The organism is Cryptosporangium minutisporangium (genome assembly GCF_039536245.1).
GTDB lineage: Bacteria > Actinomycetota > Actinomycetes > Mycobacteriales > Cryptosporangiaceae > Cryptosporangium > Cryptosporangium minutisporangium.
On sequence record NZ_BAAAYN010000006.1, the window covers coordinates 1 to 56,704 of the forward strand.

Annotated in this window: 53 protein-coding genes (1 of these 53 cut by a window edge); 33 read left to right on the forward strand and 20 right to left on the reverse strand. The window is 71.1% G+C overall.

The genetic code is table 11. The features are described from left to right. Positions 1–222 precede the first annotated feature (222 nt). Both ABEB28_RS04750 and ABEB28_RS04755 read left to right on the forward strand, forming a co-directional pair. Complete coding sequence (locus tag ABEB28_RS04750) at positions 223–1,212, forward strand: alpha/beta fold hydrolase (RefSeq protein WP_345726725.1); 990 nt, start codon at positions 223–225, stop codon at positions 1,210–1,212. Between the two features lie 46 nt (positions 1,213–1,258). Further along, positions 1,259–2,863: an MFS transporter gene (locus ABEB28_RS04755; protein ID WP_345726726.1), complete on the forward strand. Its 1,605-nt coding sequence runs from the start codon at positions 1,259–1,261 to the stop codon at positions 2,861–2,863. On the opposite strand, the gene ABEB28_RS04760 is transcribed toward ABEB28_RS04755, so the two are convergent. Then, positions 2,796–3,989, reverse strand: coding sequence for an MFS transporter (locus ABEB28_RS04760; RefSeq protein ID WP_345726727.1), 1,194 nt, complete (start codon positions 3,987–3,989; stop codon positions 2,796–2,798). The genes ABEB28_RS04755 and ABEB28_RS04760 overlap by 68 nt on opposite strands. Positions 3,990–4,101: 112 nt before the next feature. On the opposite strand from ABEB28_RS04760, the gene ABEB28_RS04765 reads away from it, so the two are divergent. Both ABEB28_RS04765 and wrbA read left to right on the forward strand, forming a co-directional pair. After that, positions 4,102–7,371, forward strand: coding sequence for an AfsR/SARP family transcriptional regulator (locus ABEB28_RS04765; RefSeq protein WP_345726728.1), 3,270 nt, complete (start codon positions 4,102–4,104; stop codon positions 7,369–7,371). A 43-nt stretch (positions 7,372–7,414) separates the two neighbouring features. After that, on the forward strand, positions 7,415–8,050 hold the full coding sequence (gene wrbA / locus ABEB28_RS04770) for an NAD(P)H:quinone oxidoreductase (RefSeq protein ID WP_345726729.1): 636 nt from the start codon (positions 7,415–7,417) through the stop codon (positions 8,048–8,050). 60 nt (positions 8,051–8,110) lie between these two features. Here the strand turns inward: wrbA and murJ are convergent, their stop codons facing one another. Beyond that, positions 8,111–9,673 carry a murein biosynthesis integral membrane protein MurJ gene (gene murJ, locus ABEB28_RS04775; RefSeq protein ID WP_345727046.1) on the reverse strand — a complete coding sequence of 521 codons (1,563 nt, stop codon included), beginning with the start codon at positions 9,671–9,673 and terminating at the stop codon, positions 8,111–8,113. Positions 9,674–10,113: 440 nt separating this feature from the next. Here murJ and ABEB28_RS04780 point away from each other — a divergent pair, with 440 nt between their 5' ends. The 8 genes from ABEB28_RS04780 (at position 10,114) to ABEB28_RS04815 (ending at position 18,313) form a co-directional block, all read left to right on the forward strand. Beyond that, positions 10,114–10,752, forward strand: a complete 639-nt coding sequence (locus ABEB28_RS04780; RefSeq protein WP_345726730.1) for a PrsW family glutamic-type intramembrane protease — start codon at positions 10,114–10,116, stop codon at positions 10,750–10,752. Positions 10,753–10,891: 139 nt separating this feature from the next. Beyond that, on the forward strand, positions 10,892–11,785 hold the full coding sequence (locus ABEB28_RS04785) for a hypothetical protein (protein ID WP_345726731.1): 894 nt from the start codon (positions 10,892–10,894) through the stop codon (positions 11,783–11,785). A 67-nt stretch (positions 11,786–11,852) separates the two neighbouring features. Beyond that, entirely contained in the window at positions 11,853–12,449 is a 597-nt protein-coding gene (locus ABEB28_RS04790; RefSeq protein ID WP_345726732.1) for a TetR/AcrR family transcriptional regulator, read from the forward strand. Between the two features lie 56 nt (positions 12,450–12,505). After that, positions 12,506–12,952: a nuclear transport factor 2 family protein gene (locus ABEB28_RS04795; protein ID WP_345726733.1), complete on the forward strand. Its 447-nt coding sequence runs from the start codon at positions 12,506–12,508 to the stop codon at positions 12,950–12,952. Between the two features lie 223 nt (positions 12,953–13,175). Further along, positions 13,176–14,465 carry a hypothetical protein gene (locus ABEB28_RS04800; RefSeq protein WP_345726734.1) on the forward strand — a complete coding sequence of 430 codons (1,290 nt, stop codon included), beginning with the start codon at positions 13,176–13,178 and terminating at the stop codon, positions 14,463–14,465. 86 nt (positions 14,466–14,551) lie between these two features. Further along, positions 14,552–15,919, forward strand: a complete 1,368-nt coding sequence (locus ABEB28_RS04805; protein ID WP_345726735.1) for a sensor histidine kinase — start codon at positions 14,552–14,554, stop codon at positions 15,917–15,919. Continuing rightward, positions 15,912–16,361 carry a response regulator gene (locus tag ABEB28_RS04810; protein WP_345726736.1) on the forward strand — a complete coding sequence of 150 codons (450 nt, stop codon included), beginning with the start codon at positions 15,912–15,914 and terminating at the stop codon, positions 16,359–16,361. Before ABEB28_RS04805 ends, ABEB28_RS04810 begins: the two co-directional genes overlap by 8 nt. Then, on the forward strand, positions 16,358–18,313 hold the full coding sequence (locus tag ABEB28_RS04815) for a response regulator (protein ID WP_345726737.1): 1,956 nt from the start codon (positions 16,358–16,360) through the stop codon (positions 18,311–18,313). The genes ABEB28_RS04810 and ABEB28_RS04815 overlap by 4 nt, the downstream gene beginning before the upstream one ends. A gap of 2 nt (positions 18,314–18,315) precedes the next feature. On the opposite strand, the gene ABEB28_RS04820 is transcribed toward ABEB28_RS04815, so the two are convergent. Beyond that, positions 18,316–18,744 carry a response regulator transcription factor gene (locus ABEB28_RS04820; RefSeq protein ID WP_345726738.1) on the reverse strand — a complete coding sequence of 143 codons (429 nt, stop codon included), beginning with the start codon at positions 18,742–18,744 and terminating at the stop codon, positions 18,316–18,318. Between the two features lie 286 nt (positions 18,745–19,030). On the opposite strand from ABEB28_RS04820, the gene ABEB28_RS04825 reads away from it, so the two are divergent. Further along, on the forward strand, positions 19,031–19,303 hold the full coding sequence (locus ABEB28_RS04825; protein ID WP_345726739.1) for an STAS domain-containing protein: 273 nt from the start codon (positions 19,031–19,033) through the stop codon (positions 19,301–19,303). Between the two features lie 10 nt (positions 19,304–19,313). On the opposite strand, the gene ABEB28_RS04830 is transcribed toward ABEB28_RS04825, so the two are convergent. Continuing rightward, complete coding sequence (locus ABEB28_RS04830) at positions 19,314–19,799, reverse strand: DUF488 family protein, N3 subclade (RefSeq protein ID WP_345726740.1); 486 nt, start codon at positions 19,797–19,799, stop codon at positions 19,314–19,316. Between the two features lie 51 nt (positions 19,800–19,850). Continuing rightward, positions 19,851–20,246, reverse strand: coding sequence for a RidA family protein (locus tag ABEB28_RS04835; protein ID WP_345727047.1), 396 nt, complete (start codon positions 20,244–20,246; stop codon positions 19,851–19,853). A 117-nt stretch (positions 20,247–20,363) separates the two neighbouring features. Between ABEB28_RS04835 and ABEB28_RS04840 the strand changes: the two genes are divergently transcribed. Next, on the forward strand, positions 20,364–21,353 hold the full coding sequence (locus ABEB28_RS04840) for a helix-turn-helix transcriptional regulator (RefSeq protein ID WP_345726741.1): 990 nt from the start codon (positions 20,364–20,366) through the stop codon (positions 21,351–21,353). A 30-nt stretch (positions 21,354–21,383) separates the two neighbouring features. Here ABEB28_RS04840 and ABEB28_RS04845 read toward each other — a convergent pair whose 3' ends face one another. Further along, on the reverse strand, positions 21,384–21,815 hold the full coding sequence (locus tag ABEB28_RS04845) for an SRPBCC family protein (RefSeq protein WP_345726742.1): 432 nt from the start codon (positions 21,813–21,815) through the stop codon (positions 21,384–21,386). A gap of 23 nt (positions 21,816–21,838) precedes the next feature. Here ABEB28_RS04845 and ABEB28_RS04850 point away from each other — a divergent pair, with 23 nt between their 5' ends. Next, the gene (locus ABEB28_RS04850) at positions 21,839–22,405 is read left to right on the forward strand and encodes a TetR/AcrR family transcriptional regulator (protein WP_345726743.1); all 567 of its coding nucleotides are present in this window, start codon (positions 21,839–21,841) and stop codon (positions 22,403–22,405) included. Between the two features lie 26 nt (positions 22,406–22,431). Here ABEB28_RS04850 and ABEB28_RS04855 read toward each other — a convergent pair whose 3' ends face one another. From ABEB28_RS04855 to ABEB28_RS04875, 5 genes are all read right to left on the reverse strand, one after another. Continuing rightward, complete coding sequence (locus tag ABEB28_RS04855; RefSeq protein WP_345726744.1) at positions 22,432–23,514, reverse strand: hypothetical protein; 1,083 nt, start codon at positions 23,512–23,514, stop codon at positions 22,432–22,434. Between the two features lie 4 nt (positions 23,515–23,518). After that, complete coding sequence (locus tag ABEB28_RS04860) at positions 23,519–24,031, reverse strand: SigE family RNA polymerase sigma factor (protein ID WP_345726745.1); 513 nt, start codon at positions 24,029–24,031, stop codon at positions 23,519–23,521. Positions 24,032–24,254: 223 nt separating this feature from the next. Next, positions 24,255–24,425, reverse strand: coding sequence for a hypothetical protein (locus ABEB28_RS04865; RefSeq protein ID WP_345726746.1), 171 nt, complete (start codon positions 24,423–24,425; stop codon positions 24,255–24,257). Positions 24,426–24,792: 367 nt separating this feature from the next. Further along, positions 24,793–25,632, reverse strand: a complete 840-nt coding sequence (locus ABEB28_RS04870; RefSeq protein ID WP_345726747.1) for a formate/nitrite transporter family protein — start codon at positions 25,630–25,632, stop codon at positions 24,793–24,795. Between the two features lie 116 nt (positions 25,633–25,748). After that, positions 25,749–26,804: a LacI family DNA-binding transcriptional regulator gene (locus ABEB28_RS04875; protein ID WP_345726748.1), complete on the reverse strand. Its 1,056-nt coding sequence runs from the start codon at positions 26,802–26,804 to the stop codon at positions 25,749–25,751. Positions 26,805–27,075: 271 nt separating this feature from the next. Here ABEB28_RS04875 and ABEB28_RS04880 point away from each other — a divergent pair, with 271 nt between their 5' ends. From ABEB28_RS04880 to ABEB28_RS04925, 10 genes are all read left to right on the forward strand, one after another. Further along, positions 27,076–28,146, forward strand: a complete 1,071-nt coding sequence (locus ABEB28_RS04880) for a substrate-binding domain-containing protein (protein ID WP_345726749.1) — start codon at positions 27,076–27,078, stop codon at positions 28,144–28,146. Then, entirely contained in the window at positions 28,143–29,174 is a 1,032-nt protein-coding gene (locus ABEB28_RS04885; RefSeq protein ID WP_345726750.1) for an ABC transporter permease, read from the forward strand. Before ABEB28_RS04880 ends, ABEB28_RS04885 begins: the two co-directional genes overlap by 4 nt. Further along, on the forward strand, positions 29,171–29,995 hold the full coding sequence (locus ABEB28_RS04890) for an ATP-binding cassette domain-containing protein (RefSeq protein ID WP_345726751.1): 825 nt from the start codon (positions 29,171–29,173) through the stop codon (positions 29,993–29,995). Before ABEB28_RS04885 ends, ABEB28_RS04890 begins: the two co-directional genes overlap by 4 nt. Before the next feature lie 115 nt (positions 29,996–30,110). Beyond that, positions 30,111–31,295, forward strand: coding sequence for an EAL domain-containing protein (locus tag ABEB28_RS04895; RefSeq protein ID WP_345726752.1), 1,185 nt, complete (start codon positions 30,111–30,113; stop codon positions 31,293–31,295). A 164-nt stretch (positions 31,296–31,459) separates the two neighbouring features. Further along, entirely contained in the window at positions 31,460–31,822 is a 363-nt protein-coding gene (locus ABEB28_RS04900) for a DUF4288 domain-containing protein (protein WP_345726753.1), read from the forward strand. 151 nt (positions 31,823–31,973) lie between these two features. After that, positions 31,974–32,960 carry an ABC transporter ATP-binding protein gene (locus tag ABEB28_RS04905; protein WP_376981213.1) on the forward strand — a complete coding sequence of 329 codons (987 nt, stop codon included), beginning with the start codon at positions 31,974–31,976 and terminating at the stop codon, positions 32,958–32,960. A 2-nt stretch (positions 32,961–32,962) separates the two neighbouring features. Next, positions 32,963–34,120, forward strand: coding sequence for an ABC transporter permease (locus tag ABEB28_RS04910; protein ID WP_345726755.1), 1,158 nt, complete (start codon positions 32,963–32,965; stop codon positions 34,118–34,120). After that, positions 34,117–35,277, forward strand: coding sequence for an ABC transporter permease (locus ABEB28_RS04915; protein ID WP_345726756.1), 1,161 nt, complete (start codon positions 34,117–34,119; stop codon positions 35,275–35,277). The genes ABEB28_RS04910 and ABEB28_RS04915 overlap by 4 nt, the downstream gene beginning before the upstream one ends. 182 nt (positions 35,278–35,459) lie before the next feature. Further along, positions 35,460–36,866, forward strand: coding sequence for a 3' terminal RNA ribose 2'-O-methyltransferase Hen1 (locus ABEB28_RS04920; protein WP_345726757.1), 1,407 nt, complete (start codon positions 35,460–35,462; stop codon positions 36,864–36,866). Beyond that, complete coding sequence (locus ABEB28_RS04925; protein WP_345726758.1) at positions 36,863–39,400, forward strand: polynucleotide kinase-phosphatase; 2,538 nt, start codon at positions 36,863–36,865, stop codon at positions 39,398–39,400. The genes ABEB28_RS04920 and ABEB28_RS04925 overlap by 4 nt, the downstream gene beginning before the upstream one ends. Before the next feature lie 12 nt (positions 39,401–39,412). Here the strand turns inward: ABEB28_RS04925 and ABEB28_RS04930 are convergent, their stop codons facing one another. Then, the gene (locus ABEB28_RS04930) at positions 39,413–40,027 is read right to left on the reverse strand and encodes a TetR family transcriptional regulator (RefSeq protein ID WP_345726759.1); all 615 of its coding nucleotides are present in this window, start codon (positions 40,025–40,027) and stop codon (positions 39,413–39,415) included. 81 nt (positions 40,028–40,108) lie between these two features. On the opposite strand from ABEB28_RS04930, the gene ABEB28_RS04935 reads away from it, so the two are divergent. Beyond that, complete coding sequence (locus ABEB28_RS04935; protein ID WP_345726760.1) at positions 40,109–41,593, forward strand: MDR family MFS transporter; 1,485 nt, start codon at positions 40,109–40,111, stop codon at positions 41,591–41,593. Positions 41,594–41,616: 23 nt separating this feature from the next. Here the strand turns inward: ABEB28_RS04935 and ABEB28_RS04940 are convergent, their stop codons facing one another. Beyond that, the gene (locus ABEB28_RS04940) at positions 41,617–42,912 is read right to left on the reverse strand and encodes a CE1 family esterase (protein ID WP_345726761.1); all 1,296 of its coding nucleotides are present in this window, start codon (positions 42,910–42,912) and stop codon (positions 41,617–41,619) included. 226 nt (positions 42,913–43,138) lie between these two features. On the opposite strand from ABEB28_RS04940, the gene ABEB28_RS04945 reads away from it, so the two are divergent. Then, positions 43,139–43,621, forward strand: coding sequence for a pyridoxamine 5'-phosphate oxidase family protein (locus ABEB28_RS04945; protein ID WP_345726762.1), 483 nt, complete (start codon positions 43,139–43,141; stop codon positions 43,619–43,621). A gap of 70 nt (positions 43,622–43,691) precedes the next feature. On the opposite strand, the gene ABEB28_RS04950 is transcribed toward ABEB28_RS04945, so the two are convergent. Further along, positions 43,692–44,456, reverse strand: a complete 765-nt coding sequence (locus ABEB28_RS04950) for an MOSC domain-containing protein (RefSeq protein ID WP_345726763.1) — start codon at positions 44,454–44,456, stop codon at positions 43,692–43,694. A 189-nt stretch (positions 44,457–44,645) separates the two neighbouring features. Here ABEB28_RS04950 and ABEB28_RS04955 point away from each other — a divergent pair, with 189 nt between their 5' ends. Both ABEB28_RS04955 and ABEB28_RS04960 read left to right on the forward strand, forming a co-directional pair. Further along, a complete protein-coding gene (locus ABEB28_RS04955; protein WP_345726764.1) occupies positions 44,646–45,062 on the forward strand; it encodes a YciI family protein in 417 nt (138 codons plus the stop codon). Continuing rightward, a complete protein-coding gene (locus ABEB28_RS04960; RefSeq protein WP_345726765.1) occupies positions 45,062–46,276 on the forward strand; it encodes an RNA polymerase sigma factor in 1,215 nt (404 codons plus the stop codon). The genes ABEB28_RS04955 and ABEB28_RS04960 overlap by 1 nt, the downstream gene beginning before the upstream one ends. A 34-nt stretch (positions 46,277–46,310) precedes the next feature. On the opposite strand, the gene ABEB28_RS04965 is transcribed toward ABEB28_RS04960, so the two are convergent. The 3 genes from ABEB28_RS04965 to ABEB28_RS04975 form a co-directional block, all read right to left on the reverse strand. Continuing rightward, a complete protein-coding gene (locus tag ABEB28_RS04965) occupies positions 46,311–46,967 on the reverse strand; it encodes a nucleotidyl transferase AbiEii/AbiGii toxin family protein (RefSeq protein ID WP_345726766.1) in 657 nt (218 codons plus the stop codon). Between the two features lie 44 nt (positions 46,968–47,011). Continuing rightward, positions 47,012–47,359, reverse strand: coding sequence for a hypothetical protein (locus tag ABEB28_RS04970; RefSeq protein ID WP_345726767.1), 348 nt, complete (start codon positions 47,357–47,359; stop codon positions 47,012–47,014). A 96-nt stretch (positions 47,360–47,455) separates the two neighbouring features. Then, entirely contained in the window at positions 47,456–49,246 is a 1,791-nt protein-coding gene (locus tag ABEB28_RS04975; protein ID WP_345726768.1) for a PDR/VanB family oxidoreductase, read from the reverse strand. A 142-nt stretch (positions 49,247–49,388) separates the two neighbouring features. Between ABEB28_RS04975 and ABEB28_RS04980 the strand changes: the two genes are divergently transcribed. From ABEB28_RS04980 to ABEB28_RS04990, 3 genes are all read left to right on the forward strand, one after another. Beyond that, complete coding sequence (locus ABEB28_RS04980; protein ID WP_345726769.1) at positions 49,389–50,564, forward strand: sensor histidine kinase; 1,176 nt, start codon at positions 49,389–49,391, stop codon at positions 50,562–50,564. Further along, positions 50,561–51,229, forward strand: a complete 669-nt coding sequence (locus tag ABEB28_RS04985) for a response regulator (RefSeq protein WP_345726770.1) — start codon at positions 50,561–50,563, stop codon at positions 51,227–51,229. The genes ABEB28_RS04980 and ABEB28_RS04985 overlap by 4 nt, the downstream gene beginning before the upstream one ends. A gap of 74 nt (positions 51,230–51,303) precedes the next feature. Continuing rightward, entirely contained in the window at positions 51,304–52,119 is an 816-nt protein-coding gene (locus tag ABEB28_RS04990) for an alpha/beta fold hydrolase (RefSeq protein WP_345726771.1), read from the forward strand. A 28-nt stretch (positions 52,120–52,147) separates the two neighbouring features. Here the strand turns inward: ABEB28_RS04990 and ABEB28_RS04995 are convergent, their stop codons facing one another. Both ABEB28_RS04995 and ABEB28_RS05000 read right to left on the reverse strand, forming a co-directional pair. Further along, positions 52,148–52,762, reverse strand: a complete 615-nt coding sequence (locus tag ABEB28_RS04995; protein WP_345726772.1) for a hypothetical protein — start codon at positions 52,760–52,762, stop codon at positions 52,148–52,150. A 131-nt stretch (positions 52,763–52,893) separates the two neighbouring features. Next, entirely contained in the window at positions 52,894–54,360 is a 1,467-nt protein-coding gene (locus ABEB28_RS05000) for a DUF7144 family membrane protein (RefSeq protein WP_345726773.1), read from the reverse strand. Positions 54,361–54,444: 84 nt separating this feature from the next. Here ABEB28_RS05000 and ABEB28_RS05005 point away from each other — a divergent pair, with 84 nt between their 5' ends. Continuing rightward, entirely contained in the window at positions 54,445–56,187 is a 1,743-nt protein-coding gene (locus tag ABEB28_RS05005) for a SulP family inorganic anion transporter (protein ID WP_345726774.1), read from the forward strand. A gap of 36 nt (positions 56,188–56,223) precedes the next feature. On the opposite strand, the gene ABEB28_RS05010 is transcribed toward ABEB28_RS05005, so the two are convergent. Beyond that, positions 56,224–56,704, reverse strand: partial view of a winged helix-turn-helix domain-containing protein gene (locus ABEB28_RS05010; protein WP_345726775.1) — the 3' portion only. 2,087 nt of this gene lie beyond the right edge of the window; the window shows 481 of its 2,568 coding nt (coding positions 2,088–2,568); its start codon lies off the right edge, out of view — the gene reads right to left on this strand; its stop codon occupies positions 56,224–56,226.

Below are 56,704 nucleotides of genomic sequence, written 5' to 3' on the forward strand. Positions count from 1 at the left end.
GGACATCCGGCCACCCTCCCCGCCGCTCGCGGTAGCGCCGCCGGCTCTCTGCTGGTCTCCTCACAGGTCTCTCACCTTTGGACAGTGGGCCGAACGCCGATGTGTGGCGTGCTGAACATTCGTTGATGTAGGGGTGAACGATTGGCCGCGGAGTTCGGTGGTTCGGTGGCGGCGTCCGCCGTGGAGGAGTTACATAGCCGTGCGCCGAGCGGAGGAGTTCGCATGTCGTTGTCCCGGCCCGCTGGTTCGCCGGGCCCCGGCGGGCGCCTGGTCGACGTCGGGGAGCAGCGGCTCTGGGTCCTGGAGTGCGGCGCCGGGCCGGCCGTGGTGTTCTGCCACGGCTTCCCCGGCCTGGGGTACAGCTGGCGGCGACAGTTGCCGGTGCTCGCCGAGCACGGGTTCCGGGCCGTCGCCCCCGATATGCGCGGCTACGGCGGCAGCGACCGCCCGGCCGATCCGGGCTCCTACGACCGACGCAGCACCGTCGCGGACATGGTCGGGTTGCTGGACGCCCTCGGCATCGAGCAGGCGGTGTTCGTCGGCCACGACTTCGGTGCCGGGCTGGTGTGGGACCTGCCCCAGTGGGCGCCGGGGCGAGTACGCGGCCTCGTCGTGCTCAGCGTGCCGCGGGCCGCCCCGGGACGGGCCCGCCCCACCGACGTCTACGCCGCGGTCGGCGCACGCCACTTCTTCCACCTGCACTATTTCCAGCAGGCGGGCGTCGCGGACGCCGAGCTCGACGCCGCTCCCGAAGCGTTCCTCCGTCGGGTGTTCTGGGCGCTGGGCGGCGGCGGGAGCTACGCCGACGTCTTCAGCCACCCGGCGCAGGGCAACGGCTACCTCGACGTACTCCCCGAAGCGCCACCGCTGCCGTGGCCCTGGCTCCCGCGCGACGAGTTCGACGTCTACGTGGATGTCTTCGGGCGTACCGGTTTCACCGGCGGGTTGAATTGGTACCGGGCCGCCGATCACGTCTGGCGGGAGAAGCTCACCCGCCCGGACGAGCCGGTGACCGTGCCCACCCTGTTCGTCACGGGCAACCGGGACCCGGTTGCGCTGATCATGGGCGAGGCCGCGCTGCGCGCGATGCGGGAGAGCGTCCCCGGCCTACGCGGGGTGCACGTCCTGCCGGGAGCGGGCCACTTCGTGCAGATGGAGGCGGCCGACGAGGTCAACCGGCTCATGCTGAATTTCCTCGCCACCCTGCGCTGAGCGCCACTCTTGATTTCAAGCGTGGTTGAGGTTTTAGCGTCGCTCCATGAACACGATCGTCGCTGCTCGGGCCGGGAGACGTGAATGGGCCGGGCTGGCCGTGCTCGCGTTGCCCACCGTGATGGCCTCGCTGGAACTGACCATCCCGAACCTCGCCCTGCCGGCGATCTCGCAGGACCTCTCGCTCACCAGCGCGCAGTCACTGTGGATCGTCGACATCTACGGCTTCCTCCTCGCCGGCTCACTGATCACGATGGGAACGCTCGGCGACCGCATCGGCCGCCGTCGGCTACTGATGATCGGATCGACGTTGTTCGGCGTCGCCTCCGTGCTCGCCGCCTACTCCACCAGCGCTGAGATGCTGATCCTGACCCGGGCGCTGCTCGGCCTCGCCGGTGCGACGCTGATGCCGGCCGCGCTCTCGCTGGCCGCCTCCCTGTTCCGGGATCCCCGGCAGCGGACGGTGGCGATCAGCATCGTCATCGCCAGCGTCGCAGGCGGCACCGCGATCGGCCCGCTGATCGGTGGCTGGATACTCCAGCACTTCTGGTGGGGCGCGGTGTTCCTCATCGCGGCGCCGGTCACCGTACTCATCGTCGCCCTCAGCCCGCTCCTGCTGCCGGAGCACCGCGAGGAGCGGCCAGGCAGGATGGATCTGGCGAGCGCCGCGTTGTCGCTGGTGGCCGTGCTCTCGGTGATCTACGGCCTCAAACATCTGGCGGCCGGCGGTCTGGACGCCGTGTCCATCGGATCCCTCGTGATCGGTCTGCTCCTCGGGGCCTGGTTCGTCCACCGGCAGCACCGCAGCAACCCGCTGGTCGACCTCCGGCTGTTCCGCTCCGCCTCGTTCAGCGTCTCGCTGAGCACGCTGCTGTTCGGTGTCTTCGTCCTCTTCGGTGCGAACTTCTTCCTCGCGCAGTACCTCCAGTTGGTATTCGGGCTCTCGCCGCTGCGCGCCGGGCTGTGGACCGTGCCGTCGGCGTGCGGCGTCATCGTGGGTTCCATGCTCGCGCCGATGCTCGTGCGCCGGGTGCGCCCGGGATACGTGGTCGGTGCCGGTCTGGCACTCTCTGCCGTCGGATTCGCGGTGCTGACCCTGGTGGTGCCGGGTACCGGGCTCCCGCTGCTGGTGGTCGGCTCCGTCGTCATCTCGCTCGGCCTCGGGCCCATGATGACGCTCACCACCGAGCTCGTCGTCGGCTCCGCACCACCGGAGCGGGCCGGCGAGGCTTCCGCCCTGTCGGAGACGGCGCCCGAGCTGGGCGGCGCACTCGGCATCGCGATCCTCGGCAGCGCCGGTACCGCCGTCTATCGCGCCCAGATGGCCGATACGGTCCCACCCGGCCTGCCGGAGGACGCGACGCGGGCCGCGGAGGAGACCTTGGGCGGCGCCGTCTCGGCCGCCGAGCAGGTGCCGGACCCGGTCGGCGATCAGCTGCTCGACACCGCCCGAGAGGCCTTCACCGACGGGCTGCACCTGATCGCCGGGATCAGCATCGTCGTGCTGGTCGCCACGGCGGTCGGGATCTCGGTCCTGCTCCGCCACATCCGTCCCTCTAACGAGTCGGAGCAGGGGAGAGAGGTCACGGGAGCGTCAGCGTCACGGCGATCGCCGGGCCGAACGCCACGCTCAGCAGGTACACCACGGTGAACAGTCCCAGCGCCTCCGCCCGGGAGGAGGCGGGGACGACCGCGGTGGCGCGGACGGCGAGAGCGCCCTGACCGGTGGCGGCGGCCAACGAAGCGGTAGCCATCGCGGCCAGCAGCAGCGGTACGGCGGTAGCGACCGCGGCCACCAACGGTGCGGCGACACCGGCGGCGAGAAGGGCGGCGACCACCACGCGGGGCGACACCCGGGCGGACACCGCGACCAGGAACGCCGAGCAGAGACCCCCGAACAGGTAGGGAGCCAGCAGCACCACCCCGGTATGCGCACTCGTCCAACCGGTGTGGGACTGCAGCAGGTCCGGTGCGGCGTACAGCAGGGCGAAGTTGCCCACGCCCAGCGCGAAAGCCAGCGCGCACGCCGCCAGGAACCGCGGGTTGCCGATCAGGACGGCGGGCACGGCGCCGTCGGGCCGGGAGCGTACCCGTGCGGCCACGAGCAGCAGCAACACGACGGCGGCCGGTCCGGCGGCGAGCGGTCGGTGCGGAACGACGACCAGCGCGGTGACGAGCAGGGCCAGCAGGACCATGCCGAGCCCGTCGAAGGGCGTCCGCGCCTGCTCCGGCGCGGTACCGCCCCGGCGGGTCGCGGGGACCGCCAGTACCGACAGCAACGGCAAGGCGAGCGCGGCCCGCCACGAGAACACGTCGGCGACGAGCGCACCGACCAGCGGTCCGGTGGCACCGACGACCGCCAGCGACGCGGTCGCAACGCCCATCCGCCGGGCCGAGTCGGCCAGGCTCATCGCCGCGATCGTCAGCCCGGCCGAGCCCAGCGCCTGCACCGCGGCGCCCACGACCAGCACCGGCAGGACCGGGGCCAGCACGATCAGCAGAGTCCCGGCGGACAGCAGTGCGGCCGAGGCGGTCAGCAGGGCCGGCAGCCCGCGGCGGGCCGGCAGCGCGGCCAGCAGCGCGGTTCCCAGCGCGATGCCCCAGCCGAAGGCGGCCACGGTCAGGGCAGCCGCGCCGGGTCGCACGGCCAGGGCCCGCGCGACGTCGTCGACGATCAGCGCCGGCGCGGCGATCCCGAACGACAGTGGACCGGCCAGCACCGCGAGCCAGGGCGTCGACACCCGGCGCGCAGCCGTCGGGGCGGTAGAGACGGTCACGGGACGCTCCTTCGATGTCGGGTCGCGTCCAGCCTGGTGACGCCACTTACGGTCGACTGACCGTCGGCTGACCCGCGCCGGGCCGGGGCCCCCGGCCGGTTACCGTTGCGTCGTGCGATTCGGGGTGCTCGGCACGGTGGCGGTGTGGACGTCGGCGGGCGCCGCCGTCGCCGTGCCCGGCCTGAAGGTCCGGGCGTTGCTGGCCGACCTGCTGGTGCACGAGGGGCGTCCGGTCTCCGCCGACCGGCTCGTCGAAGACCTGTGGGCCGAAGGGGCGCCCGGCAAGCCGCTCGGAGCGTTGCAGGCCAAGGTGTCGCAACTGCGCCGGGCACTGGAGACCGGCGAGCCCGGTGGGCGGGAGCTGGTCGGGTTCGACGACGTCGGGTACCGGTTGCGGGTCGCCGCCGAAGCCGTCGACGCCGGCCAGTTCGGCGCCCTGCTCGCGCGCTCGCGGGTGCAGCCGGAGCCGGCGCGGCGGGTCGCCCTGCTGACCGAGGCACTGGCCCTGTGGCGCGGTCCGGCCTACGCCGACTTCGCCGACGAAACGTTCGCGCGCCCGGCCGTCGAGCGGCTCGGTGAGCAGCGGCTGACCGCCCTGGAGGACCTCGCCGAGGCGCGGCTCGCGCTCGGTGAGCACACCGTGCTCGCCAGCGAGCTGGCCGACCTCGTGACCGAGCATCCGTGGCGCGAACGCCTGCGGGCGGCGTATCTCCGCGCGCTCTACGGCTCGGGACGCCAGCGCGAAGCGCTCGCCGCCTACGAGCGGTTCCGCGACGACCTGCGCGACGAGTTTGGCCTGGATCCGGGCCCGGAGCTGGTCGAGCTGCACCTGGCGATCCTGCGGCAGGACCCCTCCCTGCGACCGCAGACGTCGTCGCCGATCCGGGCCAGGACCAACCTGCCCGCCCCCGCGTCCACCGGGCCGCACGGCGGGTTGATCGGGCGCGGCGAGGCGGTCGAGGCCGTGCGCGAGCGGTTGGCGGACGAGCGACTGGTGACCCTGACCGGCCCCGGTGGAGTGGGCAAGACGCGGTTGGCGGTCGAGGCGGCGCGCACGCTCGCCGACCGGTTCCCGGACGGCGTCTGGATCGTGGAGCTGGCCGGGCAGCCGGCCCGTATGGAGCCGGCAGCGTCGGCGTCGATCGCCGCCGCGGTCGCCGACACCATCGACATCCGCGAGGACAGCGCGCCGGGCCTGCCAGGGGATCGGTCGCGGGACGCCACCGAGCGGCTCGTCGACGCGCTGCGTGACCGGCGGGCACTGCTGGTGCTGGACAACTGCGAGCACGTCGTCGTGCCGGTCGCCCACCTGGCCGAGAAGCTGCTCGGTGCAGCCGCCGACCTGCGGCTCCTCGCCACCGGTCGGGAGCCGCTCGGCGTCGCGGAGGAGGCCACGTTGCCGGTGCCGCCGCTGGCGCTGCCCGAGCCGCAGGCCACGGTGGAGCAGGTGGCGCAGGCCCCCGCGGTGCGGCTGTTCCTGGCCCGCGCCCGCGCCGCCGAGCCGCGCTTCACCCTGGACGCCGCCACCGCCGCCACCGTCGCGACGATCTGCCGACGCCTCGACGGCGTACCGCTGGCGTTGGAGCTGGCCGCGTCCCGCCTGCGGGCACTGGACCTGGCGGAGCTGGCGGCCCGGCTCGACGACCGGTTCCGGTTGCTGTCGTCCGGCCGGCGTACCGCACCGCCGCGTCAGCAAACCCTGCGTGCCGTCATCGACTGGAGCTGGGAGCTGCTGTCGGATCCTGAACGGGCGGTGCTTCGACGGCTGGCCGTCTTCGCCGACGGCGCCACGCTGCCCGCCGCCGAGCAGGTGTGCGCCGGCGGGGAGGTGTCGCCCGAGGACGTTCTCGACGTGTTGGCACGGCTGGTCGACCGCTCCCTCGTCAGCGTGCGGCACGGCGAACACCCGCGCCGCTATCGGCTGCTGGAGACCGTCGCCGCCTACGGCTCCGAGCAGCTCGAACGCGCTGGTGAGACCGTCGCGACGCGCCGCGAGCACGCGGATTTCTTCGCCCGCGTCGCCGACGACGCCGCACCGCGGCTGCGCGGCCACGACCAGCACGCCGCGCTGCGCGAACTCGACAGCGACAGCGCGAACCTGCGGGCTGCGCTGGACGCCGCGGCGATCCACGGCTGGGCGCACCAGGGCCTACGGCTGGCCACCTCGCTGGCCTGGTACCGGCTGTTGCGGGGCCGCCTCCGCGAGGCCGGACCGATGTTGCGGACGGCAATGGAGACCGCGCCGAACGGCGAGGGCGACGCCGCGCCCGAGGCGCTGCGGCTGCGTGCGTCGATGTGGCTGGTCGCCATTGCCACCAGCGACGGCGATCCGGCCGCGCCGCGACAGCGGGTGCTCGACCGGTACCCGGCCACCGACGCGCAGGGCCGGGCGTTCGCGCAGTGGCTGTTCGCCTTCACGCTGCGCGGCTCCGGCGACGCAACCGAGGCCGCGCGCCTGGTCGACGCGGCGCTGGCGACGTTCCGCGCGGCCGGCGACCGGTGGGGGATCGCGGCGGCCCTGGCCATCCGGGTCGAGCTGGCGCTCGTGCACGGTGACCTCTCGACCGCGCAGCACGACTGCGAGACCAGCCGCTCGTTGTTCGTGCAGCTCGGCGACTCCTGGGGGCAGGCGCACTCGACCACCCTGCTGGGCACCCTGGCCGAGATCCGCGGCGACTACGCGGCCGCCGGAGCGTCGTACCGCGAGGCGCTGCGTATCGCCGAGCATTTGCGGCTGTGGACGTCGGTGTCCCGGCAATTGGCCAGCCTCGGCCGGTTGGCGCTCCTGACGGACGACCACGAGGACGCCGTGGCGTACCACGAGCGTGCGCTGCGGTTGGCCGAGGAGCAGTCGAACCGGTCCGCGGCCGCGTTCGCCGGCACCGGCCTGGCGATGGTCGCCCGCCGACGCGGCGACCTCGACGACGCCGAGTTCCGCCAGCGGGGTCTGCTCGACTGGAACCGCCAAGCCGGTTACCTGCCGGGCTGCGCGCTCGCGCTGGCGGAGCTGGGATTCGTTGCCGAGCAGCGCGGTGACGCCGCCGCCGCCGAACGTCACCACCGCGAGGCCCTCGATGCCGCGCGTGCCACCGGGGACCGCCGGGCCGTCGCCCTGGCGATGGAGGGCCTGGCCGGCGCCGCCAGCCTGGCCGGCGAGCACCCGCATGCCGCCCGTCTGCTGGGTGTGGCCGGAGCGCTGCGCGAGGCGGCAGGCTTCCCGCTGCCGGCCGGGGAACGCTACGACGTGGATCGGATCACCGCGCGGGTTCGCGCGGCGCTCGGGGCCGACGAGTACGCCGCCGAACTGGGGCGTGGCGCGCGGCTGGGTCCCGACGATCCGGCGGTGACGGGAGATGGTCAGCGCACCGTCACCGCACGGTAAGTCCCCTCGGCACGGTGGAGGAAACCGAACCGAGGAGACCTCCATGCGACGACCGGCAAGCAGGATCGCTGTCATCCACTACTCCGCCACGGGCACCGTGCACCGCCTCGCGCAGGCCTTCGTGGACGGTGCCGCCGACGCGGGTGCCGAGGTGCGCTTGCGCCGGGTAGCAGAGCTGGCCCCTGACCACGTCATCGACGCGAAGCCGCAGTGGCGGGCCCACCTCGACACCACCGCCGACATCCCCGTCGCGACCCTGGACGACCTGCGGTGGGCCGACGGGTACGCGTTCGGTACGCCGACCCGGTTCGGCAACGTCTGTTCCCAGCTGCGCCAGTTCCTGGACACCACCACCGCGCCCTGGCAGGCCGAGGAGTTGGCAGACAAGCCCGCCACCGGCTTCACCGCCAGCTACGAGGAGCACGGCGGCCAAGAGGCGACGCTGCTCAGCCTCTACCAGACGTTCCACCACTGGGGATCCATCGTGCTGCCCGCCGGTTACGTCAACTACGACGTCAGTCATGCCGCGGGCGGCAACCCGTACGGGGTGAGCCTGGTGGAGAGCCGTGCCGCCCGCGAGCCCGGCTACCTCGAGGCCGTGCTGGAGGCGGCCCGGCACCAGGGCGCCCGACTCGCCCGTACGGCGGCGGCGCTGGCGGACCTGCGGGCCCGCGTGTGACCCGTGCGTCGGCAGGTCGTGCCCTGGCCGCGTTCAGCGGCCGGGGCGGCCGAGCTGCGGTCAGCTGGTTCGAATGCCGGCGAGGCCGGCGGCGACGAGTTGCCGTATTTCGGCCAGGCGCAGCAGGTGGGCGACCGCAACATAGACGGCGGTGCTGACGACGCCGGCTGCGGTGAGGGTCACCAGGGCGGCGCTGTAACCGGTGTCGATCATGGGGGTGAGGGCGAAGGCGGTGACGGCGCCGCAGCTGACGGCGATCCCGGCTGCGACCGCGACCCGCGCGTGGGTGTGGAGCAGCCGGTGACCGTCGATGCGGCCGAGGCGGCGGCGCAGGATGGCGGCGGCGGCGAGGAATCCGACGGTGTAGGCGGCAGCGTAGGCGAGAGGGATTCCGACGACGATGGTGGCGCGGGGGAGCAGCCAGGTCGCGACGAGGCAGCCAGCCACGCCGATGACGGTCACGCCGGTGGCGATCAGTGCAGGGGTCCTGGTGTCCTGGAGGGCGTAGAACCCGCGTTGCAGGATCATGTAGCCGGTGAACGGCAGGAGGGCGACCCCGAAGGCTGCCACCACAGCTCCCAGGAGGGCGATCGCCGACGACGAGCTTCGGCCGTGGGCGAACAGCAGTGTGGCGATCTGCGGACCGAGTACGAGCATGATCGCCGCGATCGGGGCGAGAGCCACCGCGGCGAGCCGCACGCCCTGGGACAAGTCTGCGGTAATCCGGGCGTGGTTGCGGTGGGCCGCGTTACGACTGAGCCGGGGCAGCAGGGCGGTCATCACCGACAGGGCGATCACCGCGAACGGCAGGTGGAATACCGCGAGCGCGTTCTGATACGCGCTGATGCCGCCCGGTCCGCTGGTCGACGCGGTGCGCGTGGCGACCGCGATCAGGACCTGCGCGGCGACGACGGACACGAGCACCCAGCCGGCGAGCCGGCCGACGCGGCGGAGGCCGATGCCGCGGAGGTCGAGCCGCGGGCGTAACACGAAGCCCGTGCGGGCCAGCGCCCACACCACCAGAGTCATCTGGGCTAGAACGCCCGCGGTGGTACCGACCGCCAGCAGCAGCACGTGCGTGGCCGTCATCGACGCGATGTCGCTGGCGCCACCGATCAGCAGGTAGATCACCCCGACGGCGATCACGATCACGCTGTTGAACAGCGGTGCCCACATCGGTGCGGCGAACCGGCCCCGAATGTTGAGCACAGCACCGGCGGTGGCGCTGACGCCGTAGAACAAAATCTGCGGCAGGAAGAACCGGCTGAACGCGACCGCCAGTTCGCGCTGCTCGCCGGTGAAGCGGGGCGTATAGATCTCGACCAGCCAGGGCGCCGAGATCATCGCCACCACGGTGACGGCCCCGAGTCCGTAGACGATCAACGACAGCAGCCGCTGGGCATAGACGAGCCCGTCATCGGGTTCGGTCAGCGCGGCACGGGCCAGCAGCGGCACTACCACGCTGGCCATCGCGCCACCGACGACGACCTCGTAGACGGCGTTGGGCAGCGTATTCGCCACGTTGTAGCTGTCGAGCAGCCTGCTCCCCAGGCCCAGCGCTGACGCCAGCACGACGACGCGCAGGAAGCCGACGGTCCGCGATGCCAAGGTCGCCACTGCCATTCCGCGGCTCGCGCGCCGGACGGAGAATGCCTCTGCCATGCCGATCTTCTTAGCGCAGCGTCGCACCCTCCTCGGGCGGCTTCTGCGTAGGTATGCCCAGCTCAGCGAGTGATGTAGAGCGCTCGACAGGCGAACTGAATCGATCTAGTTAGCGTCCCAGCCGTTCCGGTTCTTCCAGCCCCACAACCCGGCGTTCTGGGTCTATCTGTTCGGCGTCGGGGCCGGATCGGTGACCCTGGTGAAGTACTTCTCCCACGCCATCGGCCCTTACACCGTCGCGTTCAGCAGCGGGGTCGTGCTGTTCGGGCTGTATCTGGTGCCGTGGTTGCTGCTCCTGCGACGGCACAACCGGTACACCGCGCAGCCGGCCGGCCTGCTCGCGGCCGCGTTCGTCTGGGGTGGGATCGCGGCGGCGTTCTGGATCGCGCTGCCGGCCAACGGTGCTTTGCTGGAGATCTGGTCCAAGGTCCTCGGCCGTCCTCTACACCTACGACAACGCGCAGGCGACGTTCGGCGTCGGCCAGCTCGGTTCGTCGCTCTACATCTTCGGGATCCGTGGGGCGGCCGGCATCGTCTCCCACGCCCTGTTCAGCGCGATCTTCTGCGCCGGCGTGATGTGGATCCTCAGCCGGGTGACCGGCGAGCGCAACGTCGCCCGGGGCCTGCTGACCTGCCTGGTCGCGATGGCGTTCCACTTCTCCTGGGACGACGTGTCCGGGCTCGCCTTCGGCAACGAACTGCTGACGATCGTGCTGCCGTGGCTCATCCTGGCCCCGATCGAGCTGGCGGTGCTGTTTACGTCCTGCGGCAGGCGTCCGGGACCGAGCGGGCCTGGACCCCGGGACCTGCTCGGCCCCGAGGTCGAAGCCGGGGTCGTCGACCCCGAGCTGCTGACCGCGGTCAGCGGCCTGCGCAAGGACCGCACGCACTACCGCAAGCAGCTGCACAGTCGCCGCCGGGCCGCGCATCTGATCGAGGGCGCGAGCGACCTCGCGCACGAGATCGCGACCGCCCGAGGAGCCGAGACGCCGCGCGTCGAGCACGCCCGCGCCGAACTCCTCCGCCTCCGCGGATCCTGACCGCCGGTGGGGCTTCCGCAGAGCCGGAAGCCCCACCGTCTCGGTCTCAGTGCGGTCGCTCCGGCCGCGTCAGAACGCGACTGACCAATCGCGAGGGTCGTGCGCTTGCTCCGACCGACGGTCGCTACAGTGCGCTGCCGTGACCGCACCGGATGTCGATCGCCGTCCCGCCCGGTCCCGTCGGGTGGTGCTGGCCGCCGCGGTCGTGCTCTGCGTCCTCTTGCTGCGCGACGTGGCAGCCGGCCGGTGGCTCTCGCCCGCACTGGCCGGTCTGGCCGGTTGTGTTCCCTGGCTCTGCGCCGGATCGCTGGGGCGCGCGGGGCGCCGGGCCGGGTGGTTCGCGGTGCCGGTACTGGTCGGGGCCGTGCTGTGGTTCGGCTCCTCCTGGTTCCTGCCGGAGGAGCGGCCTCCTCCGACGCGCTACACCACCGTGATCGTCGTCGGGTCGAAGTCCACGACGCCACCGCAGGGGAACGTGGCCGAGCCCATGTACACGCTCCGGGAGGCGGAGTCGCCAGCGGTGAGGGCAGCCGCTCCGTCTCGCCCGCAGCCGGTGGCGGACGCGATCGGGGCGGGCGCCGCTGTGCTGGCCCTCGTCGGCATCGGGCTCGTCCGGCCCGTCCGTCTGCGCGAAGTCCGGCGCCCGATCTGGGACGTGCGGGAGGTACTGCTGATCGGAGTGGGCGTCGCGCTGGGCTGGGTGGGCCGGGCGGAGTGGGCGGGTCGGCCGGACCGAGCCGGTGCCCCGGAATGGTGGGTGGGAGCCGTGGCGCTGGGACTGGTCGCGCTGGCGCTCTGGCTGGCGCGCTCCGGGCCGCCGGGGGACCGGCCGAGGTGGCTCGCCGGGGCGACACTCGGGCTGCTGGCGGTCGCTCTGGGGCTCGGGTTGCGGGCCGCGTGGGTCACGCCACCGGCCGATCTCGGCGTCCCCGTGCCGGGCGTCCTGATTCTGGTGGCGTTCGCGCTGGTGCTCACCGCGCCGCTCGGGACGGCCGTGCGTGCGGCCCGGCGTTGGCTCGCGGGGAACGGGTAGGCCCGGTCGCGCCATTACGGTGACTTCCACACGTCTGTGGGGGAGTGATGGTCATGGAGATGCCGTCGTGGTGAGCCAGCGAGAGCGCAGCGAGCGCACGATCGCTGCGATCCTGGAAGCCGGCCGGGCGTTGATGACCGAGGCCGGGTACGCCGGCGTGACGGTCGACGACGTGACGGCCCGGGCCGGAGTGGCCAAGGGGGCCTACTACCACCACTTCTCCTCCAAGCAGACGCTGCTCGACGCGGTGGTCGACCAACTCCAGGGCGAGATCGCCGACGAGTTGCGAGCGGACCGGCGTCCGGAGCCGTTGTCGAGCGACGATCTGGCCGCGGCCCTGGAGGGCTACCTGAGGCGCGCCGCCGACCCCGCGCGGCGGCGGCTGGTGCTCGTCGAGGGCCCGGAGGTCCTGGGCTGGGAACGCTGGCGCGAGATCGACGACGCCCATTTCGCCGGCATGACGCACGCGGCGCTCGAGGCGATTCTCCCGGCGGGGACCGACCCGGAGCGGGTGTCGGCGGCGACACGACTGCTGCTGGGCGCGGTGATGGAGGCAGCGCTGGCGACTGGGCGCGCTCCGGAGCCCGATCGGGCGGCGCGGCGGTACGGCGAGGTGCTGCGCGATCTGGTGGCGGGTCTGGCTTCGCCCCATAAAACCGACTGACAGTCGGTTATGCTTTGTAGGTACCAGTTCACGGCGCGCGAACCCAGGAGGTGTCGATGTCCGGAGTACTGGCCCAGACAGAGGTCACGGTGCAGCGTGAGGTGCTGCAGAAGGTGTTCGACCGCTACCACGCGGCCTGGGAAGCGAAAGACCCCGACGCGATCACCGCGCTCCACACCGAGGACTCCACCTTCGCCCTGCGGAGCGGTGGCGCGCGGGTGCAGGGCCCGGCCGCGCTGCGGCAGCACTTCGCGCACATCTTCGTGGAGTTCCCGAACTACCGGTCCGAGGTCGACCGGCTGCTCCTCGGCGACGGTCACTGGGTCCTGGAGTGGACGATGGTGGTCGAGCTGCCCGCCGCCGCGGGCGGCACCTTTACCGCCCGCATTTCCCTGGTCGACGTGGTCGACGTGGACGAGACCGGTCTGGTCACCCGCAAGGACGTCTGGGTCGACGGCGTGCAGCAGGCCGCCGCCTACCGGCTCGCGGGCAAGCCCCTCTAAACCTAAGGCGCGCGCCGCGCGTGACTATCTGTCGTCGGCGGCTACCACCGATAGTCGCGCGCGGCCAGGGGAGGCCCAGGGATTGTGGCGCCACCGATGTGGGTAGGTCATTACGGTCGGTGACAACCGGGTGCATCGGCCTACCTGATCGGAGCCGCGGCTGATCGGCGCGGCGCACCAGTGGAGGCGCCCGATGTTCCCGGACGAGCTGAACCGTTGGGTCTTGACAGTCCTGCCCGCCGTCAATCGAGAGATCCTCGCGGGGCGAGAACCACCGGAGTTGTTGGCGGCTCGGCTCGCCGGCGGGGTGCTGGCGGAGCTACCGGCTCCGGAGCGGATCGAGCCGGAGGTCGCGCGACGGCTCACCACCCTGCTGGGCCTCATCGGTGCATCCGTCGCGCGCCACTTCCAAGAGCACGACGTGACCCGCAAGGAGCGGCCCGCGGACGCGTTCGCGGAGCTGCGGGTCGGCCCGGAGGACACACCGTTCCTCAGCTACTTCCCACGCCTCGCGGCGGCGACCGGAGCCGAGCACCCCGACCGGGACTGCTACGCGTCGCTGGTTAGGTGGAACGCCCCGACGGTGGAGATACGGTTAGGCGAGTCGGTCTTGGCGGTGCTGCCGGGAGTGTTCGGCGACGGCCGCGTCCGCTCCTACACCGGCGACGCGGGAGAAGAGGGCTTCTTCGCCCTGCTGAAGGACTCCGAGGCGCTCGAACTGGCCGCCAACGACGCAGTCCAGCCCATGGCGGACGGGGCCGTGGACGTCGTTTCCGGGGAGGCCCTCGACCGGGTCGCGCACGCGACCCTCCTGCTGGCTGCCCTGCGGCAGCTGAACATGGACTACGCCAACCGGCCGGTCTCGGCCGGTGGCCTGCGTCCGGATCACTTCATGGACGTCTTCCGCCAATTCGCGGTGCACTGGACACCGGGCGACGTACCGCCCAGCGGCGCGCAGGATCCCGAGTTCATCCGGCGTGATTTCCTGCTCGGCGTCGCCTGGCCGGGCTACCCCGAGCATCTACGCCGGATCGACCCGGCGTTGTTGGCGGCCGAGCGCGTCGAGCTGTGGGGTCAGCTAGACGCGGATTCGCTGCCCACCCTCCTGTTGCGGAGGCTCGGGCTGTCGAGCGACAGGCTCGAGGAAGCCTCCGCCGACGAGCTGCGCGACCTGGTGTCCCGGTACCCCGCGCTCGCGTCGTGGTACTTCCTCCTCGCGACCAACGCGCGGTACGCATCCACACACCTGCTCCTCGCCGAGCGGTTCCTCTTCCGTCCGCAGCGGCAGCGGGACGCGGACGGCCGCGGCGATCGTGAGCTGGTGTCCAACCGCCGGGGCACCACCGGGATGGACCGCCCGCTGTTGCGTCAACTGGCCGACGCCCGCCGCGGCCACATGCTGGCGACGCTCGCCCGGGTGCCGGCGTCCGAGCTCGCGCGGCTGGCCGGTCTGCCGCCGGTGGCGCGACTGACCGACGCCGACGTCGCAGATATAGTGCATAAAGGTGCTTAATACCCTTTACGCGGTAGAAACTCCACGAGAAGATGATTCGGTCAGCCGACACGTGGGCGGGGGGAGGCCGGATGGTCGGCCGAGCCATGAGGCGCTGGCCCATCGGGGCGGCTTGTGCGGTCGTGCTGGCGGTGAGCGCCGTGGTGGTGGCGTCGGGCTCGCTGCCTCTGCCGGTGGTGATGCTGACCGTGGTGAACCTCGTCGTGCTGGCCGGACTGTGTCTGCTGCTGGTGTACGCGGTGGCGGGACGCGGCCGGGCCTGCGAGCGGGCGGAGCGCGCCGAGGCGGAGGCACGCGAGAGCAACAGCCGGCTGTTCCAGGTCATCGACAACACCTCGGCCGTCATCTACCTGCGCGACCGGGACGGTCGGTACATCCTGGTGAACCGGCAGTACGAGGCGTTGTTCGACGTCAAACGCGAGAACGTGGTCGGGTTGACCGACCACGACCTCTTCCCGACGCCGATCGCGGACGGCTTCCGCGCCAACGATCTCAAGGCGTTGGCGTCGCCCACCGCGATCCAGATGGAGGAGACGGCGCCGCACGCGGACGGGCTCCACACCTACGTCACCGTCAAGTACCCCATCACCAACGCCGCCGGGGAGCCGGTCGCGGTCTGCGGGATCTCCACCGACATCACGGACTTGAAGCGGGCAGAGGAAGAGGTTCGGCGTCTCAATGCCGAGCTCGAGCAGCGCGTTCTCCACCGCACGACCGAGTTGGAGGCGTCCACGAGGGAGCTGGACGCCTTCGCCTACTCGGTGTCCCACGATCTCCGCGCGCCGCTACGCGCGTTGGACGGTTTCAGTCAGGTCCTGGTCGAGGACTATCACGATGCGCTCGACGAGACCGGCCGGGACTACCTTCGGCGGATCCAGGCCGCCACCGTGCGGATGGGCCAGCTGATCGACGACCTGCTCGACCTTTCGCGTGCGACCCGAGTCGAGATCAGCCGTGAGCCGGTCGATCTCCGGCGGATCGCCGGTGAACTCATCGACGAGCTGCGCACCGCTGAGCCGGACCGGGAGGTCCAGATCGAGGTCGCCGATCCGCTGATCGCCACCGGCGACCCCCATCTGCTGCGGCTGGTGCTGCAGAACCTGTTGGGGAACGCGTGGAAGTTCACCGGTCGACGGACCGCCGGGCGGATCGAAGTCGGCGTCGCCGAGCAGGACGGTGTACCGGTTTATTTCGTGCGGGACAACGGCGCCGGGTTCGATCCGCGGTACGCGGACAAGCTGTTCGTGCCGTTCCAGCGGATCCACTCCGCTCAGGAGTTCCCGGGCAGCGGCATCGGTCTGGCGATCGTCTCGCGCATCGTGCGCCGCCACGGGGGAGAGGTGTGGGCCGAGAGCCTTCCGGATCAGGGCGCCACGTTCTCCTTCACGTTGACGCCGCTCGCGAGGGCGGCGACGCGACCCGCCGAGAGTGAACCGGAGGCCGTGTATGGGTGAGCCCAAGATCCTACTGATCGAGGATAATCCGGACGATGTCGCGCTGACGTTGCGGGCGCTGTCGAAGAACAACATCCGCAACGAGGTGGTCGTGGCCGAGGACGGTGCCGTCGGGCTGGCGCAGCTGCTGCCCGAGGACGGCTCGAAGCCGCTGCGACCGGCGCTGACCTTGCTGGACATCAACCTGCCCAAAGTCAGCGGCCTGGAGTTGCTCCGCCGGGTGCGGGCCGACCCGCGCACCCGATCGCTGCCGATCGTCGTGCTGACGACCTCCAAAGAGGAGCGGGACCTGGTCGAGAGCTACCAGCTGGGGGCGAACAGCTTCGTCCGCAAGCCCGTGGTCTTCAACGAGTTCGTCGAAGCGACCCGCGTCCTCGGGGTGTACTGGCTACTGCTCAACCAGCCGCCCCCCACGGTGGACGAGGACGACCGGCAGCCGTGAGCCACCCCATCCATCTGCTCATCTGCGAGGACAGCGACGACGACGCGCTCCTGATCGTGCGGCGCCTGCGACGCGACGGCCTGGAACTGAGCTACCACCGGGTCGAGACCCGCGCGGAGGCCGCCGCGGCGCTGCAGGAACGTCGGCCCGACGTGGTGATCTCCGACGTCAACATGCCGGCCTTCAGCGCCGAGGAAGCCCTCCAGCTGCTCCGGCAAGCCGGGCTCGACGTGCCGTTCATCCTGGTCTCCGGCCAGGTCGGCGAGGAGTCAGCGGCTGCGCTGCTCCGCGCGGGCGCTCACGACTTCGTCCTGAAGGACCGGCTGGCCCGGCTCGCACCGGCTGTGCAGCGAGAGCTACGTGAGGCCGAGGGACGGCAGCAGCGACGCGCCGCGGAGGAGGCGCTGCGGGGCAGCGAGCAACGATTCCGGCTGCTGGCCGAACACGCCCAGGACATCATCTTCCGGTTCCGCGTGCATCCCGAGGCGGAGGTCGAGTACCTGAGCCCGGCCACCGCGCTGATCCTGGGCCGGCCCGCCGCGCAGCTGGTCGGCGACCCCGAAGAGTTGTTCAGCCTCGTCGACCCCGGCGATCGGAGCCGGATCGAGGGCTCGTGGAGGTCCGCCGATCCGGCGCCGCTCGCGGTGCGGTGGCGTCGGCCCGACGGCACCGCCGTCTGGACCGAGCAGCGCGCCATCGGCGTCCGCGACGGGAGCGGCCGTCTGCTCGCCGTCGAGGGGATCCTCCGGGACATCACCGAGCAGGTCTCCGCCCGCGAGCAGCGCGAGCAACTGGAGCGGCAGTTGCGGCAAGCCGAACGCCTGGAAGCGGTCGGCCAGCTGGCCGGCGGTGTCGCGCACGACTTCAACAACCTGCTGGGCGTGATCATGGCCAGCGCCGACGTGGCCGCGTACGACCTGCCCGAGGATCATCCGATCCAGGCCGAGCTGGCCAGCATCGAGCGAGCCGCCGAACGCGGCGCCGCGCTCACCCGGCAGCTGTTGGTTTTCAGCCGGTCCGAACCGCCCCAACTGGAGACGCTCGACCTCAACGCCGTCGTGGGTGACACCGAACAGCTGCTGCGACGCACGATCGGCGAGGACCTCGATTTTGTCACCCGGCTCACCGACGACCGTCCGCTGGTGTGCATGGATCGCACCCGGCTCGAACAGATCCTGGTCAACCTCGTCGTCAACGCCCGCGGGGCGATGCCCGACGGCGGCCAACTGACGATCACCACCGCGATCGTCGTCGACGAAACGCAATGCCCGGTCCGGCTCAGCGTGGCCGATACCGGCTGCGGCATGACCCCCGAGGTGATCCAGCGCGCCTTCGAGCCGTTCTTCACCACCAAGGGTCCCGGTAAGGGAACGGGGCTCGGACTCTCGACCGTCTACGGGGCGGTGACCGAAGCGGGCGGCGAGATCACGATCGACTCCACTCCGGGAGTCGGCACCACGGTCCGCGTCCTGCTGCCCCGCGCGGAGCCCTCGCGGGACGAACAGGAGACGCCACCGCACCGGCCGCCCGACCGCGGGCGGGACGAGACGGTACTCGTGGTGGAGGACGCCGAGGACCTTCTGCTGCTCGTGCAGCGCATCCTCACCCAGGCCGGCTACTGCGTGGTGGACACCTCGTCGCCGGCCGAAGCCCTCCGGATCGCGTCCGAGCGCCCGATCGATCTCGTCCTCACCGACGTCATCATGCCGGACATGTCCGGACCGGAACTCGCCGCAGGGCTCCAGGCCCGCGATCCGGCGCTCCCGATCCTCTTCATGTCCGGCTACTCGGCCGGCTCCTGGCCCGGCGGCGGCACTCTTCCGCCCGACACGCAGCTCATCCACAAACCGTTCACCCGGCAAACGTTGCTCAGCCAGGTGCGGGAAGCGCTCGACGCGGCGCAGTCGTCACCGCCCGGCAGCCTTCCGAGCAGGGCCACGATCCACCCCTGACTTCACGGTCTCCACTGGACTTCAACGCCGATGGGTGGTTCGGACCGGGAGCTCGCGTGGCCGGGTCGGCGACGAAGAAGCGTCTCGGTGCGGTCCAACAACTCGGCGTTCTTGAAAGGCTTGGCGATGTAGTCATCCGCGCCGGAAGCGCGGGCGGCAGCGGCTTCGGCGTGGGTATAGCGGGCGGATATCAGGAGTATCGGCAGATCCGCGGTTTCGGGCCCGGCCTTGAGGTGTCGGCAGATGTCCAACCCGTCGACGTCGGGCAGGTGCGGGTTCATCACCAGCACGTCCGGTGGAGCGCTGCGTATGCATTCCAGCGTTTCCGGGCCGGTGGTGACCAGGTGGGTTCGGTACCCGGCCCGGGTGTAGATCAAGTTCAGCCCGAACGCGATCTGAGGCTCGTTCTCGGCAACCAGCACGGTGGCCATCGCTGTTCCGATCCGATGCGGCGGAATTCGTTGGAGCACAGGCCTGACGAGACCGCGCTTTGCGCCGTGGATGGGACGCCCCTGTGTAATACCGACATTACTCTATGGGATCGGCGGGGTCCTGTTCCCGGTCGCCGACACCGTTCGGGCGGTACAGCGGTCGCGGATTCGCCCCCGGATGGCCACCTGCCGTTCGGCACTCCCGAGTAGGGAGTGCTAGATGATGATGAGAGGTGCCGGCGACGGGTCGCGCCGCACGCTGGAGCATGCGCGGAGGGGGAGAAGGATGGCGTTCGCGATCACGATGCTGCCGACGATCGCTGGCCACCGGTGGGTGACGGTCGAGGGACCGGTCGACGCGTCGACGGCAGCGGACGTGCGTGGTCTGCTCCGGACGGCGATCGACAGGCCGGCCCGACGGTTGACGATTGATCTCCGCGACGCCCAGGTGATCGACGAGGCCGGTCGCACCGTGCTGGACGAGGCGGTGGCCTCCGCCGAGCGTGCCGGCATGCAGGTGGACACGATCGCGCCGGCCGCCGCACTCACCGCGTCTTGAGCTGGGAAAACTAACCCGGGCGGAGGTCGGTGACCGGCGCGCCGTACTCGGTCCGCAGACGCTCGGCGATGAGCGAGCGGTGGCACGCCTCCGGATCGCGCTCGACGCAGAGGAGAGCGGTCGCCGAGTCGCCCGGGAGCCCAGCCAGGAGCGCGCCGAGGTCGAAGCGGTCGAGGATCTCGCTCGTGTAGCGCTCGGCGTACTCGGGCGCCAGCACGGCGCGGTTGCGCTTGCCCACGCCCCGGCGGTCGTCCTCGCGGTACTGGAGCTGGCGCATTTCGGTCGTCGGCGCCAGCTCCTTCACGTGCCGGTACCCGACGCCCGCCGCGGCGAGCGCGCGCTGGAGCCGCGCCGCGTTCGCCCAGGAGTAGTCGGGCCCGCGCACGCCTCGTCGCTGCCGGACGTCGAGCAGCAGGTGGACGTCCGCGTGTCGCAGTCGTCGTAAGAAGGACTCGCCGTCGAATCCGTACACGCCGATCGTCGCGATCCTGAACACCGGGAACCACCCACCTGCCTGCTCGTGCCGGGTCGACCGGCTATCCCGACCTCATCCGACGGCGGTTCCCTCGAGCTCGACCAACAGGTCGGGAATCGCGAGCCGGGTCACCCCGAGCATCGTGGTGGTCGGCGCCACCCCGGCGGCGCCCAACCGCGACGCCAGCACGCCGTAGTGCTCGAAGAGCCGATCGACGTCGGTCGTGTAGACGTTGAGCCGGACGAGGTTCGCCAGCGACATGCCGGCCTCGCCGAGCACGGCCTCCACGTTGTCGAGGCTCAGCGCCAACTGCGCCGCCATGTCATCGGCGTGCTGGGGCTTGCCGTCGTCGCTCATCGCGGTCTGTCCGGAGCAGTACAGGGTCCGGGTGTGCCCGGAGACGACCTCACCCTGGTTGTATCCCAGCTGCACCGACCACGTCCACGGGTTGACCGCTGATCGATCCACAACCATCTCGGCTCCATTCGTCGGAAGTGTGGGCGCGAAAGCGCGAACCCACGTGCCGGTGAGCCTCGCAGCGAATCACGACATCCTGTGTCGTGTATTGCTGGCACACTTTTTGGTATGCGCGCCGACCGGTTGGTCTCGCTGGTGCTGCTGCTGCGCCAGCGCGGTCGGCTGTCCGCGGCGACGCTGGCCCACGAGCTGGAAGTGTCGACCCGCACCGTCCTGCGCGACATCGAGGCGCTGTCCGCGGCCGGCGTCCCGGTCTATGCCGAACGCGGCCGGCACGGCGGGTTCGCGTTGTTGCCCGGTTTCCAGACCGAGCTCACCGGGCTGAGCCACGACGAGGCGCTCGCATTGCTGATCGCCGGCTCGCGGCGCGGCGCGCAGGCCTTCGGTCTCGGCTCGGCGCTCGCTTCGGCCATGCTCAAGGTCGTCGACGCGCTCCCCGAGAGCTACCGGAACACCGCGGCCGGCGCGGCCCAGCGATTGCTCATCGACCCGGAGACCGACCTTCTCTCGCGGCGGCTGGTCACCGAGGAGGTGCCCGACACCGTCGTGGCGGAGGTGCGGCGTGCGGTGTTCGCCGGGCACAAACTGCGCATTCACTACGCGGCCAAGGGCAAGGCGCCGCAGTGGCGCACGGTGGACCCGATCGGACTGGTGACCGTGCGCGACCAGGGCTACCTGCTGGCCACGAGGTCCGGCGCGGACCGCACCTACCGGCTGTCCCGGATCGTGGCCGCCGAGGAAACCGCCGAACCCGCGGAGCGACCGGACCGGGTGGATCTGGACCGGACCTGGCAGGAGCGCAGCACGCGGTTCCGGACCGGCGGCGACCAGGTCACCGTGCTGGCACGGGTGAACCCGACGCGCCGGGAGGAGCTGGTGGGCACCGCCCTGGCCGTCCTCACCGAAGAGGCCGAAGAAGCCGACGCGGACGGCTGGCTGCGGATGGAGGTGACCTTCCAGGATCCCCGACACGCCGAGTGGGCGCTCTGGCAGCTCGCCACGAACGCGGAGGCCCTGGCGCCGCAGTGGTTGCGGACCGCCCTGCGCAACCGCGCCGCGGCGATCGCCGCCGCGTACGAAGCATCGTCCGAGAGCTGATGGGCGGGGTCTTCGCCGCGTACGGGTACGTCAATCGGCGCCGACCGCGGCCTCGGCGGCCTTGCGAAATCCCTCCGCTTCGAGGTGGAGATACCGTCGTATTCGACGACCGTAGAGAGCGGCGACGAGGCCGGCGAGCCGCCCGGACTGCCGAATGCGAAGGTCGAGCCGCGAGCCGCTGCCGGTCGGGGTCACGATGTGCTCCCCGATCGACGTCACGCCGCCGGACGTCGACTCCCAGACGAACATCCGCCCGGGCTCGAGCGCGGTGACCTGCCAGCGTGCCGGGCGCAACCGAGGCTGTTCGACGTCGGCCTGGCTGCCCACCTGTAGTGCCCCGTCGTCGAGCCGCCGGACGGCGGTCACTGACGAGGCGATTCGGGGCCACCCCTCGATATCGGTGGTCAGGCCCCAGACGGTCTCGGGCGGAGCGTTGATCGTCACGGAAGTCGCGTAGTCCATCCACGACATGTACCATTCGGTACATGTCCGGGACAACCCCCAAGCAGCGATTGCTCGACGCCGTCGTCGATGCCGCCCTCGACGAGGGGATCAGTGACCGAAGCCTGCGCGCCATCGCCGAGAGTGCCGGTACCAGCCACCGCATGCTGATCCACCACTTCGGATCCCGCGAAGGGCTGCTCACCGAGGTCGTCAAAGCGGTCGAGCAGCGCCAACGGGACGCACTGGCAGACTTCTCCAGCGGCGACGCCGATCCGGTCGACGCGGCGAAGGCGTTCTGGAAGCACCTCTGTGCACCACAACTGGCCGCGCAGGAGCGCCTGTTCTTCGAGGTCTACGGCCAAGCCCTCCAGGGCCGGGCGTGGGCCGAGTCGCTGGTCCCCGGGGTGGTCAGTGACTGGATCGGTCCGCTGTCCCAACTGCTGGCCGCCGGCGGCGTCGCCTCGGAACAGGCACCGGTCCACGCGCGTCTCGCGCTGGCCGTCACCCGCGGGCTGCTCCTGGATCTCCTCGCGACCGGAGAGGCCGACGCGGTCGATGAGGCGATGGCGCTGTTCGCCCGCATGGTGAACGGACCCGACCCGAGCTAGCGCGACGACACCTCACAGCGAGCCACTCACCGCAGGAACGACGTCGTCCAGTTGGCCTTGTCGTCGGGGCCGTCGACCAGTCGCACCGACCGCGCCACCTGTTGCGTGGCGGCGGGGTCGAGCACGGGTTTCGCCTCGGGCACCAGGATCACGGAAGCCGCCGCCACCAGGTCCTGCCCGGTCGGACGCAGCACGATCGGTGGATCGGACGCCAGGTTGCTCCGCCTATCGCCGGTCAGCACGGTCCCGCGAAACACGTACGGCCTGTTCGTCGACACCGACTCCGAATCGTTGGTGGCCGAGACGGCGATCCATCGGTCGTACAACCACTGGCCGCGCGGTGCGAACGTCAGCTCCGCGGCGTAGACGCCGTCGGGCCCCCAGGCGGTGGCGGTATGGGCGTGGGCCAGCCCGGCCGGGGCTTGGACGGTGAACGCCATCCGCACGGTGGTGTCCTGATCGGTCCGCAGTGTCCTGGCCAGTTGAAGGGCGAGGTCGATCGGCTCCGACGAGTCGTAGACGGTCAGGAAGGCCCAGGCGTTCGGCGCCCAGAACCAGAGCAACCGGCCGCTGCGGTCGGGTTGGCCGACCCGGCCCGGAATCCAGTGACTGGCGGCCCCGTCCGCATAGATGGGCGCCGTGGTCTGGGCGGGCACCCTGTCGTCCGGCAAGACCTGCCCGGTGCCGTAGACCTCGATGGTCGCGATCGGCAGGAACTGGGACTTCCCCTGCTCGTCCTTCTCCGTGCGCAGCAGCGTGATGCGCTGGTAGGCGCGATCGGACTCGGTCTCCACCCGGGTCACCCCGTCGGGGCGCCAGCCGAGCGCGAGCTGGAAGCGCGTCGGGTCGAACCGGAACGGAGGGTTCTGATTCTGCTGCTGCTCCGGCGCAGCGGTCGCGACGGGAGCGGGTGTGCTCCGGATGACCGGCAGGATCCCCGCCACCACCCCGACGGCGACGGCCAGCACGCCGGCGACCAACAGACCGGCCCGGCGGCGTTGGCGGCGTCGCTTCGCGCCGGTGATCGCCCGCCGCGGGTCGACTCGGCTGGGCGGCGGCTCCTCGGCCACCAGGTCCCGCAGTAGCGCTCCAGCGCCCCAGTCTTCCATCTCGTCAGCTCCTCGTCGCCGCGGCGGCGGTGTTCTCGGTCAGTGCCTCGCGCAGCTTGGCCAGGCCTTTGGCGGCCTGGCTCTTCACCGTTCCCTGAGCGCAGTGCAGCGTCTCGGCGGTCTGCTCGACCGAGAGGTCGCAGTAGAAGCGCAGGACGACAACCGCGCGCTGGCGCGGCGGTAACTCGCGGAGCGCTGCCTCCAACGCCAGGCGGTTGGCCAGGTCGGGCTCGGCCGCCGCGGCGGAATCCGGTGGGCGGTCGAGAAGGACGACGCGACGCGCCCACGCCGTGCGCTGCTCGGTCAGGAAGACGCGGACGAGCATCGTCCGCGCGTACGCGGCCGGCTGCCGGGCTTGCGCCGCCCTCCGCCAGTGCAGGTACACGCGCTCCAACGTCGCTTGGACGAGGTCATCGGCCCGGTGCCAGTCCTGGCAGAGGAGGTACGCCACCCGCCGCAGCCCAGGCAAAGCCTGCTCCACGTACGCCAGGTACGCCTCGTCGTCATCGGTGTCCACCCAACCTCCCGTGCCACTGGTCTCACTGGGTTGATGCGGACGGGTCACCCATCGGTTGCCCGGTGTCGGTGCCAGTAGCCGGCTGAGCGTCCCCCTCGTCGAAGGGTTCGTCGCTCCACCGCCACCAGGCCTCGACTGACGCCGGAGGCGAATTGCGTTGGGAGAGCAAGGATCGATGCGTGCGCAATTTGACCTGCTACAGCCTGCGTAACTGCACACGCGCTCAGCAGCCCACCCTGCTGCCGGGACCTTCGCGTCGACGTTCGTGCAGGCGCAGTCTGGCCAGCATGTCGCCGATCACCAGGCGGGTGTCGATCCTGGTGTAGACGCGTCGCGGACCGCGCGAGGCGGTGGGCGGTGTGGTCTCGAACGTGCTCGACGCGTCGTCGAGCACGGTGCCGATCAGCGGTGCGCTGTCGCCGAGTGGCCAGACGGCGTCGACGTGCAGCCAGTCGGGGAGGGGATGCGCCGGTGCGGGAGCCGCCGACCCAGGCCGGCGTCATGCGGGTCGCGATGTCGGGTGCGCTGGCGAGGGCGGTGGCGACGTTCGTCAGCGGCCCGCCGCAGACGACGACCAGGGGGAGCGGGTCGTCGCGGCGGGCTTCGGCGATGATCGCGTCAGCGGCGGCCGATCCGTCGGCCTGTGCACCGAACGGGGTCTCGCCGCCGGCATGCACTGCGGGGCGCCGGTCACCGTCGACGAGCGTCACCAGTTCGTGGGCGAGGGCGGCCCGGGCGATCGGGGAGCCGAACGCCGGAGCTCAGGTGAGTTCCTTCGGGTCTTCCTCCGACGGCTCGTCCCGTAGGTACATGTACCAGTAGGCCGATGCCACGAAGACCACCGCCCCGACCAGGTTGCCGAGGAACGCGAACAGCCAGTTCCGCAGGGTGTCGTCCCACCCGAGGTCGGGTACGCCGGCGAAGATTCCGGCGGGCAGGAAGAACATGTTCGCCACGACGTGGTCGAAGCCCATCGCGACGAACGCCATGATCGGGAAGAACACTCCGAGAATCTTGCTGCCCACCGAGTCGGCCGCGAGCGAGAGCCAGACCGCCAAGCACACCAGCCAGTTGCACCCGACGGCGCGGAGGAAGATCTGCCACGCGCTCTCGTGCAGCCCTTTCGCCTCCGCGATACCGGCAAGGCGCTCGTAAGTGAGGGCACCGGGCGAGCCGGCGTCGCTGCCGATGCTGCCGATGACACCGGTCTGGATGGCGAGGAAGAACGCGACGAACAGTGCACCCGCGAGGTTGCCGATGAGGACGAGCGTCAGGTTGCGGACCACCTCACCCATCGTCAGCCGGTCCTGCATCGCGCCGAGCGGCACCAGGAGCATGTTGCCGGTGAGCAGGTGCGATCCGGCGATCAGGACGAGAACCAGGCCCAGCGTGAACGCGGCCCCGGTGAAGAGCGTCGGTAAGGTGCCCCAGATCTCGGGGTTCATTCCGGACGACACGGTGATCGCGACGAGTCCGCCGAACGAGATGTAGGCGCCCGCCAGGAACCCGCCGATCAGCACCTTGTCCCAGCGCTGATGCGCCTTCTTGATGCCGGTGGCGACGGCGGCGTGCGCGACGTCCGCGGGTTCTTTCGTGGTCATGCGGCACCCCCGGTCTCGTTCCGGTCGTACGTCCTACCCGAGGGACGGGCTTGTATGCGTCCCGGCGGACGGTCCGAGGCCGGGCTCCCTCGTGGGATCGCCGGGCGAACGAGCGGTCAAACCGCGGAGATCTCCCCGGAGCCCCGGCGGATCAGCTGGGTGCGGATCTCGTGGACCGCGGGTTCCCAGGACTCGCCGTCGAGGCGCCGGAAGATCAACGAAGCCGCGAGCCGGCCCATCGCGGACGGATCCTGAGCAACGACCGTCACCCCCGGCTCCAGGAGATCGGCGAGCGGGAAGTCGTCGAAGCCGACCAGCGCGACCGCGTGCTGGCGGTGCCGGGCCCGCAGCGCGCGGATCGCGCCGATCGTGACCAGGTTCTGTGCGGTGAACAGCGCGGTCGGCGGGGAGTCCAGTTCCAGTAGCCGGTGGACGGCCTGCTCGGCCGCCTCCTCGGTGTGCATGTCCTGGACGATGTGCTCCGGACACGGACGGATGCCCTCGCTCGCGAGAGCTTCCTGGTACCCCAGGAGACGGTCCTGGGCGGTGGCGATCGACGAGAGGTCGCCGAGGTAGGCGATCGCGCGATGGCCGTGCGCGATCAGGTGCCCGACGGCCTGCCGGGCGCCGGCGCGGTTGTCGATCAGGACGGTGTCCGCCTGGATCCCGACCGGCGGGCGGTCGACGAAAACGACGGGTGTGCCGCCGAGGATCTCGGTGGTCAGGTAACTCTGGTTGCTGCTCGCCGGAGCGACGACCAGCCCGTCCACCTGACGTCCGGCGAAGGCACTGATGAGCGCGCGTTCGCGCGCCGGGTCCTCGTCGACGCTGCCGGCCAGGATCAACACGCCGCGCTCGCGGGCGACCTCTTCCATCGCCCGGTGCAGGGCGGAGGAGAACGGGTTGGCGACGTTCTCCAGCACCGCGCCGATCGTCGCCGTGCGGCCGTTGGCGCGGCGGAGGCTGCTCGCGGTGAAGTTCGGGCGGTAGCCGAGCTTCTCGATGGCCGCCGTGACCGCGGCGACCTTCGCGTCGGTGACGCCGGGTTCCCGATTGACCACCCGGGAGACCGTCTTCGGGCTGACCGCCGCCAACCTCGCCACGTCCCGCAGCGTCGCCCGGCCACCGGTCGGATGTGGACGGGCGGCGGTCGGGGACGGGTCGGGCTCCACGTCAGCCTCCTGGCGTGTGCGGTCTACGGCCGTGAACCGGGAGCGCGCTCGGGCGCCCGGCCGACCTGCATCGTCTCGCAACCGAGTGAGGTCCGGCTGAGCATGGCCGCGCCCGACATCGTTGTCAAGGCGAGCGTGGAGTCATCGGCTTCGTTTTTAACCTGTTCAGAAACGGTCCTTGACTCCAACGATTCAGAGGGTCAACACTCCCCGACAACGTTGTCAGACGCTGGCCACGGCGACGGGGCTGTCGTATGTGAAGGAGCAGGCAATGAACCAGCGCACCACTCGACGGGCTTTGGGAGTTTTTACCGCGGTCGCCCTGGGCCTGGCCGCAGCAGGCTGCGGCGGCGATAGCGGCGGCGATGGTGATTCGGTCGGCGTCTCGCTGATCACGAAGAACTCGACCAACCCGTTCTTCGTCACGATGCAGGACGGCGCCGAGCAGGCGGCGAAGGCGGAAGGAGTCGAGCTCACGCTCGCCGCCGGCAAGGAGGACGGCGATGAGCAGACCCAGGTGCAGGCGATCGAGGACGCGATCGCGCGTGGTGACAAGGGCATCCTGATCACGCCCAACGGACCTGGCGTCAACTCCGCGATCAAGAAGGCGCGGGACGCAGGGCTCTACGTCATCGCGCTGGACACCCCGCCGGACCCGGCGAACACGGTCGACATCACGTTCGCCACCGACAACTTCCGCGCCGGTGAGCTGATCGGGAAGTGGACAGGCGCCCAGCTCGGCGGCAAGCCGGCGACGATCGCGATGCTCGACCTGTTCAACGACAAGATCGTCTCGGTCGACTACAACCGCGATCAGGGCTTCCTGACCGGCATGGGCATTCCGACCAACGACAGCAAGAAGAACGGCGACGAGGCGAAGTCCGGCCGGTACTCCGGCGGGACCTACAAGATCGCGTGCAACGAGCCGACGCAGGGCGCGGAGGACGGTGGCCGCACCGCGATGGAGCGGTGCCTGGCCAAGGACCCCGCGATCAACGTCGTCTACACGATCAACGAGCCCGCCGCCGTCGGCGCGCAGAAGGCCTTACAGGCCGCGGGTGTCAAGGACGTCCTGGTCGTCTCCATCGATGGCGGCTGCGACGGCGTCCAGCAGGTCAAGGACGGCGTGATCAGCGCGACGTCGCAGCAGTACCCGGTCAAGATGGCCGAGCTCGGGGTGAAGGCGATCAAGGAGATCGCCACCGGCGGCGACAAGCCGGCGGTCACCGGCGGTAAGGACTTCTTCGACACCGGCGTCGCGCTGGTCACCGACAAGCCGGCCGACGGCGTCGAGAGCATCGACAGCACCCAGGGCGCGCAGAAGTGCTGGGGCAAGTCGTGACGTCGACGATCCAGGCCCCGAACACGGCCGCCGAGCAGTTCGCGCTGCGCAGGCAGTCCCCGCTCCAACGCGTCCAGCACCTGCTGCACGCGCACCCCGCCATCAGCCCGCTGATCGTCCTGATCATCGCGTTCGCGACGTTCTCGGCGCTCAACCCGCGCTTCGCCCAGCCGGCGTCGCTCTCCCTGCTGCTGCAGCAGGTGGCGGTGATCGGCGCGCTCGCGGTCGGCCAGACGCTGATCATCCTCACCGCGGGCATCGACCTGTCCGTCGGCGCCGTGACGATCCTGGCCATGATGGTCGCCGCCAAGCTGGCCGAGGGCAGCGGAATCCCGGGTGTCCTGGCCGTGCTGGTCGCCATCGCGCTCGGCGTCGTGGCCGGACTGGTCAACGGCGCGCTGGTGACCCGGATCGCGCTACCGCCGTTCATCGTGACGCTGGGCACGCTGAGCGTCTTCACGGCCATCGGTCTGCTGTACACCAGCGGGCAGAGTGTCCAGTCCGACGAGCTCCCGGCCCTGCTCAACTGGACCGGGGAGTCCTTCGGCGTCGGCCGGTGGCGGATCACCTGGGGCGTGGTCCTCGTCGTCCTGCTCTACCTCGGCGTCGGGTTCGCGCTGGCGAACACCGCGTGGGGCCGCCACGTCTACGCGGTCGGCGACGACAAGGAGGCCGCCCGTCTGGCCGGCATCCGGGTCGACCGGGTGCTGCTCAGCGTCTACATCGTCGCCGGGGCGATCTACGGCCTGACCGCCTGGATCCTGATCGGTCGGGCCGGCGCGGCCAGCCCGAACGCGATCACCGACGCGAACCTGGAGAGCATCACGGCCGTGGTGATCGGCGGCACCAGCCTGTTCGGCGGCCGCGGCGCGTTGCTGGGCACCCTGCTCGGCGCGCTCATCGTCGGTGCCTTCCGCAGCGGGCTGTCCCTGGCGGGCGTCGACGACCAGTACCGCGTGCTCGCCGTCGGACTGCTGGTGATCGTGGCCGTCGCGGTGGACCAGTGGATCCGGAAGGTGAAGGGATGACCGCGCAGCCGTCGGCGCCCGGCGCCGCCACCGACCAGCGACAGGCCGTGCTCTCCGCGCGAGGACTGGTGAAGACGTTCGGGCGCGTCGTCGGCCTGGACGGCGTCGACCTGGATCTGTACCCCGGCGAAGTGCTGGCGATCATCGGGGACAACGGCGCCGGGAAGTCGACGCTGATCAAGTGCCTGACCGGCGCACTCGTCCCGGACGCAGGCGAACTGCGCATCGACGGTCAGCCGGTGCAGTTCCGGCGGCCCCAGGACGCCCGCGCGGCCGGCATCGAGACCGTGTACCAGACGCTCGCCGTCGCGCCCGCCCTCGACATCGCGAGCAACCTCTTCCTGGGGCGGGAGCGTCGGCGGCCCGGCGTTCTCGGCAGCGTGTTCCGCATGCTCGACAAGAAGGGCATGCGCGACGCCGCCGGCACGGCCCTGAGCGATCTCGGCATCGGCACGCTCCAGAACATGGCGCAGCCCGTCGAGACCCTCTCCGGCGGCCAGCGCCAGGCGGTCTCGGTGGCCCGCGCCGCCGCGTTCGGCAGCAAGGTGATCGTGCTGGACGAGCCGACCGCCGCCCTCGGGGTCAAGGAGTCCAACCAGGTGCTGCGGATGATCCAGGAGGTGCGTGCGCGCGGGCTTCCGACGATCCTGATCAGCCACAACATGCCGCACGTCTTCGAGGTCGCGGATCGCATCCACATCCAGCGGCTGGGCCGGTGCGCGGGGGTGATCACCCCGTCCTCGCACACGATGTCCGAAGCCGTGGCGATCATGACCGGTGCGGTCACGCTCGACGAGTCACCCGGCAGTCCGTCGGCGTAACACCGCAGCGGCAGGGGCCGCCCGCCCCTGCCGCTGCGGTTGAGCTGTGGGTCTCGCTTGAGCCGGCCGGGAAGCCGCCGATAAGGCCGGGTGAGCCGAGCGAGGGAGCTTCCCGATGCACGCAGGTCACGCGCCGCTGCCGGTATCGGCGCCCGCCGACGTCACGATCAGGGCGGTGATCGACGGTCGGCTGGTCCAACCGGTGTTCCAGCCGATCGTCGACCTGGCCACCCGGAGGGTCGTCGGGATGGAAGCGCTCGCACGCGGGCCCGCCGGAACGACCCTGGAGATGCCCGACCGGCTCTTCGCGGCGGCCCGCGCGGCGGGCGTCGTCGGAGAGCTGGACCTGCTCTGCTCCGAGCGGGCGCTGGAGTGTGCGCTCGCGGCGCCGGTCACGCCTCCGCTGGTGTTCGTCAACGCCGAGCCGGGAGTTATGGACCAGCCGCTGTCGCCGCGGCTGCTGGAGTTGCTGCTCGATGGACTGCCGTTCCGCGAAGTATTGGAGTTCACCGAGCGTGCGCTGCCTGCCGTCCCGGGCAGCCTGCTGCACATCGCCGGCCTGGTGCAGCAGTGGGGTCACAGCCTCGCGCTCGACGACGTCGGCGTCGACCCGATGTCGTTGGCCTTTCTCCCGGTGCTGGAACCCGAGGTGATCAAGCTCGACATGAGCCTGGTCCGCAACCCGCACAGCGAACACACCCGCTCGGTCTGCGCGGTGGTGCAGTCGGAGGCGCGGCGGACCGGAGCGGTGGTGATCGCCGAGGGCATCGAGACGGACGACGACCTGGTCGCCGCCCGGGAACTCGGCGCGCACTGGGGACAGGGCTGGCTGTTCGGCCGCCCCGGGACGATCGAACAGCACAGCTCCCGCTTCGATCCGCTGGCGGCGAGTGTCCTGCGCGCCCCGCGGCCGGGTTTCTACGAGTCCGCTGGTGGCCCGTTCGAGATCGCTGCGGAGCACGGCACGGTTGCGGCGGCCACGGCGGATGCCGTCACGGCCGCCCTCAGCCGGCTGCGCGCCCTCGTCGCCGACGACACGACCATCGTCGTCCTGGCCTCCGCCCCGGACGACCAGATCCCCGCCGTCAGCACCCTGCTGCCGGAACTGGCCGATCGCGCCCGGTCGGCGATTTTGCTCGACGACACGCTCGACGGCGAGTTCGCCCTCGTGGTCATCGGCGCAGGCTACGGATACGCGCTCGGGGTGCGCTCCACGACGACGATTCCCGAGCTGGTGACCGTGGAGGACATCGCCACGGTCGCGGCGACGGCCCGGGCGCTGCTCAACCGGCTGTCCTGAGATCTCGGCCCGGTCCGGACCCCTAAGGGCTGGTGGTCGGGGATCTTCACGGATGCGCTGAGCCGACGCGGCGTAGGAGGCTGCTGATCGGCGCGGCAATGTCTGCGTCCGGCTGCGAGCCTGCGGGGGAGCACCGTTGCGCGAAGACAAGGGGCATCCGAGACGTGGGAACCGACGCCTGGGAGACCGAAACCGGGGAGACCGCACCGTACATCGCACTGCTGCTGTTCGCGTCGTCCTCCGACTCGGCCGACTACCGACCGCTCTACAGCGAGGACATCGTCCTCCTGCATGCCCGCTCGGTCGCGCACGCGACGCAGAAGGCACGGCAGCTCGGCGAGGATCGCAAGACGGCGTTCCGCAACGACCGGGGCGAGCTGATCACCTGGAGCTTCCTGCGTCTCGCGGATGTGGCCCCGGCGCTCTACGGCCGGCTGGACGAGGACGTCGAGCTCTACAGCCGCCACTTCGCGGACCTGGAGGCGTACGAGCGGTTCGACGGGAGCGCAACGGAGACGCGCTCCTAACCTGGGGTCAGCCGCAGTGGTGAAGGTGATGCCGCTCCGCGTGAGCGCCGCGAGCCGGATAGTCCGGCGGGCCGGGACGAACGGCTCTGGGCAGGGGCGTGGCCGACCGGGACGCTGGACCTGACAGCCAGCGCAGCCGGAGGGCACCTCGATGACGTCGCCGGATCGCACGATCCTACCGGTGGAGACACCGCCAGCACCCCGGCCGGTGCTGCGGTGCCGCGACCTCCGTAAGGCCTTCGACGGCACCACCGCCGTCGACGGTCTGTCGTTCGAGATCGCACCCGGGGAGACCTACGGTCTGCTCGGCCCGAACGGCGCCGGGAAGACCACCACGATCCTCGTCGTCGCCGGTGTGCTCGCGGCCGATCGCGGTGACGTCGAGGTCGTCGGAGAGCCGATGACCGTCAGATCGGTCCGGGCCAAGCGGGCGATCGGGTACGTGCCCCAGGAGACGGCCCTCTACCCCGAGCTGTCCGGCCGCGAGAACCTCCGCTTCTTCGCCGGGATGTACGGGCTCGGCCGTGCCGCCGGACGCGCCCGGGTGGAGGAGGTGCTCGCCACGGTGGGCCTCGCCGACCGGGCCGGCTCGGCGGTGAAGACTTACTCCGGCGGCATGCAGCGCCGCCTCAACATCGCGGTCGGCTTGCTGCACCGTCCGGAGTTGCTCATCCTCGACGAGCCGACCGTCGGCGTCGACCCGCAGAGCCGCAACGCGATCCTGGAGAGCATCGAGCAGCTCAGCGCCGCCGGGATGGCCGTGCTCTACACGACGCACTACATGGAGGAGGCGCAGCGGCTGTGTGACCGGGTCGGCATCATCGACCGCGGGCGCCTCGTCGCCGAAGGCACCACCCGTGAGCTGACCGGGCTCGTCGGTGAGTCCGACCACGTCCGGCTCACCGCCGCCGGTGACCTCGCCGCCGCGGCGGCGGCACTGCGGGAGCTGCCCTCGACGCGCAGCGCGACCGTCGGACCGGACGGCATCGACGTACTGGACGCCGACGCTCGGACCGCATTACCGGCTCTGCTGGCCACTGCGACCGGGGCGGGTGCGGTGGTGCGCTCGGTCACGGTGGAGGAGCCGGACCTGGAGGCTGTCTTCCTGCACCTCACCGGCGGTCGGCTGAGGGACTGACGATGAAACCCGTGCTCCTCCTCGTCGGCAAGGATCTGCGCGAGCGGCTCCGCGACCGGTCGCTGTTGCTGTTCGCGATCGTCGTGCCGCTGGTCCTCGCGTTCGTCTACAACCTCGTGCTCGGGAAAGCCTCCGATCCGGACCCGTTCCACTATGCGGTGGTGGACCTGGACGGCGGCCCGGTGGCGGCTGCGTTCGTCGACCAGGTCCTCGGCGGGCTCGCCGAGAACGACGTCGTCCGGATCCGGCGGGTCGCCAGCGCCGATGCGGCGCGGGCCCTCGCCCGCGACGGGGACGTGGATGCCGCGTTCGTCCTGCCCGCCGGGTTCAGTAGCGGAGTGGGCAGCCCCACGCCGGTCGGTATCGACGTGGTGGGGAACGTCGACGCGCCCACCGGCACACAGGTGGCGGCCGCGATCGCAGCCGCGTACGCCGCGGAGCTGAACGCCGCCCGGGTGGCGGTGGCCGCCGCCGGAACCTCGGATCCGGAAGCGGTCGCCCGCGCGGTGTCCGCCCGTCCGGCGCCGCTGAGCGTCGCCGGGGCACCGGCGACGATGAAGGTCCTCGACTCCACGACGTACATGGCCGCGGCGATGGCGATCCTGTTCCTTTTCTTCAGCGTCCAGGCCGGTGTGTCCACACTCATCGACGAGCGGACGGCCGGCACCCTGCCCCGCCTGCTCGCGCTGCCGATCCCGCGCTGGTCGATCCTGGCCTCGAAGGCGCTGACCAGCGTCGTCATCGGAGTCGCGGGGACGGCGGTACTGGTGCTCGCCACCTCGGTCCTGATGGGTGCGGACTGGGGAAACCCGTTCGGTGTCGCCCTTCTGGTGGTCGCGGGGGTGCTCGCCGCGACCGGCATCACGGCCGCGGTGGTGGCGACCGCGCGGACCGCGGAGCAGGCCGGGAGCCGACAGGCCGTCGTCGCGATCCTGCTCGGCATGCTCGGCGGGGTGTTCTTCCCGGTCAGCCAGCTCGGCGGGACGGTCACCGCCCTGAGCCTGTTGACCCCGCACGCCTGGTTCCTGCGTGGCCTGGGCGACCTCGCCGGGGAGGGCGGCGCGCTGGCGGCGCTGCCGGCCGCGGCGGTGCTGACGGCGTTCGGGCTGGTGACCGGCGGCGTCGCGCTGGTCGGGCTGCGTCGGGAGGTCCGGACGTGAAGATTCTGCTGATCGCGGGGACGAATCTCCGACGGATGTTCCGTGACCGGTCGACGATCTTCTTCACCGGCGTCTTCCCGCTCCTGCTGATCCTCGTCCTCGGCCTCGCCTACGGCGGCGACAGCGAGCCGCGGATCGGCGTCACCGCCGCCGGGAGCGGTCCGCTCGCCGGTGCGCTGGAGCAGCGTCTGCGGGCTGCCGACGGCTTCGACGTCCGGGCGGTCGACACGCGGGCCGCGCTGGTGCGCGCCGTCGAGCGTGGACAGCTCGAGGCCGGGTTGATCGTGCCGGACGGCTACGACCGGGACGTCGCCGCGGGACGAACGTCGCGCGTGCAGGTGATCGTGCCGGCGGGGCTGGCCGGCCAGCAGACCGAGGCGGCGCTCCGCGCACTGGTGGCGGCGGAGTCCGACCGCCTGCGAGCGGCGCTGGTGGTCGCCGAGGAGCGCGGCGTGACGTCCACCGAGGCGCTCGCCCGGGTCGACGCCGCCGACCGGGCGGTGTCCGGCGTCCCGGTGCGGACACGAACCGAAGGGGATGCCGAGTTCGGTACGCAGACCGGTCGCTTCGACGTGGGCGCGAGTTCCCAGCTGGTGCTCTTCGTGTTCCTGACCTCGATGAACAGCGCGGCTGCGCTGATCGAGACCCGGCGACTGGGTGTCTCGCGCCGCATGCTCACCACCGCCACCTCGCCCGGCACGGTGGTCGCGGGGGAAGCACTCGGCCGATTCCTGATCGCGGCGACTCAGGGCGCGATCATCATGGGCGGCTCCGCGGTGCTGTTCGGCGTGGGCTGGGGTGATCCGGCTGCCTCGGTCCTGTTGATGCTGACGTTCGCGCTCGTCTCCGCCGCGGCCGGGATGCTGGTCGGGACCGTGGCGCGCACCGTGCAGCAGGCCACCGCGATCGGGCTGCTCGCCGGCTTGGGGCTCGCGGCGCTCGGTGGGGCGATGATGCCGCTGGAGTTCTTCTCGCCGGTCATGCGGACGGTCGCTCACGCCACACCGCACGGCTGGGCGGTGGAGGGATTCGGGACGTTGCTGCGCCACGACGGCGCGCTGACCGACATCCTCCCGCAGCTGGGCGTCCTGGTCGGTGGCGCCGCGGTACTGTTCGCCGTCGCTGCCTGGCGGTTCCGCGTCGTACTGACCCGGTGACTCGAGCTTTGCGTTCCGAGATCGGTGATTCGCCGAGAAGCCAACGTGGTCTGGACGCCGGCGACGTTGACTTCTCGGCAACCGCCCGCAGCGCCTCCGGTCGGAATGCGATACGTACACGCCGCTCAGGAAGGAATTGAGCGGACATACTCGGTCGGACGGTAAAGACTGACGCGGTGCTGATGACGCTCTCCACGACCTTCGAACCGGCGACCGACCTCGGGTACCTCCTGCACAAGCATCCCGACAAGGCGCACCGGTTCGATCTCGCGACCGGCGTGGCACACGTCGTGTGGCCGGAGGCGGCGCCGGAGCGCAGCACCGTCGCGCTACTACTCGAGGTGGACCCGGTCGCGCTGGTTCGGGGCAAGGGCGCGCCGCAGGAGGGCTTCTCGCTGGGGCAGTACGTCAACGACCGCCCGTACGTGGCGTCGTCGATGCTGGCGGTCGCTCTCGGCAAGGTGTTCCGCACGGCGCTGGCCGGGCGGTGTGACGCGCGTCCGGAGCTGGTCGAGCGCCCGCTGCCGTTGGAGGTCCGGTTGCCGGTGCTGCCCGCTGTCGGGGGCGTCGAGCTGGTGCGGCGCCTGTTCGGTCCGCTGGGCTGGCGGGTGGAGGCGACCCCGATTCCGCTGGACCCGGAGGTACCGGCCTGGGGCGACTCCCGGTACGTCATGCTCGGGCTCGCCGCCGAACTCCGGCTGGCCGACGCGCTGAGCCAGCTCTACGTCCTGCTGCCGGTGCTGGACGACGCGAAGCACTACTGGGTCGGCCCGGACGAGGTCGAGAAGCTCCTGAGGTCGGGGGAGCGCTGGCTCTCCGGGCACCCGGACCGGGAGCTGATCACCCGCCGGTATCTGCGGCATCACCGGTCGCTGGTGCTCTCGGCGGTGGGCCGCCTGGCCGAGATCGACGACACCGAGCCCGAAGCGCTCGACAACGCGGTCGCGCAGGCAGGCGCCGACGCGCCGGCTCGGGTGGTGCCGCTGGCGCGGCGCCGCATCGAGGCGGTACTGGCGGCGCTGACCGAGGAGGGCGCGGCGAGCGTCGTCGATGTGGGCTGCGGTGAGGGTGCGTTGCTGCGGGCGCTGGTGGCCGAGCCGCGGTTCACCCGCGTGCTCGGCGTGGACGTCTCCGCCAGAGCGCTGGAGCTGGCCGCGACGCGGCTCCAGCTGGACCGGATGGCCGACCGGGTCCGGGAGCGGATCGAGCTGGCCCAGTCGTCGCTGACCTACCGCGACGACCGGATGTCCGGGTTCGACGCGGCGGTGCTGATGGAGGTCATCGAGCATCTCGACCCCTCCCGGCTGCCTGCGCTCGGCCGCACGCTATTCGGCGCCGCCCGCCCGCGGTCGGTCCTGGTGACCACCCCGAACGCCGACTACAACGTGCGGTACCCGAGCCTGCCCGCGGGTCGGTTCCGGCATCCGGACCATCGGTTCGAGTGGACCCGGGCGCAGTTCCGCGAGTGGGCCGGGTCGGTGGCCTCCGAGTACGGCTACCAGGTGCGGTACCTGCCGATCGGCGACGAGGATCCCGAGCTCGGCCCGCCGACCCAACTGGCGGTCTTCCGGCGGGAGGTGGAGCGATGACCGAGCTCCGCATTCCTGCGCTGTCGCTGGTCTGCCTGGTCGGGGTCAGCGGCTCGGGCAAGTCCACGTTCGCCCGCACGCACTTCGGGCGGTTCGAGGTGCTCTCCAGCGACTTCTGCCGCGGGCTGGTCGCCGACGACGAGAACGACCAGAGTGCGACGTCGGCCGCGTTCGACGTGCTGCACCACATCGCCGGTGTGCGGCTGGCCGGCGGGCGGCTGACGGTCGTCGACGCGACGAACGTGCAGTCGCAGTCCCGGGCGTCGCTCGTCGCGCTGGCCCGGGCTCACGACGTGCTGCCGGTCGCGATCGTGCTGGACGTGCCCGAGCGGGTGTCTCTGGAGCGCAACGCCGCCCGCACGGACCGCGACTTCGGCGCCGCGGTGATCCGACGGCAGCGCGAGCAGCTGCGCCGGTCGCTGCGTTCGCTGCGCAAGGAGGGCTTCCGCACGGTCCATGTGCTCGAGGGAGAGGACGAGATCGCGGACGCGGTGATCGTCCGGGAGAAGCTGCTCAACGACTTCCGGGACGATCACGGGCCTTTCGACGTGATCGGCGACGTGCACGGCTGCCGGTCGGAGCTCGAGACGCTGCTCACGCGCCTGGGTTACGTCCTCGTCCGCGACGAACAGGGGCGGCCGGTCGACGCGAGCCACCCGGAGGGCCGGACGGCAGTGTTCGTCGGTGACCTCGTCGACCGCGGACCGGATTCACCCGGCGTGCTTCGGCTGGTGATGGGCATGGTGGGCGCTGGACACGCCCGGTGCGTGCCGGGCAACCACGAGAACAAGCTCGTCAAGGCGCTGCGTGGACGCGACGTGCAGCGCACGCACGGGCTGGCGGAGACCCTCGCGCAGCTGGACGAGCAGCCGCCGGATTTCCGCGCGGCCGTCGAGGCGTTCTGCTACGGGTTGGTCTCGCACCTGGTGCTCGACGACGGCAACCTGATCGTCGCGCACGCGGGACTCAAGGAGGCCTACCACGGCCGGGCGTCCGGCCGGGTGCGCAGCTTCGCGCTCTACGGCGACACCACCGGCGAGACCGACGAGTACGGGCTGCCGGTCCGCTATCCGTGGGCCGAGGAGTACCGGGGCCGGGCGACGGTGCTCTACGGCCACACCCCGGTTCCCGAGCCCCGGTGGATCAACAACACGCTGTGTCTGGACACCGGGTGCGTCTTCGGCGGGAACCTCACCGCGCTGCGGTATCCGGAGAAGGAACTGGTCAGCGTGCCCGCCGAGCAGGAGTGGTACGCGCCGGTCCGGCCGCTGACCGCGCCTGGCCGTCGCCCCGACGAGCTGGCCCTCACCGACGTCACCGGTCGCCGCGGCGTCGAGACTCGGTTGTCCGGGCGGGTGACGGTCCGGGAGGAGAACGCGGCCGGGGCGCTGGAGGTGATGAGCCGCTTCGCGCTGGATCCGCGCTGGCTGGTCTACCTGCCGCCGACGATGGCACCGTGCGCGACCGCGCCCGCAGGCGACCTGTTGGAGCATCCGAGTACCGCGTTCGACGCCTACCGCAGCGCCGGCGTGACCCGGGTGATCTGCGAAGAGAAGCACATGGGTTCGCGGGCGGTGGCACTGCTGTGCCAGGACGCGGAGGTCGCGCGGACCCGGTTCGAGGCACCGGACGGCGCCACCGGCGCGGTGTGGACGCGGACCGGCCGGGCGTTCTTCCCGGCCCCGCTCACCGAGGCGCTGCTGCAGCGCCTGCGGTCGGCGGCCGCGGCCGCCGACTTGTGGGACGACGCGGACTGGCTGCTGTTCGACGCGGAGCTCCTGCCCTGGTCGGCCAAGGCCGAAGACCTGCTGCGGCACCAGTACGCCGCCGTCGGCGCGGCCGGCCGGACCGCAACCGCGGCGGCGGTGGACGTGCTGTCCGCAGCGGCCGCGCGCGGCGTCGACGTCGCCGACGTGCTGGCCCGCACCACGGCCCGGGCGCGTAACGCAGCGGCCTTCACCGCCGCCTACCGCCGTTACGTCTGGCCGACGAACGGTCTGGACGGTGTGCAGATCGCGCCGTTCCAGCTGCTGGCCTCGGGCCCGGCCGACGGCGAGGGGCGCACCTGGGCCGACCACGACCACAGCTGGCATCTGGAGGTCGCCGACCGGCTCGCCAACGCGGACCCGGCGCTGGTCCGGCGTACCCAGCGGCTGGTGGTCGACGTGAACGACACCGCTTCGGTGGAGGCGGGGATCCGGTGGTGGGAGGAGCTGACGGGCGCCGGCGGCGAGGGAATGGTGGTCAAGCCGCTGGACAACGGGGCGTCCGGCCGCCGCGTGCAGCCGGGCATCAAGGTGCGGGGACGGGAGTACCTGCGGATCATCTACGGCCCCGACTACACCGAGCCGTCCAACCTGGAGCGGCTGCGGCAGCGAGGTCTCGGCCGCAAGCAGTCCCTAGCGCTGCGGGAGTACGCCCTGGGGACCGAGGCTCTCGAGCGAGTCGTCCGTGGTGAACCGCTGTGGCGTGTTCACGAGGCGGTGTTCGCGGTGCTCGCGCTGGAGTCCGAGCCGACGGATCCTCGCCTCTGAGCCGTGGTGGGCTTACGCCGTGGCGGCGTCTCCACACATCTGCCGCTGCATCTCGCAGGTAGCGCGGAACACCTCGACGAGGTCGGTGTCCTCACCCGCCGTGCTGCGGGACGCCCATTCGTCGAGGGCCGCGTTCAGAGCGACGCTGAGCGTCTGCACCAGGATCCGGGCGCGCAGCGCCGCCTCGGAACCACCCGCGGCGGCGACCTCCTGCTGACGGAGGCGGCACTGCTCGGCGTCGACCACCAACGACGCCTGGCGCAGGTTGTCGTCCTTCGTGCAGAGGCAGCGGAACCGCATCATCCGGCGCAGGGGAGCGCTGTCGCCCGCGCTGAAGGCGGCCAAGGCTTCCGCGGTGGCGTGGACGAGATCGCCGAAGGCGACGGCCCCGGACGGGATGTGGCCACTGACCGCGTCGTGGAAGGAGTGTTTGACGCCGAGGACGGCCTCCTCCTTCGTAGGGAAGTACCGGAAGAACGTGCGGGGGGACACCCCGGCGGCGGCAGCGATGTCGTCCACGGTCGTGTGCTCGGAGCCGCGCTGCTCGAACAGCTCGAAGGCGGCGGCCTCGATCTCCGCCGCGGTTTCGAGACGGCGGCGCAGGCGCAGACCCGTGATGTCAGTCACGGCCTACATGCTAGCGCGTGTCAATATGGCAGTGGCTGTCACTAAACTGGCTCGCAGTCCCACTGCACCGAGGAGCGTTCTGTGGCTATCGCAGCCGATACGACCCCGACCGAGGCCGTCGCCGCGTCCGGGATCGACGACCGGCCGTTGAGCCGAGAGGACCGCACGCTCATCGGCCTGCTGCTCATCTCCACTTTCGTGGTGATCTTCAACGAGACCGTCATGTCGCTGGCCCTGCCGCGCCTGATGAGCGATCTGAACGTCTCCGCGGCGACCGCGCAGTGGCTGACCACCGGATTCCTGCTGACGATGGCCGTGGTGATCCCCGCGACCGGCTTCATCATGGAGCGTTTCAGCGTGCGGCAGGTCTTCGTCGCGGCGATGAGCCTGTTCAGTACCGGCACCCTGATCGCCGCCGTGGCGCCGGGGTTCCCGGTGCTGCTCGTCGGCCGGGTCGTCCAGGCCACGGGCACCGGCATGATGCTGCCGCTGCTCATCACCACCGCGATGAGCCTCGTCGCGCCGGGCGCTCGCGGTCGCCTCATGGGCATGATCTCGATCGTCATCTCGGTGGCCCCGGCGATCGGCCCCACCGTCTCCGGGCTGGTGCTGTCCCGGCTGAGCTGGCGCTGGCTGTTCTTCATCGTCCTGCCGATCGCCGTCCTCAGCCTGGCGCTGGGGGTGTGGAAGGTCCGCAACGTCACGACGCCGCGCCACGCGCACCTCGACGTGCTGTCATTGGTGCTGTCGGCGGCCGGGTTCGGCGGCCTGATCTACGGGCTGTCCAGCCTCGGGGAGAGTTCCGGCCACGCGTCGGTCGCGCCCTGGATCCCGGTGACGATCGGTCTCACCGCGCTCGGGCTGTTCGGGTGGCGCCAGTACACGCTGCAGAGCGGGCGCGGTCCGCTGCTGGACCTGCGCGTCTTCGGCCGGCGTGACTTCACGATCTCAGCGCTCGCCACGATGGCCGGCTTCATCTCGCTGTTCGGTGGCTTCATCCTGCTACCGATCTACCTGCAGACCGTCCGCGACATCAGCACGCTCGTCGCCGGCCTGCTGGTTCTGCCCGGCGGCATCGCGATGGGCGCCCTCTCCCCGATGGTCGGGCGCCTCTACGACCGGTTCGGCCCCCGGCCGGTGGTCATCCCCGGCACGATCGTGCTCAGCGCCGGCCTCTGGCTCCTGGCCACCGTCGGCCCGCAGACGTCCATCGCTCTCGTGGTGGTCCTGCACGTCATGCTGATGTCCGGTCTCGCCCTGATCGTCACCCCGCTCATGACCTCCGCCCTCGGCAGCCTGCCCACCGATCTCTACGGCCACGGCAGCGCGGTCCTCAGCACCCTGCAGCAGCTCGCCGCCGCGGCCGGTACGGCGCTGTTCGTCACGGTCCTGTCGCGGACCGCCGCGTCCGAGATCGCTGGCGGCGCGGACGAGGCAGCCGCCACCGTCGACGGAGTGCAAGCCGCCTTCGTCGCCGGCGGCGTCATCTCGCTGGTGGCGGTGGTGGCGGCGTTGTTCGTCCGGCGTACCGCGCTGCTCCCCGGAGACGCCGCCCCGGTGCACTGAGCCCGGCCGCAGGTTCCGCCCCCTCAGCGCCGGTTCGGCAGGGAGAACCGGGAGACGAACTCCCACAGCACTTGGTTGGCGTCGATGTCCTTCGACGCGTTCCCGAGCGGCACCAAGGGATACGGCTCACCGCCCGGCCACGTGTGCCCACCGCCGACGATCTGGTAGAGCACGACCGGGGCGCTCGCCGGACAGTTCCGGTACTCGTGCCGGATCACGGTCGTGCCGTCCCGGGGGTCGACGTCGGGCAGCGCCGTGTCGGTGGTCGTGGCGTCGCAGCCGTTGTTCGTCGCCCAGAACGTCGCGGCGGGAGCGGTGGTGCCGTAGCCGACGAGCGGATCGGCGTCCCCGTGGAACATCACGACCGGAACCGGACGGCCGGGCGCGCAGGACGCAGGGTCGTTCAGCTGCCCGGCGACCGGCGCGTACGCGGCGAAAACGTCCGACAGCTTGCACGCGGTCAGGCTCGCGAAGAAGCCGCCGTTGCTCATCCCGGACGAGTAGATCCGGGCCGGGTCGGCGCCGAAGCGACCGGTGACGACAGCGGCCAGCGCGCGGATGTAACCGGGGTCGTCGACGTCCGGGAACGGAGTGCCGGCCTGGACGCCCTGCCAGCCGATGCCGAAGTGCTCCGGCGTGACCAGCAGGTAGCCGTTGGAGTCAGCGGCGGGCTCGAGTTCGGCGTACTGGTGGGCGATCGCCGGCGTCTCGAGCAGGCCGGGGAAGTGGAAGAGCGCAGGCAGACCCACCGCCCCGCCGCGACCGGCCGGGACCCTGACGATCGCGGAGCGATTCTGGCCGGCGTGGGCGAAGCGGACCGCGTGGTTGCCCGGGTCCAGCACCCGGTCGACGACGGTGACCGTCACGGTCCGGCGGGACGACGTGCTGCCGCGTCGGACGGTAGCCGAGCCGGACCACCGCACCGTCGTGTCCGAGACACGGGTGACCCCGCCGTTGACCGTGGCCTCGATCCGGACCCCGGCGTTCGGGTCGTCGACCGTCACCGTTCCCCGGAAGCCGAGGAGTTCCTTGGTGATCGCGAGGGTGGTCTCCGCACCGCCGGGCAACACCGCGCGACCGTTCACGCTCTGGGTCCCGAACGTCACGATGTCGTCGAGGACGGCGATTCCCCCGCTCGTCACCGCACCGGAGACGCGGTAGGCGGGCGAGCCCGCGGCCTCCACGGTGATCGAGTCGGCCAGGGTCTCCGCCGGAGCGGCCGTGGCCGGACCGGCCGTGACGGGGACGGCGGCGATCGCGATCGTGAGGCCGCAGAGGGCGGCGAGTAATCGAGGCGGGGTCCGCTGTGACAGGGCCATGATCCGGCCTCCGGGAGGGCGACGTCAGTGTCGGCGCCCAGTGTGATGGGGGCATACCTTTGGCGTCTACTGTCATGGTCTGATCGCTTTGTAAGTAATACTCCGAGCTGCAGCAAATCTCGTTTTTGTCGGCCCTGTGCGTCGGCTGGTCAGGTCAGTGGGGATTGAAGTCCACGTAATGGGCTATCTCCGGGCGGTTCATCCACCCGTCCGACGAGGGAGCTCGATGGCCGACGACGACGCCCGCAAGGTCTCCGACCTGATCAAGAGCAGCGGCCGCACCGCGATGCTGACGACGACCGCGCCGGACGGCACGCTCACGAGCCGGCCGATGGCGCTGCAGGAGGTCGAGTTCGACGGTGACCTCTGGTTCTTCGCCGAACGCGCGTCCCGGAAGGTGACGCACCTCGCCGCTCACCCGCAGGTCAACGTCACGGTCGGCAGCGGGGCCACGTGGGTGTCGCTGACCGGGCAGGCGACGGTCGTCGACGACGCGGCGAAGAAGAAGGAGCTGTGGAACGCCGCGGTCGAGGCCTGGTTCCCGGACGGCCCCGACGACCCGGGAGTCGTGCTGATCAAGATCGCCGGCGAGTCGGCCGAGTACTGGGACACCCCGGGCGGGCGGGTCGCGAGCCTGTTGAGTTTCGCCAAGGCGAAGGCGACCGGCAAGCCGTGCGACGGCGGCGAGAACGAGACCGTCCGCCTCTGAAGTGGGGTCCGTGCCGCCTGATCACCCGCCGCCCACGGTTCTGCAGGCTCTGACCATCCGCGGGCTGGGTTCAGGGCGGAGGAATCAGCATCGCGGTGTCGCCGACACAGGCGGTGCCGGTGCGGACGACGGTGGCTTGCAGTCCGAACGTGACGCCGTGATGTCGGCCGATCGTCTTGAGTAGTCGTGGATCGTCGCCGAGACCGGCGTGCGGCTGGGCATTCCCGACCATCACGCACCGGGGCATCGCCGGTCCTAGGCACAGCTCCACGTCGTCGCCGATCACGAGGTGGCAGCCGGCCCAGTCGTCCTCGGGGAAGCCGACTCCCTCGACGTCGAGTTCGAGGTTCGCCCGGAAACGTGCCGGGTCCACCGGTTCCCCGCGGAGCTGTGCCAGGCGGCGGACGGCGGCGGTGGTGATCAGATGGACTGCGGACTCATCGTGGTGGCGGATCGACGTCTGCGGACGTAGCACCAGGTCGCGGCCGGCCACCGCACTGAGTCGGGCGCTGGCGGCGGGGGCATCGGCGCGGAGTTCGTCGCCGTCCGGGAACAGGATCCGCGGAACGGCGTCGTCGCCGGTGGTGGGCTCGGGCAGGCGGGCGCGGAGGGCGAACAGTCGCTCCACCCGGCGGAATCGGCGTGTGGTCTTCCCGCTGGCGATCCCGCCGTCGGCGGTGTAAGCCGCCCACCAGCGGTCACCCGCGACACCCCGTTCGGTGACCGGAGCCTGCCGCAGCCGCTCACCGGCCAGGGACTTCACCGGGTAACGAGCGATCGCGGTGACCCGCCCGACCGATCGGGGTGGTCCCGGCGCAGCTGCGGATCCAGGCACGTCGGCATGGTGCCATCCGACGTCAAAATGCCGGCCGTCGGGAGGCAATGGCAGCATGGTCTCCGGGGACGCCGCGACCGGCCGCATCGCGGCGAGAAATTTCTTCGGGACCGTGTCGATCCGCGGGCCGCTCGTTCGACGTGGGGGTGCGAGGGCCGAGAGGCGGCCCCGCCGGATGAGGAGAACCTGATGTCGCAGTACATGCTGATCATGCGGGGCACCGACGAGTCGAACGCGGCGATGATGGCCGACGTCGAGGAGTTGATGGCCGCGACCCGTCAGTTCATCGAGGACACGGCGAAGGCCGGCGTGTACGTCGCGGCCGAAGGCCTGGACGATGCGCGCGAGGGCGTCGTGGTGCACTTCGGCGACGAGGCCCCGGTGGTCACGGACGGGCCGTACGGAGAGACCAAGGAGCTGTTCGGAGGCTTCTTCCTGCTCGACGTCGCCTCGAAGCAGGAGGCGGTCGAGTGGGCCAAGCGGGTCCCGGCGGTTCCCGGGTCCAAGATCGAGATCCGGCGCGTGCCGGGGGAGGACGAGGTCCCGCAGGACGGCGCGAAGTTCGTAGAGGACGGGGCCTTGAGCGAAAGCAGCGGCAAGCACTGATGGGTCCGGCCGACGTCGAGGCCGTCTGGCGGATCGAGTCAGCGCGGATCGTCGCCGCGCTGACCCGGTTCACCGGGGATTTCGGGCTGGCCGAAGACGCGGCCCAGGAGGCGGTGGCCGAGGCGCTGGTGTCGTGGCCGCTCGCCGCCCCGGCCAATCCGGCCGGCTGGCTGATGGCCACGGCCCGGCGGCGGGCGATCGACGCGATCCGCCGCCGGACCGCCCTGCACGACCGGTACGCCCTGCTGGCGGCCGGCCCGGCGGTCGACGACGAGATCGACCCCGACCGGATCGACGACGACATCCTGGCGCTGATGTTCGTCAGCTGCCATCCGGTGCTCTCCCGCGAGGCCCAGGTGGCGCTGACCCTGCGCGTGGTCGGCGGCCTGTCCAGCGAGGAGATCGCCCGCGCGTTCCTCGTGCCGGTGCCCACCGTGCAGGCCCGCATCACCCGGGGCAAGAAGACGATCGCGGCGGCCGGGGTGCCGTTCGAGCTGCCGGCCGCGGACGAGCGTCGGGAGCGGCTGAGCGGCGTGCTCAGCGTCCTCTACGTGATCTTCACCGAGGGGTCGACGGCCACGTCGGGTGACCGGCTGCTGCGCCCCGACCTCGCGTACGAGGCGATCCGGCTGGTCCGCACGCTGGCCGCGCTGCAACCGAACGAGCCGGAGGTGCACGGTCTGCTGGCGTTGTGCGAGCTGACGGCCGCGCGTTTCCCGACGAGGACCGGCCCGGACGGTTCGCCGGTTCTGCTGGAGGACCAGGACCGGCGGCGGTGGGACTACTCGGCGATTCGGCGTGGGCTGACCGCGCTGGTCAAGGCGTCGCCTCGCGGCCTCGGCCCCTACGGTCTGCAGGCTGCGATCGCCGCCGCCCACGCGTCGGCGCCCTCGGTCGAGGAGACCGACTGGGACCGGATCGTGCTGCTCTACGAGGCGCTCGGCCGGGTCGCGCCCTCGCCGGTGGTCGAGCTCAATCGGGCCGTCGCCGTGGCGATGGCCTCGGGTCCGGCGTCGGCCCTGGCCATTGTGGACGAGCTGATCGCCTCCGACCGGCTGCCCGGTTCGCATCTGGTTCCGACCGTGCGCGGGGAGCTGCTGGGTCGCCTCGGCCGGCACCGGGAGGCGCGGGCTGAGCTGGAGCTGGCGGCCCGGCTCTGCGCCAACCAGCGCGAACGGTCCGTGCTGCTGCGCAAGGCGGCCGCGCTGGACTGAGGGGCGTCGGCCAGCGCAGATCCGGTGAGTTGGGCTACGGGCGCGGCCAGCCGGTGAGGGCGGTGCGGACTTCTTTGATCTGTTCGGGCGTGAGACCGTACGGCGCGAAGCGTGCGTCGTTCATGGTGTCGAGGCGGTGTCCGGCTTCCCGGAAGTCTTGGTCGCCGAGACCGGGGTCGTAGGTGCGGCCCAGAGCGAGCAGCCGGGGGAGTGGATAGCGCCGGGTGGCGGCGGCGATGTCGATGAAGTCGCGTGCTTCGGCGCGGGAGGCAGCGGCGGCGACTTTGCTGGCGAGGAGGTCGTCGGGGTGCATGACCGGTCCGACGTCGAGGATGATCGGGCCGCGGGTGTAGGGGAGCTGCGCGAGGGTGAGCTCGGTGCAGCGGTCTTCGAGCGTGACTGCCCACTCGATGTAGTCGAGGTCGAAGCCTTCGAAGAGGTCGGCCAACTCGTTCTGAGCATCGTCGGCGTGGACGGTGTAGCCGGCGGTCTCGAGGGCAGCGCGGACGGCGGTGGCCGCTGCGGGGACGGCTCGTTCGGCCGTCGTGAAGAGGTCGATGTCTTCGGTGGGCCGGTCAACCAGGCCGTGGGCGAGGAGTGCCTGCCCGCCGCCGAGTACGAAGCCGTGCGCTGCGGCGGCTTGCAGCGCGATGCGGGCGACGTCGTGCTGGAAGAGGTCTGGCGGGGTCATGGGGTCAGCGTGCCGGATCGAGCCACCGGGCGCGGGCCCGGCCTCTACGCCGCGCGGGCGCGCAGCTGGGGGTGTCGGCTCTCCCACGCGTGGAGTACACCGGGCGGTAGGAACAGCTCGCCCCACAGCTCCTGGAGCGTGCGGCCGTCGAGCCAGGCTTCCAGCTCGGCTTGCGACCGCGCCTCGGCGAGCACGATCTCGTACATCCAGCGAAGGAGGTCGCGTTGGTCGAGGTCGAAGACGCGATGGGCCTGCCAGAACAGGCGGTGCGGCAGTTCGACCTGGCCGCTGGTCGGCCCGTGGAGCCGGGCCAGGTCATTGGTGACGACCGGTAGACGACCGGGCCGCGCCCACGGCTTCGCGCCGGCGCTCGGGACCCGTCCGCTGTACATACCAGCAGGATAACCCCTGCATGACCGAGTGACGTGACCACGCTCGTGCGCCATGGGGGCGCCGACGGCGCGGATCGCGCCGTCGGGGGAGACGCCTCAGAGGTCGAGAACGATACGGGAACCGCGAACACGCGAGACGCACGGATAGATGACGTCGCGACGGCGGCGCTCCTCGGGCCGCAGCACGTAGTCCCGGTGGTCCGGCACGCCGGCGAGCACGCGGGTTTCGCAGCTCCCGCAGACCCCGTTCGCACAGGAGTAGTCCGTGCCCGGCTCGACGTCCTGCAGCACCGACAGCAGGCTCCGGTCGGCCGGTACCTGCAGGACCCGGCCGGAGCGGCGAAGTTCGGCCTCGAACGGCGTGCCGGGGAGCGTGCTGGCGGCAGAGCTCGCCAGGAACCGCTCCACGTGCAGCACCCCGCGCGGACAGGCGATCGGCATCAGCGCCTCGACCGCGTCGAGCATCGCTTCGGGGCCGCAGCAGTAGACGGCGGTTCCCGCAGGCGCGGCGCGGAGGATCGCCTCCACGTCGGGCCGCGGCTGCTGATCGGCCGGCGAGATCGTGACGTGCTGCGGGTGGGACCGGGCGAGCTGCTCGGCGAACGCCATCGCGGCCAGGGACCGACCCCGGTAGACGAGGTGCCACCGCGCGCCCTCGGTCGCCAGCTGCGCGATCATCGGGAGGAACGGGGCGATACCGATGCCACCAGCGAGGAGGAGATACGACGACGCGCCGACCAGCCGGAAGTGGTTACGAGGCCCGCGGATGCTGATCGTGGCGCCCGGTGCAAGCCGGTGGGCCTCGGCTGATCCATCGCCTCCGCCCGGTTCGCGCAGAACCGCAACACGGTACTTGCTCCGGACGGCCGGGTCACCGCAGAGGGAGTACTGCCGCACGCGGCCGGACGGCAGCACCAGGTCGATGTGCGCGCCGGGCTCCCAGTCGGGCAGCAGGGTCCGGTCAGCCGCCGCGAACTCCAGCGCGACGATGCGGTCGGCGACCGGCTGGACGGCTTGCACTGTTACCGCGATATCGGAGCGTCGTCCCCTGTTCTCCCGGCGGCCCCAGCGCGTCCTGCCGCTGGGCTTGAAGACGGAAAGAATCGTCGCGGTCCACAACATGGTGAGGAACAGCCCCATCGCGCCGACCAGCAGGATTCCGGTCCCACCGGGTTCGGCGGCAGGGTTTGCAGTGCGCGCCGCCAGTACCTCGATCCACTCTCCCTCGAAGGTGGCGAGAACCGGAAGGCTGAGCGCGATCAGCAGCTTGGCCAGCACCCAGCGGTGCCTGATCAGTCCCCAGGGCGTGCCGAGTGAAATCACCACGCCGGTGATGATCGCCAGGAAGACGCTCGGGATCGCCAGCGCGAGGTCGAAGGTGTTCATGAGCCGGTAGACGCTGTGCCGCACGTCGGCCTGGTCCGTGGTCACGCCCACGACGGACAGCGCGAGCATCGCGAGGGAGACGCCCAGCCAGCCGACGCTGATGCCGACGTGCAGGGTCAGCCACACTTTGCGCGAGACCCGCCCCAGCCGCGGGAAGCGCGGCTTGAGACCCACCGTGATCACCGTCGACAGCAGCATCCCGAGCCAGGGCACCTGGTGGGCGAGCAGGAACAGGAACTGCGCGGGGATGAAGAGTAGGTGGAACACGATCAGGATCCGCCGGGCGCGCGCGGCGGATTCCGCGCGGCCGAGCGCAGACCAGCTCCCGAACGACAACACGGCGGCACACGCGTACCCCACAGCCCCGGCGGTCTGGAACAGGGGATGGTGAGCGTCCTGCCGCGCGGCGACGAGAACGGCTGCGACGACCGCGAAGACGCCGAAGACGACCTGAAGAGCACGTGGACTGAGCGATCGGCTGAGCCGTTCCTGGAGGACCATGCGAGCAGCGTCGCCGTCGGTGCCGTGCTGGGGCGTCGGCCGATCTGCGAGAGCTCGTCGTCGGATCCGCCATGATCCGCTGCGTCGCGTACAACTTTCTACTGACGCGCGCGCCGGTGGTGCGCGCCTAACCTGAAGCACGATGAACGCGCACGACCTGCCGCAGGCCACGCCCTGGTACCGCCGCCGGCCCGTGACCGACACGGTTCTGGCGCTGGTCGTCGGGGTACTCACGGCAACCGGTGAATTCGGTACCAACGACTTCTTCGGGCCGACGCTCGTCGGACTCGACGACCGCTTTCCGCCACTGTGGCTCGGCGTACCGCTCGCCGTGGGACTCGGGGTGCTGACCCGATGGCGGCGGCGGCTTCCGGTGGCGCTGCTGACGGGAGCGCTGCTGGCGAACGCACTGGTGTCGGCGCACATTGCGGTCGTCGTCGCGCTGTACACGTTGGCCGAGCGCACCACCGCGTGGCCCAGGGTGGGCGTCGGCACGCTGGCCTCCATCGTCCTGGTGGGAGTCCCGATCTGGCGGTTCGCCGGCGCGGACGGCGCGATCCCGATCAGCACGGCGGTGTGCGTCGCGCCGGCGCTGCTGGGCATGTACGTCGGCACCCGGCACGAACTGGTGGAGCGCATCCGGGAGCGGGCCGAACGCCTTGAGCGCGAGCACCACCAGCGCATCGCTCGGGCCCGGAGCGACGAACGGGCTCAGATCGCCCGCGACATGCACGACGTCGTCACCCATCGGGTCTCGTTGATGGTGCTGCAAGCCACGGCCTTGGAGGTGTCGACAGGCAAGGGCGCGGTCGCGCTCGGACGACAGATTGGAGCGACCGGGCGTGAGGCGCTCGCCGAACTCCGTTCGCTGATGACCGTTCTGCGCAACGCGGACGACGCGCCGCTCGCACCCCAGCCAGGGTTAGCCCAGCTGGACGTCCTTGTGGAGGAGTCTCGGCGGATCGGCATCCCCGTGACCCTCGAGGTGACGGAGGCTGCGGGGCAGCGTCCACCATCGCTCGTGGAACACACGGCCTACCGGTTCGTCCGGGAGGCGCTGACCAACGTGCACAAACACGCGCCCGGAGCACGGACGCGGGTACGCATTGAGCAGAGTCCGCGGCTGCTGCGCCTGTCGGTGCGCAACGGCCGCGGGCAGCCGGTGGTCGATCCTCCGCTGCCGGTCGGCGGTCATGGGCTACTGGGGCTCGCGGAGCGGGTGCGATTGGTCGGTGGCGAGTTCAGCGCGGGCCCCACCGCGGATGGGGGCTTCGAGGTCGTCGCCGAGGTGCCGGTTCGCTGGGATGATACGCGGTGACGTCCCCGACCCGCGCGATCAAGACCCTGATCGCCGACGACGAGTGGATGGTGCGTTCGATGCTGCGCACCATTCTGGAGGCGACACCCGACATCGTGGTGACGGGCGAGGCCTCCGATGGCATCGAAGCCGTCGACCTCGCACAGACGGTGCAGCCCGACGTCGTCCTGATGGACATCCGGATGCCACGCGGCGATGGACTCACGGCGACCGAGCGGTTGGCGCTGCTGGATCCGCCGCCGCGCGTCGTCGTGCTCACCACGTTCGACCTCGACGAATACGTGCATGCCGCGCTGTGCAGCGGCGCCGTGGGGTTCCTGCTGAAGGACGCAACGGCCGGGGACATGCTCGCCGCGGTGCGCAGTGCAGCCCGTGGCGACGCGATGCTCTCCCCGCGCATCACTCGCCGGCTGCTCCGGAAGTTCGCCGAGCCGGCGCCGGACCGGCGCAGCGACGCCGCCCAGCGGCTCGGTGTGCTGACCGACCGGGAACGCGAGGTCCTCGGCGCCGTCGGCGGTGGCCTGTCGAACACGGAGATCGCGGCCACCCTCTACATGAGTGAGGCGACTGCGAAGACCCACGTCAGCCGCATCCTCGCGAAACTGGGCCTCAGCAACCGGGTACAAGCGGCGATCCTCGCACACCGATCCGGCTTGCTCGACTGAGCGCCGACCGAAGGCGGTGGGCAGCCCGATTCGGCGGCGGCCGGCACCGTTGCGCCCGACGTACAGTCGGTCGCGTGGAGGCTCGCAACATCAACCGGAACGGCACCCGCCTGCACGCACTGTGGCGGCCCGGAACCGGTGTTCCCCTGGTGGTCGTCCCCGGAGTCATGACCGACGCGCGCGGATGGCGTCACGTCGTCGCCGCGATCGACCGTCCCGAGCCGGTGCTCGTTCTCAACCGACGCGGGCGGGAACCCAGCGGTCCGCTCGGCCCCGGCTACGGGGTCGAGGTGGAGGTGCTCGATCTGCTGGCCTGGCTGGCGTCGCTCGACGAGCCGGTGCGGCTGTTCGGGTGGAGTTACGGCGGCCTCGTCGCGCTCGAGGCCGCGACGAGAATCGAGACGGTCGAGCACCTGATCGCCTACGAGCCGGTGGTGTCTCCGTTCGGAGCCGCGGCCGTTCCCGCGTTGCGTGCGGCCGTCGCCGCCGGCGACTTGGATCGCGCCGTGGAGGTGGTGAACCTCGACGTCTCGCGGTACTCACCGGAGCACGTCGCGGCGCTGCGCGCCTCGCCGGCCTGGGAGCCCCTGCGCGTGTGGGCCGCGCCGGTGGCTGAGGAGCTCGCAGCGATCAACGCCTTCGCTCCGGACGCGCAGCGATGGGCCCGGCTCACGGTGCCGACCGACCTGGTGATCGGCGAACAAAGCCAGGACGCCGAGCCGTACGGCCTCGCATTCGACGCGGTCGCCGGGATGCTGTCGAGCGCCGCTGTGCACGTCCTGCCCGGCCAGGGCCACCTCGCCCACGTCGACGGGCCGGAGCAGCTGGGGCACCTCGTCAGCCGCATCGTCGCCGACCGGGAAACGACGCCTGCGGAGGCGCGGCCCTGACCGCGGCGCCGGTCCGGTCACCGGACCGTCACGACGAGGTCGGTGCCGGGGTGGCGTCCAGCTTCTGGCAGGCCGGTGCGGCGCCGAAGGCGTCCCGGACCGATTGTCCGGCACCGGTCGTCGTGTCACGCAGCAAGCCGACCAGAGCGGTCACCTCGCGTGCCGCGTCGCTGAGCGCGTTCTTGACGCCCACCAGCGCCGTGCCCATCGCCCTGGCGGAGTTCGCAGCAGCCACCTCGTCGGCAGCAGTTCCGAGTTGGTCGACTTCCATCCGGACGTCGTCGGCCTGCGCGGCCAGCTGCCGCTGAGCTTCCTCCACCTCCGCACCGGCCTCGGGCGGTACGGCGGTGACCGCCGTGTTGAGCGCCGCAGCGGACTGCCGCGTCTCGGCGACGCGGTCGCGGACCTGAGTCCTCGCCTCGTCGAGCGACGCCCGCGATCCAGCCGGGGCGAGCTGAAGCGTCTGCCCCGACCGGACCGACGCCCGCAAGTCTGCCGATGCCGCGCAGACGCCGTCGGCCCAGGCAACGGCTGCGGTCGTGGACGGTTCGGTCTCCGAGGGCGTCGTCGATTCGCCACAGCCGGAGAGGAGCAGAGCGCAGGACGAGACCGTGAGCACCAGTATCGATCGAGTCGAGGCCATACGAGCAGGGTTCGTCGTGGCCCCGCTCACCGCCTCATCCATCGCGAGTGAATGGCGTGCCGGCGCGGACCAGGCGACGCCTCGACCGCGCCGGTCGGCCGGCGAGCCGAGGCGTCCGCCCGGTGGGTGGATCAGTACTTGACCTCGCGGCCGTGCACGGTCAGGGCGTAGATCACCAGGACGTCGAGCGCGATGGCGATCGTGGACCAGACCGGGTACGCGGCGAGGAAGGTGATGTTGGCGACGATGCTCACCGCAGCGATGAGGACTGCGATCGCCTGAGCCCAGGGCTTCCCGAGCAGGATGCCGACGGCGGCCGCGATGGCGACGCATCCGATGATCAGGTGGATCCAGCCCCACACCGTGTAGTCGAGGCTGATCAGCAGGCCGTCCTGAGTGACCAGGTAGTACTCGTCGTTGATCAGCGCGGCCAGCCCTTGGATGATCTGGAACGTGCCGACGATCACCAGCATGATCGAGGCGAAGAAAATCATGCCCACCCACGCGGTCGCCCGGGAGCGCTCCGGCGACGTCGGCGGTGCGGTGGGCGCCACCTGCGGCTGTTGTGTCTCGGACATGCCTATCTCCTTGCTAGATAGGGTCGGAACACGAGCGGAATCGGGATGCATCGTCGCGCCGAGCGAGGAGCGGCGCGCCATCCGCGGGGGATGAACACCGGCTGTCGACGAACGGCGGGCGACCGTCAGGCGCGTCTGGACCCGCGCCGCGAGCCGGGCCAAGTCTTCGTCGAGCACCCGTCCCAGCACCGCGGTGAGCAGCAGGGCGAAGGAGAGTACGTACAGCCAGCCGATGTAGGTGAAGGCCAACCCGATCGTGCCGTAGCGCTCCTCGCTGACCCGCAGCGTGCGCGGCAAGTACAGGCCACCCGCCGGGCGCAGGGCCAGCATCAGGAGCCCGTAGATCACGCCGCCCGCGACGAGCTTGCGTAGCGGCACTCGCCCGGCCAGCAGCACGCGGGGAACGAGGATGGTCAGGGCGCAGTCAGCGAGGAAGAGGGCGGCTCCGGAGGAGACGCGGGGGAACCAGAATCCCTCCGTCACCGCGCCGATGACGCGTGTTCCCACCATCAGCAACGCGAGGGTGAGCACCGTGGCCAGCCAGCGCCAGAGTGCCCGCACACCGTGCGGGGTGCCCGTGACTTCCCACACCGCGGCGTAGGCGCGGGTCAGCGCCCGCGCCAAGCCGGTCGTCGAGAGCAGCACGATGACGCAGCCGGCCACGCCGAACGAGCTGAGCCCGGACTGTCCGAGAGCGTCCCGGAAGAGCTCCTGAGTGGCCGCCGGCAGGTGCACGGTGTCCGACAGTGCTGCCCGGAGCCGCTGTCCGAACAGCGCGCCGAGCATGAGCAGGAGCGGGAAGACCGAGGTGAACGCCTGCGCCGCGAGCGTCATCGACCGGTCGAAGATCTGGACGCGCAGCAGTTCGCCGGCGGTGTGGGCCAACACCTGTCCGATCCGGTGCCCGAGTAGTAGCCCGACACGGGGCCGCAGCCAGGCCGGTACCGGGAACAGATCCGGCGAGATATCGCCGAGAGGTCTGGGAGCGGCGGGGCCGCGATCCTCCGTGGGATCCGGCATGAGCTACCTCGCCTGGCTTGAGGACGAGCGACGGGCGTTGCTCATCGTCGCCTTCGACGGTGGCGACCGGCCCATCCCGTGCGGGTGAGCTGGGTCTGCCCGCCTGCTCATCTGCTGCGGGTGACGACGCACCCGGACGGCAGCGTCGAGACTCGTCCGGTGCGGAAATGGCTGAGGTGGCCGGCGTTCGAACGACGCGACCTACGCAAGAACCTCGTGGCCGGGCTGCCTGGGGCGATCAGCAGCGTGCCCGACAGCATGGCCGCGAGTGTCCTGGCCGGAGTGAACCCCGTCCACGGTTTGTACGCGAGCATCTTCGGCAGGGTCGGCGGAGGCCTTACCGCTAGCTCGCGCCTGATGGTCATCACCACGACCGGCGCAGCGGCGCTGGCCGCGGGATCCGCCGTGGCGGCGGTGCCCGCTGCGGATCGGCCGCGTGCGCTGTTGTTGCTCACCTTGATGGCCGGGGGATTGATGATCCTGGCCGCCGTGGCGAAACTCGGCCGCTACACCAGGTTCGTGCCGCACTCGGTCATGATCGGGTTCCTCTCCGGCGTCTCGGCGAACATCTTCTTCGGCCAGCTCCCGGATCTGGTGGGCGCCGAGGCCACCGGGCCCTTCGCGCTGGCCAAGGCGTGGGATCTGCTGTTGCACCCCTCCCGGATCACGTCCGGCGCGCTGCTGGCCGGGCTGTTCGCCCTCGGAGTGTTGGTGGCCCTGCGCCGCACCAGGATGGCCGCGTTCTCCACGCTGGTCGCTCTGGTCGTCCCCAGCGTCGTCGTCGCGGTCCTCGGGGCGGATAGCGTGCCCCTGGCCGGTGACGGCGGTGCGATCCCGAGCGGCCTGCCGACACCGACGCTGCCGCGCCTGTCGGATTTCTCGTTCAGTCTGCTCGCCGGCGCGTTCGCGGTCGCGGCGGTGGTCCTGGTTCAGGGCGCCGGGGTCAGTGAGGCCGCGCCCAACCCGGACAAGAGTCGATCGGACGCCAACCGGGATTTCCTGGCGCAGGGCGTCGGCAACATCCTCGCCGGACTGTTCCGCGGGCAGCCCGTCGGCGGGTCGGTCGGCCAGACGGCGGTGAACGTGGCGGCCGGAGCGACCGGCCGCTCCGCCGCCATCTTCTCGGGCCTATGGATGGCGGTGCTGCTGCTGCTCTTCTCCGGGCTGGTCAGCTCGGTAGTGACGTCCTCGCTCGCCGCGGTGCTGATCTTCGCGGCGATCGGCTCCTTCCGGATCGACGACGTGCGCGCGATCCTGCGCACCGGCCGCATCTCCCAGATCGCCGTGGTCACGACGTTTCTCGCGACGCTGTTCCTACCGGTGGCGGCCGCTGTCGGCATCGGGGTGGCACTGTCGCTGATCCTGCAGCTCAACCAGGAGGCCCTGGACCTGAAGGTGGTGGAGCTGACCCCCCGGGACGACGGTGCATTCTTGGAGCAGCCGTGTGCCCCCCGGCTGGAGTCGCGCCAGGTCGTACTCCTGGATGTGTACGGAAGCTTGTTCTACGCCGGGGCCCGGACACTCCAAGCCCGGCTTCCCGATCCGGCCGACGCCGAGCACCCGGTGGTGGTGCTGCGGCTGCGCGGGCGGGCGCTGCTGGGGGCGACGGCCTTCGCCGTTCTGACCGACTACGCCGAGCGGCTGGCCGACGCGGGCGGACGGCTCTACCTGAGCGGGGTGGATCCCGCGGTCCTGCGGCAGATGCGGAGAATGCGGACCGTCGAGCAGGTGCCGGGTGTTCGGGCCTTCGAGGCCAGCGACGTGGTCGGCGAGTCGAGCCTGGCGGGCTATCACGCCGCCAAACGCTGGCTCGAGTCGGTGAGCTGAACCTCGGGCAGGGTGTGGGCGGGCCCCGTTCGCGGGTCAGAGGATGCCGCGTTGGCGGGCGATCGCGACCGCCTCACTGCGCCGGGCGGCGCCCAGCTTGCGGTAGATGGCTCTCAGGTGGGCCTTCACGGTGTTGACCGAGACGCCGAGAAGCCCAGCGATCTCCGCGGCGCTCAACATCGTGGGCAAGTAGCGCAGGACTTCGATCTCCCGCTCGCTCAGGCCCTGGGCGATCGCCATGTCGGCGGAGACCCCGGTGCCCGCCCGCACTTCGCTGATGATCTGATCGAGGAACGGCGTCTCGCCGCCGAGCAGTCGCAACCGCTGCATGATCGCGTCGAGGCGGCTGTCGGCCATCGTGAAAAAGGGACGGCGAATCCCTTCGCGTGCGGCCAAGGCGACCGTGTCGCGGAGCTGGTCGACCGCCTGCATAGCGTGTCCACGCGCGTCGGCGACGATGGCACCGAGCACACCGGCCTCCACGGTGGCGACGGTCTGGGTCAGCGTGGTCGGGCTG

Bases quoted from the DNA above. Each gene is read 5' to 3' on its own strand.
- wrbA (WP_345726729.1), top strand. From the start codon at position 7,415: ATGCGACGACCGGCAAGCAGGATCGCTGTCATCCACTACTCCGCCACG.
- ABEB28_RS04945 (WP_345726762.1), top strand. From the start codon at position 43,139: ATGGCCGACGACGACGCCCGCAAGGTCTCCGACCTGATCAAGAGCAGC.
- ABEB28_RS04895 (WP_345726752.1), top strand. From the start codon at position 30,111: ATGCACGCAGGTCACGCGCCGCTGCCGGTATCGGCGCCCGCCGACGTC.
- ABEB28_RS04855 (WP_345726744.1), bottom strand. From the start codon at position 23,514: ATGGAAGACTGGGGCGCTGGAGCGCTACTGCGGGACCTGGTGGCCGAG.
- ABEB28_RS04845 (WP_345726742.1), bottom strand. From the start codon at position 21,815: ATGGACTACGCGACTTCCGTGACGATCAACGCTCCGCCCGAGACCGTC.
- ABEB28_RS04910 (WP_345726755.1), top strand. From the start codon at position 32,963: ATGAAACCCGTGCTCCTCCTCGTCGGCAAGGATCTGCGCGAGCGGCTC.
- ABEB28_RS04920 (WP_345726757.1), top strand. From the start codon at position 35,460: ATGACGCTCTCCACGACCTTCGAACCGGCGACCGACCTCGGGTACCTC.
- ABEB28_RS04980 (WP_345726769.1), top strand. From the start codon at position 49,389: ATGAACGCGCACGACCTGCCGCAGGCCACGCCCTGGTACCGCCGCCGG.
- ABEB28_RS04820 (WP_345726738.1), bottom strand. From the start codon at position 18,744: ATGGCCACCGTGCTGGTTGCCGAGAACGAGCCTCAGATCGCGTTCGGG.
- ABEB28_RS04995 (WP_345726772.1), bottom strand. From the start codon at position 52,762: ATGGCCTCGACTCGATCGATACTGGTGCTCACGGTCTCGTCCTGCGCT.
- ABEB28_RS04975 (WP_345726768.1), bottom strand. From the start codon at position 49,246: ATGGTCCTCCAGGAACGGCTCAGCCGATCGCTCAGTCCACGTGCTCTT.
- ABEB28_RS04805 (WP_345726735.1), top strand. From the start codon at position 14,552: ATGAGGCGCTGGCCCATCGGGGCGGCTTGTGCGGTCGTGCTGGCGGTG.
- ABEB28_RS04810 (WP_345726736.1), top strand. From the start codon at position 15,912: ATGGGTGAGCCCAAGATCCTACTGATCGAGGATAATCCGGACGATGTC.
- ABEB28_RS04795 (WP_345726733.1), top strand. From the start codon at position 12,506: ATGTCCGGAGTACTGGCCCAGACAGAGGTCACGGTGCAGCGTGAGGTG.
- ABEB28_RS05000 (WP_345726773.1), bottom strand. From the start codon at position 54,360: ATGCCGGATCCCACGGAGGATCGCGGCCCCGCCGCTCCCAGACCTCTC.
- ABEB28_RS04955 (WP_345726764.1), top strand. From the start codon at position 44,646: ATGTCGCAGTACATGCTGATCATGCGGGGCACCGACGAGTCGAACGCG.
- murJ (WP_345727046.1), bottom strand. From the start codon at position 9,673: ATGGCAGTGGCGACCTTGGCATCGCGGACCGTCGGCTTCCTGCGCGTC.
- ABEB28_RS04850 (WP_345726743.1), top strand. From the start codon at position 21,839: ATGTCCGGGACAACCCCCAAGCAGCGATTGCTCGACGCCGTCGTCGAT.
- ABEB28_RS04925 (WP_345726758.1), top strand. From the start codon at position 36,863: ATGACCGAGCTCCGCATTCCTGCGCTGTCGCTGGTCTGCCTGGTCGGG.
- ABEB28_RS04880 (WP_345726749.1), top strand. From the start codon at position 27,076: ATGAACCAGCGCACCACTCGACGGGCTTTGGGAGTTTTTACCGCGGTC.
- ABEB28_RS04750 (WP_345726725.1), top strand. From the start codon at position 223: ATGTCGTTGTCCCGGCCCGCTGGTTCGCCGGGCCCCGGCGGGCGCCTG.
- ABEB28_RS04905 (WP_376981213.1), top strand. From the start codon at position 31,974: ATGACGTCGCCGGATCGCACGATCCTACCGGTGGAGACACCGCCAGCA.
- ABEB28_RS04970 (WP_345726767.1), bottom strand. From the start codon at position 47,359: ATGTACAGCGGACGGGTCCCGAGCGCCGGCGCGAAGCCGTGGGCGCGG.
- ABEB28_RS04870 (WP_345726747.1), bottom strand. From the start codon at position 25,632: ATGACCACGAAAGAACCCGCGGACGTCGCGCACGCCGCCGTCGCCACC.
- ABEB28_RS04825 (WP_345726739.1), top strand. From the start codon at position 19,031: ATGGCGTTCGCGATCACGATGCTGCCGACGATCGCTGGCCACCGGTGG.
- ABEB28_RS04755 (WP_345726726.1), top strand. From the start codon at position 1,259: ATGAACACGATCGTCGCTGCTCGGGCCGGGAGACGTGAATGGGCCGGG.
- ABEB28_RS04940 (WP_345726761.1), bottom strand. From the start codon at position 42,912: ATGGCCCTGTCACAGCGGACCCCGCCTCGATTACTCGCCGCCCTCTGC.
- ABEB28_RS04965 (WP_345726766.1), bottom strand. From the start codon at position 46,967: ATGACCCCGCCAGACCTCTTCCAGCACGACGTCGCCCGCATCGCGCTG.
- ABEB28_RS04890 (WP_345726751.1), top strand. From the start codon at position 29,171: ATGACCGCGCAGCCGTCGGCGCCCGGCGCCGCCACCGACCAGCGACAG.
- ABEB28_RS04840 (WP_345726741.1), top strand. From the start codon at position 20,364: ATGCGCGCCGACCGGTTGGTCTCGCTGGTGCTGCTGCTGCGCCAGCGC.
- ABEB28_RS04960 (WP_345726765.1), top strand. From the start codon at position 45,062: ATGGGTCCGGCCGACGTCGAGGCCGTCTGGCGGATCGAGTCAGCGCGG.